This is a genomic window from Pseudomonas sp. FSL R10-1350 (genome assembly GCF_009600525.1).
Taxonomy (GTDB): Bacteria; Pseudomonadota; Gammaproteobacteria; order Pseudomonadales; family Pseudomonadaceae; genus Aquipseudomonas; species Aquipseudomonas helleri.
In genome coordinates this window covers 173,015-227,667 of sequence record NZ_WIVR01000002.1, presented here as the reverse complement: position 1 = coordinate 227,667, position 54,653 = coordinate 173,015, and the positions used below count along the sequence as shown (strand labels likewise).

The window sequence follows — 54,653 nt, the reverse complement described above, 5'->3', positions numbered from 1 at the left end:
TGAGTACTTATCCCTACATGAAGTGAGTCTAGGCAGGGGGCTATGCAGTCACAACCATCTAGCAGAAATCAGGAGCGAACTTACCTGTGATGATGTTTTTGTCTGACAGTTAATTCCTACATAGACATTGTTTGGGCGAAGGTACAGTTGGGCTAAAGGCGCGATTGCTCGTATGCCGCTGTCATGACTTGCCAGGTGTGTGTATCCGCCGGAATCAAATGTTCGATGCGCAGTGAGGTGACGGTGATGTCGAGCGGCATGCCGAAGGTGGTGAACGTGGACATAAAGTTCAGCTCGCCCTGCGGGCATTTAATACGCGTCAACACCAGCGGAGGGAGTTCGCCGGGGCCTGTTTCAGGGGCGTCTGGTGCGGGCAGGCGCTCCAGTATTCTGGCCAGGGCGGGGTTGTCCAATGCCTCGCGGGTAGCGCGCTGCCAGGCAACATGGCGGATTTCGTCGGCATTGATCAAATGATCACCCAGCCCGCCGGGCTGTAGCAGGGTGACTAACAGATTTAACCCATGTGCCGAATCACTCGGCAGGCCGACAAGGTCGAACAGCACTTGAGTGCTGGCATTGGCGGCCAGCACTTCCCATTGGCTGCCCAGCACAATGGCCGGGGCCGGGTTGTTGGCGTGCAGGACATGAGTGATGGCCTCGCGTACCGCGTCCATGGCGGGAGAGGCCAGCGGGGTGGCTTCATAGCGGGGCGCATAACCCGCCGCCAGAAAAACACTGTTGCACTGCTCAAGGGGCGCTTCGAGGGCCATCAGTAAATGATGCAGCGTGGCGGGGCTCGGCTTGGCCCGCCCGGTTTCGATGCAACTCAGATGGCGCTGGGAAACCCCGGTGATCAGAGACAGCTCAAGCTGGCTCAATCGGGCGTGGCGGCGAAGCTCACGCAACAGTGGGCCGGCGGTGATCGTGGGTGGGGTGCGCTGAATCGGTGGGCTGCTCATGGGCGAACTCTGGCAGTGCAAACGGGATTAGTCCATGACCTGTGAGGTCATTGCTGAGCAGGCAAAAGTATCACTAACGTGGGCCTCCCATCAGTCGTTGCAGTTTTCCTGGATGAAGACATGAAAAGACCGTATCTCGCCCTTGTCGCTTTACTGGGTTTCTCTGTGTACACGGCCTATACCCTGTGGCTGGCAGAGCAGCCACTGATTGAGTTTGGCCTGGCTCTGATGTCCAGCCCCGACACCGCTCAAGTGGTGATTGACCTCTATTTGATGGCGGCCCTGGCGTGCGTATGGATGTACCGGGATGCGCAACGGCAGGGCCGCTCTAAGGTCTCGCTGTTGCCTTACTTCATGCTGACGGCTGTATTCGTATCCATCGGCCCGTTGCTGTACATCGTGGTCAATGGTTTTAAAGACAGGGCGCAGCCATGAGCGGCGTGTTGAGTGTCTACGCGCTCTGCGTGGTGGTGCTGTGCGTGAAGATGTTTGCGCTTTCCTGCTATCAAGGCTTCTATCGCATCAAGTCCCTGGCCTTTACCAATCGTGAAGACGCAGGTTACTTCAACCGCCCGGTCAGCCCGAAGGAATTGCCGCAAGTCGCACGCGCCGCGAAAGCCTGGGCTAACGATCTGGAGAACATCCCTTTGTTCTTTGTATTGGGCGGTTTGTGTTGTGCATTGGAGACGTCGAGTGGTGCCACGATTTGGCTATTCTGCGTGTTCAGCGTGGCGCGCGTGTTGCACTCTGTGTGCTATCTGGCAGGGTGGCAGCCTTGGCGAACCGTCGCGTATGCCGTCGGCATTGTTTGCCTGTCGGGGCTGGGCGCAATGGTCGGGCTTAGGGCGCTAGCGACGCTGTGAGGGGATTAATGACCTGCAAGGGAGTTAACAGGCTATGAAAAAAACCATAAGAGTTGCCAATGTCGGCGATATCGACACCATTTTTGAAATTCGAACCCGTGTTCGGGAAAACCATTTGTCACGTGAGCAATTGGCAGACATCGGCGTAACGCCAGAGGCTATCCGCGAAGTCATTGCGAACGCACCCTGCATTTGGGTTGCCGAGGTCGATGGCACCCCAGTCGGGTTTTCCATGGCTGATCTGCAAGACGCGTGCGTTTTTGCAGCCTTCGTTTTGCCGGACTACGAGGGGCTCGGTCTGGGTCGCCTGTTGATGGCGAAAGCGGAGGCTTTTCTGTTTGAGCAGCACTCCACGATATGGCTGGAAACCGCTGAAGCCAGTCGCGCCAATGGCTTTTATCGAGCACTTGGCTGGCAGCCTGTGAAAGATCTGCCTGAGGGTGATATCCGCTTTGAAAAGAGCATCCCAACCCTTCGTAGCAGTTGACGAGCACCGCGAGGCTACGTCCGATTGCGAAGCGATCGCAAATCCTCAGTGCCAGATTTAACTGACACACCGCAGAGCATGGTTTTACGACTGCTGCGCAGCCGGACGTGGCCTCGCAAAGCTCGTCAACTGCTACGGGTATGTGTTCATCGGTTTTGAGGCCGCGTTGTCAATTTGCCAAGTGGTTCAAGATGTCGTCGATTGCTCTGCGATCAGAGCGACGAAAACTTTTTTTTGTGATCTTGGGTCTCTAAAATGGCGACCTTGATTCGCTGATAGACATCGGTCTTTTGGAAACCTGAGGGGCAGCACCTGCTATGACTACTACTTCAAAACCTCTGATCGTTATCACGGGTGCGAGCTCCGGGATTGGCCTGGCAACCGCACGTCTGCTCTCGAGCGAAGGCCACCCATTGTTGCTGCTGGCCCGTCGGCTGGAACCCATGCTGGCGTTGCAATTGCCCAATACGCTGGTCTTGTCGGTAGACGTGACCGACCGTGAGGCGGTGGTTAACGCGGTGAAACAGGCCGAAGAACAATTCGGCCCGGTGGATGCCATCGTCAACAATGCGGGCGTGATGCTGCTGGGCAGCATGAGCGAACAGGACCCGTCTCAATGGGACACGATGCTCGACGTCAACGTACGCGGCCTGCTCAACGGAGTACTGGCTGTGGCAAGCGGCATGGTTGCGCGCAAGCACGGCACCATCATCAACATCGGTTCAGTGGCCGGGCATAAAACCTTCCCGAATCATGCCGTCTATGTGGGCACCAAATTTGCGGTCCATGGGTTGTCCGAAAACCTGCGTGAAGAACTCTCGCCAAGCAACGTGCGGGTCGTGACCATCGCGCCAGGCGCGGTAGAAACTGAGCTGCTGGGCCACACCACTGACGAAAGCATCAAGGACGGCTATCAAGAGTGGAAGCAAGGCATGGGCGGTGTTGTTCTGTCGCCGGAAGATGTCGCCAGAGCCATCAGCTACGCCTATTCACAGCCGCAAGGCGTGTGTATTCGCGAAATCGTCATTGCGCCAACCCGTCAGGAACCTTGAGTCCTGTTAACGTTTGCCAGCAAGCTGCGCCCATCGCCAAAGCGGTGGGTTGGGAGTGAACACCATGAGTGATCGCCAGATCATCGTTCCAGACACCATGAAATTGCTGGCTGAGCGCGCCGGTTATGCGCCTGCGGTCAAAGTCGGCACAACGCTGTATTGCGCAGGTCAGGTCGGGCGCACGGCGGATTTAGTGGTGATAGAAGACCCCGAACAACAGTTTTTGGCCGCCTGGGAAAACCTTCGCCAGGTGCTCGCAGCCGGTGGCTGTGGCTTTGAGGATGTGGTCGAAATGACCACCTATCACATCGACATGAACCAGCACATGCCGCTGTTCAGGCAGGTGAAAGACAGCCTGTTCCCCCGCAACACCTGCGCATGGACCTGTATTGGCGTCAGTGAACTGGCCAAGCCCGGTTTACTGGTGGAGATCAAGTGCATCGCCGTGCAGCGATCAGCGTCTGCGAGGGACTAAGCTCAGCGCTATCGCGCTAATCAGCGCAGCTTTCGTGGTGCCGTTCATGCTATAAACGGCGCCCAAAAAAAAGGAGCTGCAGGTTATGGATATCAAATGCTCGGTGTTTATCGCCGCCAGCGTAGACGGTTTTATCGCACGGGAAGATGGCGGTATTGAGTGGCTGCACTCGTCTGAGTATGAGTGCCCTGCGTTGAATGGCCTCAGCTACGAAGACTTCATGAACAGCATCGATGCGTTGGTCATGGGGCGCAAAACCCTGGACAAGGTGCTGTCATTTCCTGAGTGGCCTTATGCGGATAAAGCGGTCATCGTGCTTTCCCGTCTAGGCGTGAGCTTGCCAGAACCCTTGCAAGGCAAGGTTGAAGTATTGGCAGGCGAGCCGGCCGATATCGTGGCGCAGTTGGCGGCTCGCGGTATGAAGCATCTGTACATCGACGGTGGGCAGACCGTTCAGGCTTTTCTTGCGGCAGGCCTGATCAATGAGCTCGTCATCACCCGCATTCCCGTGTTGCTGGGCCGGGGTATCCCTTTATTTGGCCCGCTGGGCACCGAACAGAAATTACGCCTGATCGACTCGTCGATGTCCGATAACGGCTTTGTGCAAAGTCGCTATCAAGTGCTTTGAGTGGCTTTTAGCGTCAGCCCCCAGAACACCAGCGCTGTCAGACTGACGCTGGCGCCCAGCGCGCAAACGCCCGTCCACCCATACAGTGTGTAGAGGGTGGTCGAGGCGAGTGCGCCGAGGCCGCTGCCCACGGCATAAAACAGCATGTAGCAGCCAACCACCCGGCTGTGTGTACCCGTGCTGGTACTGAAAATCATGCTCTGATTGGTGACATGAATGGCCTGGGCGCCAAGGTCCAGCACCACCACGCCAAGAACCAGCCACAGGATGGACCAGGGGGTGAGCGCAAGCATCAGCCAGGCCAGTATCAGCAGCGCCAGTGATAAACCGGTGGTCCATTGACCCAGCCCTTTGTCCGCCAACACGCCTGCACGTGCCGCCGCCAAAGCACCGACCACACCGACCAGACCAAAGGTGCCGATGGTGGTATGCGAAAAGGAGTAGGGCGGGCTCGTCAGCAGAAAAACCAACGCGCTCCAGAAGATGCTCAGCACCGCAAATATAAACAGCGCAAGCATGCCGCGGACTTGCAGCACGCGATCGTTTTTCAATAGCGTGAACATTGAAAACACCAGCTTCGGGTAGGGCATGGGAGGCGTAGAAGGACGCTGCGAAACCAGCGATATGCAGAGCGTAACCGCCAGCGCCACCATCACCAGCGCCGCGCCCAGATACACCCAGCGCCAACCGGCCATGTCCGCGATCAATCCGGCGGCCAGCCGTGACAGCAGCAGACCGATAACGACCCCGCCTTGAACTGTCCCCACTACGCGCCCGCGCTCTTGCGGCAAACAGGCCGTCGCGGCATAGGCAATCAGGCCTTGGGTCATGGCCGTGCCCATAAGACCGATGGCCAGCATGCTGACTAACATCACCGTCGGGGAGTGCGTCATACCTACACAGAACAGTGCGCCGATCAGGGCGACAATCTGCATCAACATCAAGGAACGACGGTCCATCTGGTCGCCCAGCGGCACAATCAGCAGCAACGCGAGTACGCTACCGACTTGAGTAGCAGTGATGACACCGCCAACCGCAGCCTGGCTAATGGCAAAATCGGCGGCCACTTGATCCAGTAACGGTTGGGCATAATAGACGTTAGCGACGCTCAACCCGCTCGCGCAGGCAAACAGCCCCACCAGGCTGCGCGGCATGGGCGTATTCGCGGGTCCAGGCGTCAAGGGGCGGGTGGACAGGCATTGATCAATGGACATAGTCGAACCTTTGGTTAATCCAGTCTCAAATAAAGACCGATTTGATTCTAGATCTATCAGTCTTAAAATGAAACTGCTTTTTTGATTCGATCTGATGTCCGACACACACCAAGGAACCGGCATGAGCAAAACCCACAACCTTTCAGCGCAAACCTGCCCCGTGGCACGAACGGTCGACTTGATTGGAGATCGCTGGTCATTATTGATCGTGCGGGACGCCTTCGATGGCGTGCGCCGGTTTGGCGATTTTCAAAGTGGCCTGGGGGTGGCCCGCAGTGTTCTGACCCAGCGCCTCAAGGCGCTGGTTGAAGCGGATATTTTGCAGGTGCGCCCGGCATCCGATGGCACGTCGTATCAGGAGTACGTGCTGACAGCCAAGGGCGAGAGCCTGTTTACCTTGGTCGTGGCGCTGCGCCAATGGGGGGAGCAGCACTTGTTCGGGCCGCACGAAGCCCATTCACGACTGCTGGATACCGTGACACAGCAACCGCTGCCGCTCATGCAACCAGTGGCGGCGGACGGTCGGGTGATTGCTGCGGAGCAAACACGGGTGGATAAAGAGGTGTTGTAAATGCGTTTTACCGCTTGATCGCCTGCGCCGCCTGGGCCAAGCGCTGTGTAGCGCTGCGGATTTCTTCCTGGTTGAGCGAGGCAAAGCCCAGGCGCAGGGCATTTTCAGGGTGATCGTCGGGTGAAAACTGGCGAGCGTTACGTATCACCAGATCCAGCTCCAAGGCTTTTTCCACCAATTGGTTGACGTCGATTGAGTCAGCGAACCGGACCCACAGCGCCAGTCCTCCTTCCGGTTCCTGTACGGATATCTGCTCGGCAAACGCTGCCCGCAGGCAACTGAGCAGCGTGTCCCGGCGCTGGCGGTATTCTCTGGAGACCCGTCGCAGATGCTTCTTCAGTTCGCCGTCGTTGATCAAGTCCCCCAGCATCCGCTGCATGACGGCATCGCCCTGGCCCAAGGTCACCGCAGCGGTGCGCTCAAGGGCCTGGATGAGATTCGGCGGGGCAACGATGTAGCTGCAACGAAACGTGCTGCCCAACGATTTGGACAGCGAGCCGATGTAGATCACATGCCGCTGCGCGCTGTCGCTGGCAAGAGGCAAATAGGGGCGGCCGGCAAAGTGGTACTCATGGTCATAGTCTTCTTCGATGATGCAGAAATCATGCAGTCGGGCCAATTCCAGGAGTTGCTGACGACGCCCGGCACGCAGGCTGACGGTGGTAGGGAACTGGTGGTGAGGGGTGAGATAGACCATCCGCACGCTGTGCAGCCGGCACAAGTCTGCTAGCTGATCGATTCGGCAACCTTCATCGTCCAGATCCACGGTTACCAATCGCGCGCCCAACTGGCGGAAAATTTCCCAGGCCGGGGGGTAGCTCAGGCGTTCGACCACCACCACATCGCCGGGTTTTAGCATCACGCTGGCCGTCAGGTACAGCGACATCTGCACACCCTGGGTCAGGCAAATCTGCTGCGCATCCACCGCCAGGCCGCGATTATGGCGCAGCATTTCGGCCAGGGCGTTGCGCAGGTACTGGCTGCTGCTCTCGCTGCCATGGCGCACGGTGTTGGTGGTGAAACTGTTGCGCAAAGCGTTGCGGTAGTAACGGTGCAGCACTGCTTGGGGCAGCAAGCGATGGTCAGAGGCGCCATTATCGAAAAACAGCGCCCCGGTCTGATGTTGCAACGCGATGACCTGCTCGCCCGGGTCGAAATAGATCGCGGCAGGGGTTGGCTTGAGCGCCAGGGCAAATGATGTGGGTGCACTGGGGGCCGCAACTTTTCCCGGCGCCAATAGTGTGCTGACGAACGTGCCGCGACGTTGAAGGCTGACCAACCAGCCTTTGGTCACTGCCTCTTCGTAGGCAAGGATCACCGTCTTGCGATTGACGTCCAGCAGACGGGCCATTTCCCGCGTACCGGGCAACAGCGTTCCGGGGCGCAGGCGGCCTTCGACAATCGCGCTCACTAACCCTTCGATGATCTTTCTGTATGACGCTTGCGGCTGCGCGCCATCGAGTTTGAGCAGCGGGCGCCATTTGCGAAGCTGGACCATATGAATTATCCAAAACTGGAGGTTCTTGGGGTCCTAGTCTAACGCAACAATCGAACCTCAATTGCCCTGAGGTGTTTATGCAGAACCGCCATGTCGTAGAGTTGTTGCCCTCGGGCAAATCGTTTCAAGCCGCCGATCAATTACTCCTCGACGCCATGCTGGCCAGCGGTCTTGCGGTGCCGTTTTCTTGCAGGCGTGGTGCATGCGGGTCGTGCAAGGTCAAGGTGGTTTCAGGTCACTACCGCGCAAAGCAGCTCGCGCCAGACGCTCCAGCCCCTTGCTACCCGCTGGCGGCGGACGAGATGTTGCTGTGCCAGAGCCATGCTTGCAGTGACATGCGCCTGGAAATACCCGGTTGGTCGTTGGACGCGCCGGTGCGGGACGTCAGCGCACAGGTGATCAGCAAGCGGGCACTGAGCGTGGATGTTGTCGAACTGGTTTTGCTGCCCGCTCAGCCCCTTGAGGTACGCGCCGGCCAGTACGTCAGATTTCGCCTCGATGATGGCGATAGCCGCTGTTTTTCCGTGGCCAATTTGCCTGCACAGGACCAAGGTCAGTGTGTGTTTCATATTCGTCAGGTCTGTGGTGGACTGTTTTCCGAGGGTATTCTGGCAGCCCTGCAAGTGGGCGACAGGCTCACTCTGGAAGGCCCTGTCGGCGCGTGCACCTGGCAGCATGAGGATGAGCGCCCGGTTGTGTTGTTCGCCACCGGTACCGGGTATGCCGGCATCAAACCGATGCTGTTAACGGCGTTGGACCGTGATGCCGAAGTTACCTTGTATTGGGGTAATTCAGCGCCAGAAGACTTCTACGATACTGAGTTTCTGGATGAGGCCAGCCGCGCCCATCCACGTTTTAAGTGGCATCGGGTGCTGTCGACAGACGCCCGCGTACAGCAGGTCGCGCAGGCACAGCCGCACAACTGGGCCGATAGCCAAATCTATGCCTGTGGCAATAGCGCGATGATCAATCAGGTGCGTGAAACCTGCCTGGCGTCGGGTGTGCAGGCCCATCGTTTTGTCGCTGAAGCTTTCGTCCCCAGCGGGGCATTACCGCCAGCTTCATCATTGAAGGCATTGGACCCGGTGCTGGAAAAAGTCGGTCCGCGCTACTCACTGGATGGCATGCTCGCAGCCCGCGAGCAAACGGTACGGGCATTGGCCGCCATCGCTGAGCAATTGAAAGTCGGCATGACCACCGCGCAAGCTCTTGATATGGCCAGTCAGACCTTGCAGAGCATGGGGGCATCCCACACCTGGCACCCGACCTATATACGTTTTGGCGACGACACCATCCGCACCCCGCGCCAAGGCATTGACCCACAGCGCAAGCTGCGCGCCACCGACATCGCGGTGGTCGACCTTGGCCCGGTGTGGGACGGCTATGAAGGTGATTATGGCGACACGTTTGTCTTCGGTGAGCACCAGCTGTATGAGGACTGCGTCAAGGCGCTGCACCAAGTGTTCGACGAAACCCGCGACGCCTGGCACCGCGGACTAACCGGGCGCGAGCTGTATGATTTCGCAGAGCAAAGTGCCCACACCAAAGGCTGGCGCCTTGAGCGCAACCTCGCCGGGCACCGCATTGCCGACTTCCCCCATGCCCTGTTCGGGCAAGACAAGCTGGCAGAGATCGAGATCGTCCCGAGCGAAATGGTCTGGGTGCTGGAAATACAGTTGTGTCACCCTACAGAACCGGTCGGGGCGTTTTTTGAAGACATCCTGATTGGCGAGCAACGGAGTCGCTGACAAGGAACGCAGGCTGCGATGCAGGCTGCAGGAGCGCCGCTCAGGTGAGCGGCGAATCCCCAAGACCACAAGATCGCCAGCTACTGCCTGTTTTTCGCATGTCAAAGGCTGTCGGGCTTCTTCTTGCTCCGTCGACAACGCTCCGAGCAGTAGCGCACATCTTCCCAGCAGCGAGCCCATTTCTTGCGCCAGGTAAACAGCAGCCCGCAGGTGGCGCAGGTTTTGGCTGGCAGCTCACTTTTTTTCACAACGATTCACCGTTGTCCAAGGCAGTGAGCAACAACTGGCCGCGATCCCACAGTGCCTGTTGTTTGGACTCAGGCATGCGGTCGAGGTTTTTGTAGATCATGCCCATGCGTTGATTGCCGCGCAGGCGGTCGCCGTGACGCATCAAAAAGTGCCAATACAGCGCGTTGAATGGGCAGGCGTCGTCTGTGGTGCTTTCACTCACTTTGTAGGCGCAGCCACGGCAATAGTCAGACATGCGCTTGATGTATTGGCCGCTCGCGCAATAGGGTTTGGAACCCAGGTAGCCGCCATCAGCGTGCATGACCATACCCAGCGTGTTGGGCAGTTCGACCCAGTCGAAGGCGTCCATATAGATCGCCAGATACCACTCGCAGATTGCGCTCGGGGCAATCCCGGCGAGCAGGGCGAAATTGCCGGTCACCATCAGCCGTTGGATGTGGTGAGCGTAGGCGTGCTCAAGGCTTTGGTTGATGGCTTGGCGCATGCAGTTCATTTGCGTGTTGCCTGTCCAGTAGAACTCTGGCAGCGGCCTCGTATTACCGAAAGCATTGCCGTGTGCATAGTCAGGCATCTTCAGCCAGTAGACGCCCCGCACATACTCACGCCAGCCGATCAATTGCCGAATAAAACCTTCGGCGGCGTTGAGCGCAATATTGCCGGCCCAGTACGCCGACTCCACATCGCTGCACAACTGGCGAAGATCCAGCAAACCAATATTCAGCGCCGCGCTGATACGGGCATGGAACAGAAAAGGCTCATCGCTGGCCATGGCGTCTTGATAGTCGCCAAAAGCTGCCAAACCCCAGTCGAGAAAGTAGTCCCAAAGCGCCTGAGCTTCTGCGTGAGTCACCGGATAATCGAACGTGTCGAGGGCACCATAGTGATCCGAGAAGTGTTTTGCGACCAGCGCCAGCACCTCCTGGGTGATTGCATCCGGGGTGAAACGGGCGGGCGAAGGAGGCCTGACGCCCTTGGGCAATGCCTTGCGGTTTTCTGCATCAAAGTTCCAGGCGCCCCCAACCGGGCTGCCGTCACCATTGAGCAACAACCGGCTCTTGCGGCGCATCTCGCGGTAAAAGAACTCCATGCGCAGCTGCTTTTTACCCTGAGCCCAGCGAGAGAACTCGGCACGAGAGCACAAAAATCGATCATCGCAATGCCACTGAACAGCCAAGCCGCAATCCTTGATGGATTGCTCCAGACGCCAGTCGCCGCATTCTGTCAGGTGGATTTCATACGGTTGAAGCTGTGCTTGCCAGCGATGCAACTCGCTGGGCACTGAACCGGTATTGTCCGGATCATCCAGCTTCACGTAATGCACCTTGATGTCCCTCTGCCGCAAGGCTTCAGCAAAGTGACGCATCGCGCTGAAAATCAGGGTGATTTTTTGTGGGTGGTGGGGAACATGGCTGGCTTCCTCCATCACCTCGACCAGCAGCACTGTATCGCGCTCTTTATCCAGCCCCTGCAGTGAGGCCAGGTCGAAAGATAATTGGTCGCCCAGGACCAGGCACAACCGGCCAGGCTTGGCGTTACGGTCCGATGGCGGTGTGGCTCTCATCTGCAGAATGCACTCAAGGATAGCGAGTGCGAATTCTTGTACAAAACAAATAGTTTGTACAAGTTTAATGTGAAGGCATGTCTCGCTTAACCGATCGTGGCGTAACGGCGTTGCCTTTAAGATCAAAAGATCGCGAGGCGAGCTCGCTCCTACGGATTGTATTGATCGTCGTAGCAGTTGCCGAGCTTGGCGCGGCTACGTCCAGGAAGAGTGAATGGGATATCGTGTCGATCCGCTCAACATGCCAAGGAAGCCAATGCTCAGTTCACTCATATCAAACGGTCAGCCTCAATCGTCTGCCCCATCAGATCTGATGGTCCCTTGGTGGAGCTTTACTAAAACAGTCCTGGCTGCGACGGCTCTGACGTTAGTACGTGACAGGCTGGTCAGCCTGGATGAGCCAATACTTGATCAGCCGTTCACATTACGCCAGCTACTGCGGCATGAGGCGGGCCTGGCTGATTATGGTGAACTTGTTGACTATCACACAGCCGTTGGCAACGGCGAACCAGCCTGGTCTGCTGATGAAATGATGCAACGCCTCGGCGGTACCCGACTTCGATACAATCCCGGAACCGGTTGGCGGTATTCGAACGTGGGCTACTGGCATATCGGCAGGCTAATTGAGCGCCTGACGGGTCTGGCGCTTGATGACGCGGTGATGCAGCGGGCGCTTGCTCCTCTGGGTCTGTCAAACGTTCGCTTTGCCAAGTCACGATCAGACTTGTCAGCCTCCATTCCTGGAAGCGCCTCAACGTATGATCCCGCCTGGGTGTATCACGGTCTGTTGATCGGCCCTGTCTCGCAAGCGGCGCTATTTCTCGATCGGCTCTTGTGCACAGACCTCCTCCCCACAGCCTTGCTTCAGGGCATGCAGACAGCACGAGTAGTGGGCGGCCCGATTCCCGGACGACCCTGGATCACACCGGGCTATGGGCTGGGGGTGATGCAGGGAGCAATTGCGGGTGGTTATACCCTGACAGGGCACACAGGCTGCGGGCCAGGCAGTGTCATCGCCGTTTACCGTATAAGCGACGGCGACACAACGGTGTGTTGCGCTGCTTTTGAGCAAGGCGCCAGTCAGGGCGTTGTCGAAGCCGTCGTTGTTGAGCAGATGATGCAAGTTTTGCGGCCGGGGAGTTGAAGGCTTTCACGTGTTTCAGGCGTCGATTTCACGATTCCTTCAATTAAACAATTGGATACTAGCCAATTGCCTTCTCTCTTGTCAGAATCCGCACCTTTTTCAGCGTCTTCAAGGATCGATCTCGATGAATTGGCCGGTAATCATGCACGTCTGCGAGGCGGCTTACCCGCTTGGGGTGGTGCAGCGGGCGGCTTATAGTCTGGCGGATACATTGGCTATTGAAGTCTCTGTTGAGCCCGGTCAGGTCAAGCTGTCGATTTTCCCGTCTCAAGATCAGCTCACCTTGCCCAGCGCACGCGTACGGCCGCTGGTGTTGCAGCATTTGAATGATTTTGCCCTGCGTAACCATATCAACCGCGAAACTGCCGGGTTGCGAGAGGTGCTGGCGCGTGCGGCATTGACTGGGTGCGGGCTGCCTCAATGACGCTGATCGCTTCTGATACCAGCAGTTATCGTCTGCTGCCATTTCGCTTTATGCGTATGCAGGCCGAAAGTGACCGGGATGTGTTGATCACCTCTGAAACGGGTGAGTACCTTTGGGTCTCTGACCCACAGCTCCAGGACCTCGGCTTTAAGCGTTTGCAACCGGGCTCTGCGTTTTACAGGGATCTGCTTGCCCGGCATTTCATTTATGAGCCCGGCAGGCATGATCCCTTGCCACAGATGGCCGCGCAGTACCGCAGTCGCAAGGATTTTCTCTTTCAGGGCCCGGCGCTGCATCTGTTTGTGGTGACTTTGCGCTGCAATCACACGTGCCAGTACTGTCAGGTTTCTCGCGCCCCTCTGGGCGGTTCAGGGCACGACTTGTCTGAAGCAGATGCACGGGCTGCTGTTGAGCGCATGTTTGAATCGAACTCTCGCGTACTCACCGTTGAGTTTCAGGGTGGGGAACCGCTGCTGGCCTTCGAGCGTGTCCGGCAAATTGTTGAGTGGGTGGTTGAACGAAACGTGCTTGAGCAGCGAGATATTCAGTTCGTGATTACGACGACGCTTTATCACTTGACTGACGATATTCTCGATTTCGCCAAGCTCCATCGAATCCAGTTTTCAACGTCGCTCGATGGGCCAGCGTCTTTACATAACGCTAATCGCCCGACGCCGACCCGAAACTCGTTCGAGCGAACGCTTGAAGGTATCCGCCGTGTTCGTGAGCACTTGGGGCACGACGCTGTGTCGGCACTGACCACCTTGACGGCCAGAAGCCTCGAGCAACCACGGGCCATCATTGATGAGTACGTTAAGCAGGGCTTCTCCAGCATCTCATTGCGACCCTTGAGCCCTTATGGTTTTGCTTCAAGAAGCGCGCAGCGGCTGGATTACCCGATAGAGCGCTATGTGGCGTTTTACAAGGAGGCTCTGGCTTATCTGCTGGAGCTTAATCAGCAGGGCGTTTACCTGTCAGAAAGCTATGCGAGTTTGTTGCTGAGGAATATCTTGACGCCATTCTCATCGGGCTATGTGGATTTGCGTTCCCCCACGGGCGCGGGAACTGCGGCGCTGGTGTACAACTACGACGGCTATGTATACCCCTCTGACGAAGCACGAATGCTGTTGGAAATGGGCGAGGAGGGGTTGCGCCTGGGCAGCGTGCATCAACCGTTGTCTGAGCTGCTGCGTTCTCCGGTTATGGAGGCTCTGTTAAGCAGTGGCGTCGCTGAAACCCTTCCGGGCTGTTCAGACTGCGCGCTTGTTGCGTTTTGCGGTGCAGATCCCGTGGAACACTTTGCACGTCAGGGCGATCCCGTCGGGCATCGCAGCTTTAGCAGTTTCTGCAAGAAAAATATGGGGCTGCTAAAGCATCTTTTTGAGTTGCTGCGAGATGCCGATGATGACGTTCAGCGTGTCCTGCTTTCCTGGCTTAACCGACGCAGCTATGCCGATGTCGGTTTGGCTGGCTATCGGGGTTGATGATGCTGCGTAAAGACACTCATGTTGAGATTCAGCATTTAACCGAACCCAGATTGCTTAAGGTCATCTCTCTCGAAGAACTCATTGAGCAGGGCACCGCTGTGTGTGCGGGAGATGTGGGCTTTGATGATCTTTTGTTGTGGTCACCTGCGGTCGAGTTGCAACGCAATCCGCAACTGCTATCGCTGCCAGTTGCAGGTTTTCTCATTCCTGAACAATGGGACGGTCACGCAGGCGTCGACAGGTTGTTGATTCACTCGCCCAAGGACCCGGATGTTGTTCGCCCAGGTGATGTGATTGCACTGACGCCCGGTAATTCGCTGGTGCGCGTCCTGTATCGGCGCGGTTCTGACAGCAATTTGTTGTTCATGACAGACCGGTGCAACAGTCTGTGCCTGATGTGTTCTCAGCCACCCAAAGACATTGATGATCGATGGCATATTGAGGAAAACCTTCGCCTCATTGATTTGATGGATCCAGGCGAAGAGAACCTCGGTATCAGTGGCGGGGAGCCGACGCTTTATCGTGACGGTTTGCTGGAAATCCTGGCTAAGTGCAAAGCCGTGCTGGCGCTTAAATCCATTCATGTGTTGAGCAATGGCCGACTGTTCAAAGACCCGGACTGGATCGAATCACTCACATCCATTGATCACCCCCAGCTCAGTTGGGGCATACCGCTGTATGCCGATAACGCCAGTGACCACGACCACGTTGTGCAGGCGCCCGGTGCATTCAGTGAAACCCTGCAAGGGTTGTACAACCTTGCGCGTGCCAACCAGATTGTCGAGATCCGCGTGGTGCTGAGCCAATTGACGACGCCAAGATTGCCAGAGCTCGCGCACTACATCTTCCGTAATTTACCGTTTGTTCGGCATGTTGCATTGATGGGGATCGAAAGCACCGGGCTCGCCAGAAAGCATTATGAGGCGCTCTGGATAGACCCGATGGACTATCAGGATTCGCTCACTCAGGCAGTCTATTTTCTGCATAACCGTGGCTTGCCTGTCTCCCTATATAACCTGCCGTTATGCCTGGTGCCTGAACATCTGTGGCGTTTCACCCGGCAGAGCATTTCCGACTGGAAGAATCTGTTTATCGATGCCTGCCAACAATGCGTTGCGAATAAACAGTGTTCCGGTTTCTTTAAATCTCACTCCGCGCGCTGGCAAAGCCGTGGTGTGCAACCACTTTCTAACGAGGCATTCAGTGCCTATGCAAGGAGCGCACAGTGAAACTGCTTGATCGCTGGAAAATTTTGCTTGGGGGGATCACTTTACTTCCCGTCGCGGGTACTGCCTTTGCACAGGCGAACTCGCTACCACTCGCTGATGCGAGCTGGGAGCCAAGGGGCAACGGCCAGTCACCTGTTTTCGCGGACACGCTCAATGCCCCGGATGCAATCAACATGTATGCCGCGCATCGCTCACACAGTTCTCACCGTTCGCACAGCTCCCACAGTTCTCATTACAGCGGTTCAGGCGGCTATAGCGCGCCTCGCTATTACAGCCCGCCGCCTGTCAGTACTCGTAGTTATACAGCGCCAAGCTCAACACACAGCAGTTCCAGTGGTTCTGCTGGATCTTCGACGTCTAATTCGCTTTATGGACCTTCAGGCCCGGCCAACAACGCGAGCACGACCCGAACTCGCCCTAGCGAAGCGCAGAAAAACAATTTGGTCATGCGTGTGCAAACGGCGCTGATGGTGCGCAAGTACTACTTCGGCAAAATTGACGGAGTGATGGGCAAAGGGACGCGTGGCGCGTTGATGTCGTTTCAGATGGACAATGCACTGACGGTCAATGGCGCAATGGACACTCAGACCTTGAATGCCTTGGGTATTCGTATTCCATAACCCTGGACCCACGCCCCAGACACGCCGCTGTAGCATTCCCTTGCCGACTATGGTGTGCTGTGCCCACTGAGCCCGGCCATGATTAGTCGGGCTCATGCCTTCTCAGCACTCTACCGATGAGGTCCGTCTCTTGAGCAATACACCGTACGTTCCGCCTAAAGTCTGGACAAACAACGCTCCGTCTGGCGGCCATTTTGCGAGTATCAATCGCCCGGTTGCAGGCCCCACACATGACAAGGAATTGCCGGTTGGCAAGCATCCTTTGCAGTTGTATTCGCTGGCCACGCCCAATGGGGTGAAGGTGACGATTCTGCTGGAGGAGTTGCTGGCAGCGGGGTACTCCGGGGCTGAGTACGATGCCTGGTTGATCCGTATCGGCGAGGGTGATCAGTTTTCCAGCGGGTTTGTTGAGGTCAATCCGAATTCCAAGATTCCAGCCCTGCTGGACCGTAGCGTAGAGCCTGCCATTCGGGTGTTTGAGTCGGGTTCGATCCTGCTGTATCTCGCGCAGAAGTTCGACGCGTTTATCCCGACTGATCTGGTCGGGCGTACCGAAACCCTCAACTGGCTGTTTTGGCAGATGGGTGCTGCGCCTTATCTGGGCGGCGGGTTTGGGCATTTCTATGCGTATGCGCCAGAAAAGCTCGAGTACCCGATCAATCGCTTCACCATGGAGGTCAAGCGGCAACTGGATGTGCTGGACCGTCGTCTGGCTGAAAGCCCTTACCTGGCGGGCGACACTTATACCATCGCCGATATCGCGGTCTGGTCCTGGTACGGTCAACTGGTGCGCAACACGGTGTATTCGGCGGCAGAGTTCCTTTCGGCCCACGAATACACCCATGTTCAGCGTTGGGCTGAAGAAATTGCCAAGCGCCCGGCGGTAGTTCGCGGGCTGCGGGTTAACCGGACGTGGGGCGATGAGGCGAGCCAGGTGCCTGAGCGGCATGAGGCGTCTGACCTGGATTAACCGTCAGGCCAGCAGTTCGGTGATCCAGCGTATCTGTTGGGCGATGTCTTGCAATTTGTGCTCGGGTACGGCGTGCCGTGCACGGGCGAATTGCTCCAAGGTTTTTTGCCGCTCGCCCAGGATACGCTGCCATTTGGCCAGGAATATCGGGCTTCGGGCCTGTAAGTGCAAGGGCCCGAAATACAGTGCTTCGGCGCTATAGGTCACGGGCCCGCTGCGTTCAGCGACGATGATTTCGTAGTAGAAGCGGTTTTCTTGCAGCACCTCTTCAGCGACGATGCGGTAGTGGTTGTCCATCAGCCATTGGCGCAGTGGTTGTTCGCCGCCATTGGGTTGCAGGATCAGGCGTTCCTCACCGCGCAGGTGCGCCTTGCCACTGTCGAGAATGTCGCGGATGGTCTCACCACCCATGCCGCACAGGCTGACGGCGGTGATGCCGTCGGACGGTTCAATGGCTGCCAGGCCGTTGGCCAGGCGCACGGTAATCTGCTGTTCAAGCTGGTGCTCGCGCACGGTACGCTGTGCGGCATGGAAGGGCGTTAAGGCCACTTCACCTGCGACTGCCGCGCAGAGGGTGCCACGGAGTACGAGCGCTACCGGTAGGTAACCGTGATCCGAGCCAATATCTGCCAGTCGCGCCCCGGCGGGCACGAGCGCCGCCACCCGTTCCAGGCGCATGGACAATGTGTGTTCGTTCAACTGCAGTTCCTTGTCAGCCCGAATGCGCGGCACTCACGTTAGTCCATCAAATGCTCGTTCTGGGCAAAAGGGCGATTTTGGCATATCGGGTCTGCGGTGTGGTGCTGACGACTAAATGGAGCGTTGATTAACCCGTTGAGTCAGTGCTTCAGCTGATTCCTTGCGCTCCGAGTAGCGGTCAACCAGGTCAGGGCGTTCTCTGAGCAGCAGCGTGAACCTGACCAGTTCTTCCATCACGTCCACCACCCGGTCATACAGGGCAGAGGGTTGCATACGGTTGTGTTGATCAAATTCAAGGTAGGCCTTTGGGACTGACGACTGGTTAGGGATAGTGAACATCCGCATCCAGCGCCCCAGCACTCGCAGTTGGTTAACCACGTTGAATGATTGCGAGCCGCCACAGATCTGCATCACCGCCAAGGTTTTACCCTGAGTGGGGCGCACGGCCCCCAAGGCCAGAGGCACCCAGTCAATTTGCGCCTTGAACACCGCAGACATGGCGCCATGGCGTTCCGGGGAGCACCAGACCTGGCCTTCAGACCACTGCATCAGTTCTAGCAGTTCCTGCACTTTTGGGTGATCGACGGGTGCATCGTCCGGCAAAGGCAAGCCGCTGGGGTTGAAAATCCGGGTTTCGGCGCCGAAATGCTCCAGCAATCTGGCTGCCTCTTCAACCAATAAACGGCTGAACGAGCGTTCGCGGGTCGAGCCGTATAACAGCAGGATCCGGGGTTTATGAACGTCGGCATCGACCAGCGTGCCGGTGGCTAATGAGGTGTCGAGATTAGGCAGTTGATCGGTCATGGGAACTCCGGTTAGAGGGTGCTGATGTGGTCCAGGTGCTGCTTCAGGCTTGCACTGTCGAGCTGGGCAAGAGGCAGGGCCAGCAGGGCGCGGCAACGTTTTTCAATAAGCGCCAGGGTCGCGTGGAAAGCCGCCGAGATTGTTGCTTCATCGCCAACCACTTCTGATGGATCCTCAAGCCCCCAATGGGCTTTGATCGCCGGACCAAAGTACACAGGGCAGGTTTCGCCCGCTGCTTTGTCGCAGACGGTAATCATGATGTCGGGCGGGTTGCTTTCGAAGGCGTCATTGCCCTTGCTGCTCAAGCCCGCGATGCTGATACCGGCTTGTTGCAGTGTGCTCAAACTGCGCGGCAGAACCTGGCCCTTGGGAAAACTCCCGGCACTGAAGGCTTGAACGCCTTCAGGGGCGAGGTGGTTAAACATGGCCTCGGACAAAATGCTCCGACAGCTGTTGGCCGTGCACATAAACAGGATCCGCATAAGGTTGCTCACTGGTGGGGCAGAGGGTTAAAGGCTCAGGCGCAAGGCCAGGGCAGACAAGGTGATGAACAGAATCGGCAGGGTCAGAATCACGCCTGTCTTGAAGTAGTAACCCCAGGTGATGCGCATGCCTTTGCGCTGCAATACGTGCAGCCACAACAGGGTCGCCAGACTGCCGATGGGAGTTATTTTCGGGCCCAGATCAGCGCCGATGACGTTGGCATAGATCATGGCTTCACGCATGACACCGCTGGCCTCACTGGCGTGGATCGACAGGGCGCCAATCAATACGGCAGGCAAGTTGTTCATGGCCGATGACAGAAACGCTGAGAGAAACCCCGTGCCCAGCGTGACCAGCCACAGATTGGAGTCAAGCAGATTATTAAGGGCCAGGGTCAGATAGTGTGTCAGGCCAGCATTTTTCAACCCGTAGACCACCAGGTACATACCCAGCGAGAAAAGAACGATCTGCCAAGGGGCTTCGCGAACCACGCGGCGGGTCGAAATGATGCGCCCACGGGCAGCGACCGCCAGCAAAATAACGGCGCACACCGCAGCAATGGCACTGATGGGAATGCCCATGGGTTCCAGTACAAACAGGCCCGCCAGCAACAGAATCAGCACGCCCCAGCCTGCGCGAAAGGTCATGACGTCGCGCACGGCCTGTCGAGGTTCTTGCAAGTCGTCTTGTGAATAGCTGTGCGGGATGTCGCGGCGGTAAAACCCGTACAACACCGCGAGGGTGGCGGCGACTGCCACCATGTTCACCGGCACCATGATCGAGGCGTACGCGCTATAACTCAGCCCGAAGTAGTCCGCCGAAACGATGTTGACCAGGTTTGAGACCACCAGAGGCAAGCTGGCGGTATCGGCAATAAACCCGGCGGCCATGACAAACGCCAGGGTTGAGGCGGGCGAAAAGCGTAAGGCGAGCAGTATCGACATCACGATGGGTGTGAGAATAAGGGCCGCGCCGTCATTGGCAAACAGGGCCGACACGGCGGCACCCAGCAGCACGGTAAAAGCAAAAAGGCGCCGCCCCTTGCCATTGGCCAGGCGCGCTACATGCAGGGCCGCCCACTGAAAAAAACCAGCTTCATCCAGTAGCAGGCTGATGATAATGACCGCGATAAAGGTGGCCGTGGCGTTCCAGATAATGCCCCAGACCAGAGGGATATCATCCAGCTTCACAACCCCTGTAATCAGGGCCAGCGCAGCGCCCAATGTGGCACTCCAGCCGATGCCCAGACCTCTGGGTTGCCAGATGACCAAGACCAGCGTGAACAAAAAAATGGCGGAGGCGGTGAGCATAAGCGTCTCGTCCTTTGATCAGCAGCACGCTGTTGTGTTGAGAGGGCGGCCATCCATGGTGCTGAGGCGGCGAGTGTTTGACGCAAGCCACTCGGAGTTGGCATTCAGGGTGGTTTCCAGTACTTCACGCACCCAGGCGGGTAGTTCCGGGTTCAAGCGGTAATACACCCATTGACCCTGGCGACGATCAAGCAGCAACCCGCAACTGCGCAATTGTGCGAGGTGCCGGGATATTTTCGGCTGGCTTTCGTCCAGAGCACAGACCAGCTCGCACACGCATAGCTCACCTTCACGGGTGATCAGCAAGGTGGCTCTGGCCCGGGTTTCGTCGGCCAGGCATTTGAAAATGGCGGCTGGATTGAGCATGGGTTTGCCTCTGTGCATATGTTTATCCGAATATACGTTTATCCATATGTTTCAAACAAGCCTGAATTTAATAGACACCTGTAGTCGCTGTCGAGGTACGAGGCTGCGATGGGTTGCGCAGCGACCCCGGCTGGCGGTCCTGCGGCCCGCATCGCAGCCTCGTACCTCGTCAGCGACTACAAGAAAGCGGGGGTGAGGTCTCAAGCCTGTACCGCTTCACCCACATAGTTCGCGCGGGGCCGGATCAGTTGACCTGTGGCTTTTTGTTCCAGCGCATGCGCCACCCAGCCGACGGAGCGCGCCAGGGCAAAGAGGATGACGGGCGCATCAGAGGGCAAGGCATAGGTGTCGGCCAATGCCGATAACACAAAGTCGATATTGGGTTTTTCTCCAGAGATGTCTTCACCGGCTTCGCTGATGGCCTGATACACCGGTGTCAACGTGAACTGCTGCATCAGGGCTGCTGCACGCGCATCGCCATGGGGGTACAACGGGTGCCCAAAGGCGGGCAGTGTGTCACCGCGCTGTAAATGATCGCGCACGCTTTCAACCACGCCGTGTTGTTCAGCGCGGGTCTTTAATGCGCGCACGCCTTTGACGGCAGAGCCATGCAGCGGCCCGGTCAGTGCGCTTAAGCCCGCCAACAGGCTGGCGGGTATGGATGCACCGGTCGATATCGCAACGCGCACTGCAAATGCCGAAGCGTTGAGTTCATGGTCGGCAAGCAGTACCAAGGTGCGGCGCAGGATGTCTTCTGCGTCAGGCACTTCCCAAGCCAGAGCCAGGCGACGATGCAGCGGCAAATCTGCTGTGGCTGAGTCTTCCAGCATGGCAGCGGTGAAGATGTTGATCAGGCCCATGGCTTCCTCCACCAGCACGGGTGCAGCACGTCCGCGCGAGGGCAGTGCGCTATCGATGCGGGGAACCAGCACTTGCATGGCGCGGGCCAAAGGGGAGTTCAGACGCGGGTAAGCGTCGGCTTGGTGTGCCGATGCCGTGAAGCGCACCGTTGGCACTTGCCACAACAGGCACGCGATGTGTTCCAGCGACTGCGTGTGTGACAGGGCGACCGCCTCTTGGCCGCGATACCACAAGCGGTTGTTGTCCACGGTTGAAATCGACGATGACAACACCGGCTCGCCCCAGGCAATCGCCTGCGCGGCCACCGCCGCCACACTGCGCCGTCCGGTCTGCCGGCAAGCCATGCGTTTGACGTCTTCGGCCTGGTACAGGCTGCGCCGCGAATCCGTTGGATCAGGCTTGGCGCGGATCCGCCCACGACTGACATTGGCGTACAGCGTTTGTGGCTGCACCTGCAATAAAACCAGCGCTTGCTGTGCGGTCAACCATGACATTGAGCACCTCATATTGATCATTTGCATCAAGATTGACGTCAATCTTAGCGCGCCTATAGTCGCTTGCATCAATGTCACGTGAGACCACAGTCCATGACCAAGCCCACTCTGTTGCATGCTGTATGGACCGCATTGGGCGGCGATCTCGATGATTGCAGCCGTGTCGCGCTAACCACCGCAGGCGCCTTGCCGTCGGCTTACCCGGTGACCGAACTGGCCAGTGCATCCATGGCCGCCGTGGCCTTGTCTATTGCCAGGCTGCGTACGTTGGGCAGTGGCAAGCCACTTGAACCGGTGCAGGTCGACCGGCGGCTGGCCTCGATCTGGTTTGGGACATCACTGCGCCCGTTGGGTTGGCAAATCCCGGCCATGTGGGACCCCGTTGCAGGTGACTACAAGGCCAAGGATGGCTGGATTCGTTTGCATACCAATGCCCCGCATCACCGTTTGGCTGCAGAGCGGGTGTTGGGTGCGCAAGTCGATAAAGCCTCCATGGCCAAGGCCGTAGCGCAATGGACCACGCAAGCGCTTGAAGCAGCAATCGTGCAGGCCGGAGGCTGCGCGGCGCACATGAACACGTCCGGGCAATGGGCAGTGCATCCGCAAGGTCATGCGGTCGCGCAAGAGCCGTTGGTTCACCTGCAGCGCCGAGCCGCGCCAAGTACTCCGGTGCAACCCATTGATCCTTCACGCCCGCTTGCGGGTATCAAAGTGCTGGATTTGACCCGGGTCCTGGCAGGGCCTATCGCCACACGGTGCCTGGCGGCTTATGGCGCACAGGTGTTGCGTATCGACTCACCGGACTGGAATGAGCCCGGCATCGTGCCGGAGGTGACGCCGGGCAAACGCCTGGTACGGCTCGACTTGCGTGATCCGGATGCTTTGGCAACCGTGAAAACGTTGCTGGCGTCGGCCGATGTGATCGTTCACGGTTACCGCGCCGATGCCCTGGAAAACCTCGGGCTGGGCAGCGCGGTCAGGCAGCAGATCAACCCGCGGCTGATCGACATCAGCCTCAATGCCTATGGCTGGACCGGGCCGTGGCGCAATCGGCGCGGTTTTGACAGCCTGGTACAGATGAGCAGCGGCATCGCCGATACCGGGATGCAACACGCGCTAGCCGATAAACCGGTGCCATTACCTGTTCAGGCACTGGATCACGCGACGGGCTACCTGATGGCTGCTGCCGCCATTATCGGGATTACCGAGCGGCTGCAATCGGGCACGGTACTGCAAGCCCGGTTGTCCTTGGCGCGGACCGCGCAATTGCTGCAAGAGCACCGTTCACACACCTCTGAGCCAGCCTTCGTAGAGGAAACCGAAGCCGATAAAGACTCAGCCATCGAGCACACCGCCTGGGGCGATGCGCAACGCATCCAATGGCCTGTCCAGATCGCAGGCTGCCCGGCCTGGTGGGCATTACCGGCCCATGAACTCGGCTCTGACACTGCGCAGTGGTAGCCAAATAACACTATGATGAACGTCTTTTCACGACAGGCGGGAGGTTCTCATGAGTGCTAACGGTAACGATCGGCAGATCGACAATATCGAATTCAATGTGGGCGATATCAGCCGCAGCAAAGCTTTCTATGGCAGTGCGTTTGGCTGGACATTCGTCGATTACGGCCCTGCGTACACAGAGTTCACTGATGGCCGCTTGACGGGTGGTTTCACCACGGGTGAACCGGTGCGGCCTGGTGGGCCATTAGTGATTGTGTACGCTGACGATCTTGAGGCCACTCAGGCACGCATCAAAAGCCTGGGCGCCGTGATCAGCCGTGAGACCTTTTCTTTCCCTGGTGGGCGCCGCTTTCATTTTGTCGATCCTGACGGTTATGAACTGGCGGTTTGGACACGCCAGGAGTAAATTTCACTCTCGCGGTCTACTCGGCTAACTGGACAGTACGTGTTCGGGTGAGCGGCCTGCTTCTTTTAACTGATATGATTCAAGCGCTTACAAACCGAGTGACCCAAGATGAATCGTCGTAAAAAGATCCAGCAGCTTTTAAAGGCGCATGCCAAGAAGGCCAGTGCCAAATTGGCACCGAAGAAAAAGTCCACTTACGTTAGCAAGGCTGATCGATTGAAGTTGGCGACTGAATCGGCAGAGTCCTCAACCGTTGTATCTGAAAGCTGATTGATAGCGCTCAGTGACAATCCTTCCGCTGTAGATGGGCGGTTGGATGGCACAGCCTTTGCTTTTTGATTGCATGGCCCGGCGCTCAATGCCGGGTCTTGCGACAAATACCTGCATACCAAGGTTCTGAATGAGCGTGGTTAAGGTCGAATGAAGGCAATAGTGTCATCTAAGTGCTCTAAATTGAGGCAGTAAGCGCAAGTTTTGGGGGTGTTTATACCCGGCGTGGCGGTTCAAACGGTACAAAAATGAAGATCAGTTCCCTTAAGGAATTCAGGGTATGACGGTGATCAAGCATTGTGCAGTGGGTTTTTTGTCAGTTTTAGTATTGGCCGGGTGTGAGGCTGATAAAGATAAAGTTGCACGGGAAAAAGTTGAGGCGATTAAACAAGTGATTGCCACACGCTCGCTGGAATACGCTGATATTTCGAGTTCACAGCCTCTACGCTCAGATAACGTCAATCGTTGCATCGTGCAGATGTCCGAAAACAAAGCCAAGCTGGATGCCATACAAGTGGATTATGCCGAGACACAAACGGTGCAGTCCTCCGATACCCATACGTTGTACAGCCTGATTAATTACCAGCTCACGGCCTGTAAGGATGCCCGGCAGGCGCAAGGCTATTGATTTTGTCTCGTGGATTTCAAACCTGCTACGCTGGTGCGCATTGGACATTGCGCAACGGGATTGATAAGGGAGTGGTATGGAGTATTACCTATGGGTACTGGCGAAATTCGTGGCGGGGTTCGCGATTATTGCAACTCACATGTATATGTCAGGCCGAACCCAACTGTCGCAAATGACAGCGATTGACCTGATTGGCAACTTTATTCTGGGCGGCATTATTGGGGGTGTTATTTATAGCGATACCATTCCCTTTAAACAATATTTGCTGGTGCTGTTATTAGGTGTGTTGTTGATCTACATACTGAATACCGCCACTAAACATATCCAGGTGCTGCGTGGTTTTGCGATCGGTAGCCCTATACCGATCATCAAGAACGGAAAGTTCATTGTTGAGAATCTGGTCGATAATAAACACAAGATAGACATCTTGCGGCTAGCCTCGCAGTTACATGCTCAGGGAGCGTGTGCTTTCCAGCAGGTCTACTACGCGCAAATTGAGCCGGGTGGCGAGCTGACGGTCATTTGTGATGAACGCGACATGCCGTCGGTGATTGTCATGTTTAACGGCGAGGCGCGACTCGATCAACTGACCTCCATCGGCCATGATCCGCAATGGCTGGACAACAAAATCAAAGAACTGGGTCTTGAAACCGAAGAAGTCTTTCTCGCTGAGTTTTGGCGCGGGGAATTATGCATCACCGCTCGCGATGGCAGCGTGATAAGCCCCGCCCCCCAGCCTGCTTGTAGTCGCTGACGAGGCACGAGGCTGCGATGCGAGCCGAAGGATCGCCTTATAGCCCGAGCTTGCTGTCACCCTGTCTGCCCCAAACCTGCGCACAGATTAAGCAACTGCTCCTGCAACACTTTGCCTGCGTAGCTCAGTCCGCCCTGCGCATAGAGCGCCAAATACACGCCCTGGATATCCGGCAGGCCGCTGCTGGCGTCGAGCACTTGATGCCCTGCGGTGATGACCCGCCGTGGTAGCAAACTGACGCCCAAACCAGCGGCCACTGCTGAGCAAACACTGGCCAGGCTGGCGCTCGAATAGCTGATGCGCCAGTGCCAGCCGCCCATTTCCAGGTGGTTGAGCATTTCATTGCGGTACAAGCCGCCTGCGGGGAAGGTCACCAGCGGCAACGGATCACGCCCCAGCGCTGGCAGGGAGCGGCTGTCGACCCAGCACAAAGGTTCTGGCCAACTCGCCAGGCAATCATCGTTCTGGCCCATCTGCTTGACCAGCAACACCTCAAACTCACCCCGGCGAAACAGCCGCTGCAAGTCGGGGCCCAAGCCGCTGGTGACTTCCAGACGCACACCCGGATGCTCCAGACCGAAGCTCGACAGCAACGGCATCAAACGGTCTGCGGCGAAATCTTCCGGCACCCCAAAACGCAATACGCCTTCGCTTTGTTGGTTGAACATGGCCTCACGGGCTTCTTCATGGAGCGTAAGAATGCGCCGCGCATAGGCCAGCAAGCGCTCGCCCTCAGCCGTGGCAATAACGTGGCGTTGATCACGATCGAGCAGTGTGCAGCCAAGGTTATCTTCAAGGCGACGAATCTGCTGGCTGACCGTGGACTGAGTCAAATGCAGCCGCTGCGCTGCCCGTGTGAAATTGGCGCACTCCACCACGGCAACAAAACTGCGCAACAACACGGGATCGAACATACACGTCACCATTCGAATTGCCACTGAAAGGCATGGTTATATTTAATTTCAGAATACCTGTCTGGCTGACCATACTCGTTCTTCATTGAATCTGCAGAGAGAAAATGACCATGAGTCGCCTGACGTTTAAATCCGGCCTTCTAGCGGCCGGGCTATTAATGATGGGAGGAGTGATGGCTAACGAGAAAAGTCTGTTGGATGCGGTGCGTAGTGGCGAAGTGACCCACGTGCAGCAATTGATCACCAGCGGTGCGGACCTGAAGGCACAGGCGCCGGACGGCAGTAGCGCGCTGCTGCTCGCGACCCAGCGCAACAACATTGAGATCGCCCGCGCCTTGATAACGGCGGGCGCCGACGTCAATCAGAAAAACCTGATGCACGACAGCGCCTATTTGCTGGCGGGTGCCAGTGGTTACAACGACATCCTCAAGTTGACGCTGGCCCATGGCGCGGACCTGAAAAGCACTAACCGTTATGGCGGCACCGCATTGATTCCCGCGTGTGAGCGCGGCCATGTTGAAACCGTGCGTTTGTTGATTGCCGCCGGGGTCGACGTTAACCATGTCAATCGACTGGGCTGGACCTGTTTGATGGAAGCCATCGTGCTGTCCGATGGTGGCCCGGCGCATCAGCAGATTGTTGCCCAACTGATCCAGGCGGGCGCAGACCTCAACCTGCCGGACAACCAGGGTCACAGCCCGTTGTATCAGGCAGAGCAGCGCGGTCAGAGCGCAACGGCCAAGTTGCTGCGTGACGCTGGCGCCCAGTGAATGACCTGCACGGGAGTGTTCATGAATAACGATCAAGATTATCTGCAACGCGCGGTGGAACTGGCGCGCATCAACGTTGCCGAGGGGGGACGGCCTTTTGGCGCAGTACTGGTCAAGGCCGGCCAAGTGATTGTTGAGGCGGTTAACGAAATTCATCTCAACCAGGACCCTACCGCCCACGCGGAACTGCTGACCATCCGCCGTGCCAGCCAGCATTTGGGCTCGCGTCTGGACGGGTGCGTGATCTATGCCAGTGGTCAGCCGTGCCCGATGTGCCTTGCGGCCATGTACCTGTGCGGCGTCAGCCGTGCCGTGTATGGCGCAGCAAACGAACTGGGTGAAGCGTTTGGTTTGTCTACGGCGGCGATCTACCAGCAACTGGCGTTGCCCTTGAGCGAGCAGCGCCTCAACGTGCAACATCTGCCGCAGCCCGCAATGGTTGAGGTCTATGAAAACTGGCAGGCGCGCCCTGCCGCTCACTAAAACCCGTCTGCGCAGCCTGGCAAGTTGGGCCCTGATCATCGCATTGGGGCTTAACTTGCGGCCGATTTTGAGTTCCATCAGCCCATTGTTGATGCAGATTCGTGGCGACACCGGCATGAGCTTTCAAAGCAGCGCCTGGCTTACCAGCCTGCCGGTGATTTGCATGGGGCTGGTGGCCTTGCTCGGGGTGCGCATAGAAGCCCGTTTGGGCGAGCGACGGGGCGTGGCGTTGGGTCTGCTGATGATTCTAGGCGCGTGCTTATGGCGCCTGCTGGGGCATCAGGCTGAAGTGTTGCTTATCACGGCCTTGCTGGGCGGCGCCGGTGTAGCGCTGATTCAGGCATTGGTGCCGGCGCTGATCAAGCGCCAATTTCAGGGGCAAGTGGCGCTGGCTTTGGGGGTGTATTCGGCCTCATTGATGGGCGGTGGCGGCTTGGCGGCATTGCTCAGCCCGGTGGTGGCCGGGCATTTCAGCCAGTGGCAGGCCGGGCTCGGCGTGTGGTTGTTGCCCGCGCTGGCGGCATTGTTGATGTGGTGGCTTATGCCCTTTGCCGGGCTGACTGCGCGCACTCACGGCGCGTCTGCGCAGCCATGGCGCAAACGCAGGGCCTGGCTGTTGGCGCTGTACTTCGGGCTGGTTAATTGCGGTTACATGAGCATGGTTGCCTGGCTGCCGGCGTATTACTTGCAAATGGACTGGAGCGCGACCCAAAGCGGTTCGCTGCTGGCGTTCATGACCGTGTTTCAGGTGCTGGCCGCGTTGGTTATGCCTGCTCTGGCGCAGCGCAGTCGCGACAGACGCCCGTTTTTGGCCCTCAGCCTTGCTGCGCAGGCATTTGGGTTTTTCGGTCTGGTGATGTGGCCGCTTGAATCGCCGCATATCTGGGTGGCGTTGATCGGCTTTGGTCTGGGCGCTTGTTTTGCCCTCAGCCTGATCCTGACCCTCGATCATATCCGAGAACCTCGTGCAGCCGGGCAGTTGGCGGCGTTTGTGCAAGGGGTGGGATTTCTCATCAACGCCGTCTCGCCCTGGTTGACCGGCTGGTTGCGAGAGCTCACGGGCAGCTTTGTCAGCGCCTGGTGGGTGCTGATTGTCGGGGTTGTGGCGATGCTGCTGTTAACCCGTATTTTCAGCCCGGCGAGTTATCGGTACTCGTTTGCTGAACCGCAAGGCTCTGCGGCGCTGTCGACACATCCTTGAACGCTACATTCAGATCCAGTATCGACATAATGCGCTCAACCAGCGGTGAAACGTTGTGGGCATGCCAGCCCACATAGAGGCCAATGGCGGGGTTGCCTGATTCCGCCACCGGCAAAATGCGCCGAAACACCACGTTGTCCTGCGTAAACGAACGGGCAATGGAGGCTGGCACCAACGCCACACCGAAGCCACAGGCAACCAGGCCGATAACGGTGTGGAGTTGTGCTGCTTCCTGCACCACCTTCGGGTAAAAACCCGCGGCGTCGCATAGTGCAATCAGTTGTCGGTGATAACCGCTGCCCAGCACTTCGGGGGTGAAGACAAACGCTTCATCTGCGAAGTCACGCAGGTTGATGTCGGCGGCATGGGCTTTGGCGTGATCGGCGGGTAAGGCCATGACGATTGCCTCTTCAAACAGCAAGCGCGACTGCAAATTGGGCGTGTCAAAAGGCAGTTTACGCATAAAGGCGATGTCCGCTTCAGCGTGCGAGATCGCTTGGGCCTGGCTGGCTGAGGGCATCTCCTTGAGGGTCAACTGAACGTTGGGGAAGGTGTCGCGAAACGCTCGCAGTGTATTGAGCAGCGGCGTGTAGTGGGCGATGGACACGGTGGTGACCGTGAGTTTGCCAGCGATGCCTTTTGCCACCAAGCGCGCATGCTCGGCACCGGATTCCAGCGTGTTGAGGGTGCTGTAGGCCGTGTCCAGAAAGGCGCTGCCCGCAGGCGTCAGTCGCACTTCGCGTTTGCTGCGTGTCAGCAGGCTGATCCCCAGTTTGTCTTCCAGGCGGTTTATCGCCTGACTGAGTGCAGGCTGGGCCATGTGCAGGCGCTTGGCGGCGTTGTGGAAGTGCAATTCTTCGGCAACGGCAATGAACTGCTTGAGCAGACGGGTCTCGATCATGGTGTCCGTTCCTTCCTTTGAACTGTGATAGGCGCAGCGTATCAACTTCGCGCTTGAACAGTATTAAACAAGCCTGAAAGGCAGGGTTAAGGTGAGGGCAGTCATCAAGAGGAGTCAACTGTGGACTTTGCAGGCAAAACCGCAATTGTAACGGGCGCTGGTCAAGGTTTGGGTCTGAGCTACGCCCGCGAACTGGCAAGGTTGGGTGCCAATGTGGTGATCAGTGATATTGGCGCGGATACGCTGGGCGAAGGTGCCGATGCCTCGATTGCCCACGAGGCGGCACGTGCGCTTGAGGCCGAAGGTTACAGCGTGCTGGGTCACCACACCGACCTTGCCAGCGAGCGCGGGTGCGAGCAATTGGTCGCGGCGGCGGTCGACGCGTTTGGGCAACTGGATATCGTGATTCACAACGCGGGTTGGGTCGGTTATCAGCGGATAGAAGAGGTGGAGCCGGCTTTTATCGAACGGGCACTGGATATCAATGTCTACGCGCCGGTCTGGTTGTGTAAACATGCCTGGCAACACCTGCGGCAATCGCCAGCCGCGCGGGTGGTCCTGACCACGTCGGACCGGGCCATGTACCAGCCCTATGCACAGCCGGGGCTGGTGGCTTACGCGGCAGGCAAAATGGCGCAACTGGGCATCATGAATGCCCTGAGCATGGAGGGAATGGCCGACGGGATTTTGGTTAACGCTGTATCGCCGGTGGCAAAAACCAGAATGTGGGGCGTGACCGAAGCACCGGTCAACCTCAAGCCGGAATGGGTCACACCCGGCGTGGTGTTTCTGGCTTCGCAGCAGTGCCGCGACACCGGCTACATCGTACGGGCCAGCAATGGTCAGTTCACCGCCACTCGTTTCGTTGAAAACCCTGGCGTCGACTATCCCGTCGACCTGGCGCGTATAAAAGCCAGCAGTGCCGAGCAGGTGGCGCAGTTGTGGGAACAGATCAAAGAATGTTGATTAGTGTAGGAGCGAGCTTGTCTCACGATCTTTTGATCTTATGTTTTGTTCAACAGATCAAAAGATCGCGAGGCAAGCTCGCTCCTACAGGCTGGATGGTTGGTGTTACAGCTTCCACTCCAGGCCCAAGCTGACGGTTCTTGGCTCGCCCCAGAACACGCCGTTATAGAAGCCGACGTTGTCGTAGTACTTCTGGTCCAGTACGTTTTTGACGTTCAACGTTGCCGAGACGTGGGTATCAATCTCGTAGCGTGCCATCAGGTCGAGGAGGGTATAGGACTTCTGGGTAATGTTTTCCTTGAAGGTGTTCGGATTGCCTTTTGCATCTGTCGTCCCGTCGGGGCGACGCGCGGCACGGTAGATGTCGCTCTGCCAGTTAACGGCAGCTCCCACGGTCATCGCGCTCCATTCACCCGGGAGTTTGTAGGTAGTCGATACCTTGACCAGGTTCAACGGTGAGGCCGTATTGATGCGTTTGCCGTCGGCGTTAAGCGAGTGGGTATAGGTGTAGCCCGCCATCATGTTCCAGCCGCGCATCACTTCACCGGCCAGCTCAACTTCAAAACCTTTGATTTTGTTGCCCTTGCCACCGGATTTGTAATATTCCTCACCATTCGGGCCACGCGGCACGGAGTCGTCGATTTCTGGCACGTTGTCCTGTTTGCTCCAGAACACCGCGCTCGTCAGGTTCAAACGTTCCTCCAGGAAGCTACCTTTGAGCCCCACCTCATAGACGCTGCCGACCACCGGCTTGAGGTACGAGCCGCTGACATCTTTATCGGTAGAAGGCTTGAAAATGTCGGTGTAGCTGACATAGGCCGTTAACTCTTCAGTGAAGTCGTTCAGCAAGCCGGCATAGGGGGTGATCATGTCGTTGTGGGTCTGCACGGCTTTTTGGTAGCTGACACCGCCAGGTGCCTTATCGTCGAATTCGCGGTCAACGTTTGAGCTTTTCCAGCTGCCGTAACGTGTGCCGAGCACGGCGTGCCACTGATCGGTGAGTTTAAAGCGCGTGGCCAGGTAGCCGGACTTCTGTTTGACGGTGCTGTGGTTGCTGTCGATACCGCTGTCAAGGTCGCGGTATTTCGGGATGGCGCCCATATCACGCCAGTCAGGCACCCTATCGTAGCCCTCAGGGTTTAAATCAATAAAGAGCGGCGAGGTGTTGTCGTACTTGGCTTCGCCGTAACCGACCATCAATTCATGCTCACGCCCCAGCAGGGCGTAAGTGCCCGACAGGTTAACGTCGATCGCGCTCATGGTTTCGTCACCGGCAAAGTGGCTGCTATAGGCCGACATGCCGGTGCCATCTGCGTTCGGGAAGCCGCCACCGGCGTAATACACCTTGCCTTCGGAATCGCTGGAACGGTGGGTATAAGCGGCTTTCAGGCGCCAGTTATCGAATAACTGCTGGTCGAGGGTGGCGAAGGCGGTTTTGTCCTTCTTCGGCCAGGAGCTCCAGGGCGTCGCATAATTGGTCGAACGCCCCAGGTTGGCCTTTTCGCCAGTACCGGTCCAATAGGGCGTTGTGCCCCAGGAGGAGCCGCGAACCTGCTTGTCCTGATAGTCGTAACCGACGGCTACGGTGGTGTCGTCGGTGAGGTCGGCCTCGAGAATTCCGTAGGCCACTTCACGCTTTAGCGCGTAATTATCGAGAAACGACTTGCTGTCTCGGTAGGCCAGTACGGTACGGCCGCGCAAACGCCCGTCGAACCCCAGCGGCCCCCCCACATCGACGTAACTGTAGTAGTTGTCATAACTGCCGCCGCTGACCCCGGCCGTGGCCGCCAGTTCGTGGGTCGGGCGTTTGCGGATCATGTTGATGGTGCCTGACGGATCGCCTGCGCCGGTGGTCAGGCCGGTGGCGCCGCGGACCACTTCAATGCGGTCATAGATGATGGTGTCGGCGTCAGTCTTCATGTAGCTGAAGGTGTTGAGCATTCCATCAATCTGGAAGTTATTGATGGTATAGCCGCGTGACGAATAGCTGACCCGGTCCGAGTCGTTGTGTTGCACCACCACGCCGGTGGTATGACGCATTGCTTCAGTGAGGGTATTGAGGTTGAAGTCATTCATTTCCTGACGGGTAACCACCGAGATCGACTGTGGCGTTTCGCGAATGCTCAAGTTGAGTTTGGTCGCGGTGTTGGTCGAGCCGGTGGTATATGAGCCGGTGTCTTCAGTCGTGGAGCCCAGTCCTTGGGCGCTGATGCGGGTGCTTGCGAGTTCCATGCCGGAAGGTTTTGTCTCAGCTTCATCCAGGGCCTCATTGTCGGCCAATAAATGCGAACTGCTGATAAGGCCGAGGGCTAACGTGACGGAACGGGTGAGGGGAGCACGCATTGCAACGGATTCCTTGTCAGGTTTTTGAAGTTGTTAGTGCTTCAAACGAATGACAAAGGAGATAGTTAGGGCATTTTCAGTGTGTTGGCTAAATAGAGACTTTTCGCACAAGCACCCTGTAGGAAGAAGGCTACGTGCAACCCGTCAATCAACAACAGTGCACATACGTTCACGGTTTATACTGGCCGCCTTCGCACATCTTCAAATCAAACAAACCGAGATTCTTAATGAGCCGTTCTCTGTCTATCGCACCGGAGCGCAAGTCGTTTGCGCCGCTGGTGGCTTTTATCTTGCTGTTGCTGGGCGCAGCGTTCCTGCAAAACACGGTGGGTTCACGCCAAGTGTTATTGCTGGTGGTGGGCGCTGCACTGGGTTTAACGCTGTATCACGCGGCTTTTGGCTTTACCTCGGCCTGGCGGGTGTTTATCAATGACCGGCGCGGTGCCGGCTTGCGCGCGCAAATGATCATGCTGTCGGTGGCCGTACTGCTGTTTTTCCCGGCACTGGGCTCCGGCACGCTGTTCGGTCAGCCCGTGGTCGGGCTGGTCGCGCCAGTGGGTGTATCTGTAGTGTTCGGTGCGTTTATTTTCGGCATCGGCATGCAGTTGGGGGGCGGCTGCGCCTCCGGTACCTTGTTCACAGTCGGCGGTGGTAATGCGCGAATGCTGGTGACACTGTTCTTTTTCATCTGTGGCTCGGTCATCGCCACCCATCACGCCGACTGGTGGTTTGCCCTGCCTTCGCTGCCGGCCACCTCCATCGTCAAGAGTTTGGGGGTAGTGCCAGCGCTGCTGTTGAGCCTGGCCATTTTCGGGGTGGTTGCGGCGGTTACCGTGCGTCTCGAAAAAGCCCGTCATGGGCATCTTGAAGCGGGTGTGACCAGCGAACACCAAGGGCTGCGCCGCTTTCTGCGCGGGCCATGGCCATTGGTCTGGGGCGCGATTGGCCTGGCCTTGCTCAATTACGCCACGCTGGCTTTGGCCGGTCGCCCGTGGGGCATTACCTCAGCGTTCGCTCTGTGGGGCGCCAAGGCGGTGAGCGGGTTGGGCATGGATGTCAGCAGTTGGGGCTTCTGGCAAGTGCCGAGCAATGCCAAGGCGCTGGCGGCACCGGTGTGGGAAGACATCACCAGCGTCATGGACATTGGCATCATCCTCGGCGCGCTGCTGGCTGCGGGGCTGGCCGGTCGCTTTGCTCCTAGCCTGAAAATTCCCGCTCGCTCGCTTTTCGCGGCGGTGATCGGTGGTTTGCTGCTCGGCTATGGCTCGCGCCTGGCCTACGGCTGCAACATCGGTGCGTACTTCAGCGGCATTGCCTCAGGCAGTCTGCATGGCTGGGTGTGGCTGGTAGCGGCTTTTCTGGGCAACAGTGTGGGCGTGCGGCTACGGCCGTTTTTCTTCGTCGGCGAGCGTCCGCAGGTGGCGTTGAGCGGTTGCTGAGGCCTTAATTGCCATCAGAGGCTTTTGTCGCACAGTGTGTGGGTTTCATGGATTGTGCGGCAAAGGCTGCTCATTAATTCCGCGTTCGCGGTTGCGGATTTTCCATTGACTTAATAGCCACCCACCCTGGCCAGTAAAGAACTCTGTGCTGGTGGTGCAGTGGCTGATTCTTGCCAGCCTGAAGTGCCGAAAATCGCTGCGCAGTTCACACCACGCCGCGAGGATCCGAAAACCGTCAAAGTAGCCGATGGATACGGGTCGTATCAGGCGTTGACTAAGCGTTTGACTAGCATCTGTGTAGTCAATTATTACTTTTTGCTCATGCCGGATGGCATCGCGCAGCGTTTGGGCGGTGTTCCCGTCATCGTCATCTGACAGGCCGGGGCCAGCAAACAAGGCCGTATTGTCGAACTGTTCGACCCTCTTATGTTCAAGCACTGCGCGGATCTTGCTTTCAACATCAGCCGCCGCGTGCGACAACCCGGAGTCGGTTCTGCGGCTGACCCACCGCAAGCCTAACAGCAGAGCCTCCAGTTCCGTTTCGGTAAACATTAGCGGGGGTAGGGTGAAGCCGGGCTTGAGCACATAGCCGATGCCGGGCTCGCCGCGGATATCGGCCCCTTGACTCTGCAGCGCAGTGATATCGCGGTAAATCGTGCGCAGGCTGACACCGGTTTCGTGAGCGAGCACATGACCGCTGACAGGGTAGCGATGTCGACGGAGTATTTGCAGTAGAAGTAACAAGCGTTCTGAACGTGCCATGCCGGGCATGCTGACATGATTTGTCAGCATCGTCGAATAACCTGCGCGCTCTTACCTCACAAGGGCAATGCGATGAACCATCCCAACCTTCTGATCCTCTATGTGGCCGATACGGCGCGTAGTCGTGCTTTTTACGAACAGCTCCTGGAAAAAGCCCCTACGAGTAATATCCCTTCATTCGTTTCCTTTGAGCTAGCTAACCAGCTACATCTCGGGCTGTGGTCAGAGCAGGCGCCGAACTTCAATAGCGCTGGCACAGGACAGCGTATGGAAGTCGGTTATCTGGTTGAAACCGAGGTCTTGGTTGAAGCCACCTATCAACGCTGGCAAGTACTTGGTATCACCATTGAACAACCGCTGGCGCGTACAGTATTCGGCCTGACCTTCGTAGCACTGGACCCGGACGGGCATCGCTTGCGTGTGTGCATGCCAGATTGAACGCGAAGCCGTAACGGGTCAAACCGTGGCCGCGCGGTGTGATTTCAAGCACACCCACATCGCGGCAATGATGGGCACCAGCAGGCTCCACAGCCCGATGGCCAGGTAAAGCAGGGCGGCGCTCAAGCAACCCGCCGTGAAGCCAGTCAGGTTCACGGTGATGGGCGCCATGCGAGTCCGCACACGGGCTCGCTCCAGGGCGTCGCGCTCTGTTAGCAGGGTGAAAAAGTCGATCGCCAATTGGGTAACATTGCCCGTCATCAAGGTGGTCGGTGGCGCGGCTTTCAGATGTTGACGCGACAGTGTGTTTTGTATGGCCATGGCTGCCACGCCGACCATTCCGGTGGTAAGTGCCATGGCTGAATCCGGGTCGCTGAAGGGCCCAAACCACACGGCCAGGCCTCCAAACGCCGACAGCAACAGCACATAAGCTGCCAGCAAAATATGCAGTGAAGCCAGGTTTCTGCGGTGTAGCGCGCACGCGGCGAGGTGAGTCAGGCCGACGACAAGGGCAAACACCGGCAATGCCATCAGCTTGCCGATAATGCCGGACGTGCCTTGAACAATGCTGACCCCCAAGGTGACAAAGTTTCCGGTGACGTGAGCAGTAAAAAGCCCTTGCAGAGCAATGAACCCCACGGTGTCTACGAATCCACCGTTAAAGCTGAGAGCGGGGGCTATTTGGAGAGAAATGTCCTGCATAGGGGGGTGACTTCACTTGGTTAAGGGGAAGCCAGCTTAGCAATCGTGCGCAGGGCCTCCCGGCCAACAGCTTCTGCAAAACGGACAGAAACTTTGTTTTAAAGGCCCGCGCTCTTGTAGCAGTTGACGAGCCTTGCGAGGCTACGTCCGGCTACGCAGCAACCGTAAAGCCTCGCGACGGCGCGGCGTAGAAGATCACGGCCCCTCCTGCGGGGGAGGCGTGTCCAGACAGAACCGGTCAGGCCGACACGCTGCGAGGGCATCGCTCAACTTGGCATCGAGAATTTCTTCACTCACCAGGCGGCCGACTATGGCCGCCAGTGCAACGCCGGGGTGCAGGGTGCACACATACACACCGCTGGCATTGGGCAAATACCCGATGATGGGCAGGCGATCGATCGATATTGGCCTGAAACCTACACACGCCAACTCCGGCTCTGATAAAACCACGCCTTCAAGTTCGCTTTCGATGGCCTTGGTCGTCCGCTGCGCCACGGCGGACGGCTGGTTCTCGACGCTGTCGTCCAGATAATCTTCTGCCGCCAGCAACGTTCCATCCGCAGCTTGTCTGACTTCCATCGCTGAGTTGGAAATGATTGTCTGCACCAGACCAGGCTGCGCCGGGTAGCGGATAAAAATGCAAGGTGAAGCTTGCACAGGGAGGGGGCAGTTGAGCATCCGAGTCAGCTCGGCAATACCGGTCCCGGCTGCCAATACCACGGTATCAGCCACTAATGTGCCGTTTGAGGTCTCAATCGCTGTCACTGTGCCGTGCAGGGTTTTAAAGCCCAGCACACGGGTTTGCGTGAGCACTTTTGCCCCGTTCGCCTGAGCGCCTGCGATCAGTGTGTGGGTGGCTGCGACAGCGTCCAGTGCGCCTTCTTGCGCCACATACACCGCCTGTTGTGGTGGCTGCTTGAGGTTCGGTTCAAGGGCGAGAATCTGTGATCGGCTCAGCAACTGAGCGTGAGCAGGCGACCCTTCACTCAGCCCCTCGCCATACGACAAAGCGCCCGTCCAGCGTATGTTCAGCGCTGGCAGTTGCGCTTCAAGGCGGTGGTATTCCTTGATGGCTTCGCGGCGCAGTTGGGCTATCGGGTCCGGTTTGCCGTGCGTAGTGTTGATCCAGGCGAACGAGGTTGCGGTTACCCCTGACGCAATCTCGGCCGCTTCAACGACAGTGACCTTCGCCCCTTTGTCAGCCAGGTGGAACGCCAACGAGGCGCCGACGATACCGGCACCGATGACCACAATATGCTTGTCAGGCGTTAACGCCATAAGGTCTTCCTTGTCTCGGCTTTGATCCATTGACGTTACGGATGTTGCGGCCAATGATCGCTAATGTCATGCCACGTGGCCTTTGACGCCACACAGATATGCTTTTGTTTAGCGCCGGTGACGGCTGTGTCGAGGGTACCCATGGCGATTGAAATCCAGTCGGCGTAGGGCCCTTTTGAAGTTGACCAAAACATTGATGAACCGCACTCGCCGCAGAACTGACGCAAGACCGACTTTGAAGACTCAAATGACTTGAGGCTTTCAGCACCGCGGGTCAAATCAAGGTCGTTACGCAGCACATTAAAAAAGCTGGCAAAGGCGGCCCCGTGGCCTTTGCGGCATTGGCTGCAATGACAGTGTGACACCACCTTGGGCGGCGTAGATGTTTGATAGTGGACAGCGCCGCACAGGCAACTGCCGAGCAAGAGGTTATCCATTGGCGCACATTTCCAGACGAGGAGAGCGCCACTCTAAACGCGGGCGGGCGCGCATCTCAATGGTTACTGCGCCGCACGCCGTCATAATTCAGCCACTTCAGCGCCGTAAGATGGCTGGCCTCTGACTGTGACGCAAGGAAAGCCTGTGGCTCTCACCCGTAAAATCTCGCCGTACGATCCTCAATGGCCGTTGCAGTTTTCAACTGAAAAACAGCGCGTGGCCCAGGCCTTTGATGCCGAGTTGATTGACATTCATCACGTCGGAAGTACCGCTGTACCCGAGATTTACGCCAAACCGGAAATCGACATGTTGGTCGTTGTGTCACAACACCTCAACGAAGAGGTCCGCAGCGAGTTCTTGCACACATTGGGCTACGTGCGGGGCAGTGATCTTTCTGCGGGGCATCACTTCTACCGTCGCGATGTCGACGGGGTGCGCACCCATAAAATCCACGTCTGCGCAGCGGGGCATGTGCAGATAGACCGCATGCTGCGCTTTCGCGACCTGTTGCGAGAAAACGACACCATCCGCCAGCAATATCAGGACATAAAGCTACAGTTGGAGGCCAACAATCGCGGAGGGATTGGCGAATACCTCTCGCATAAAGCGCCTTATATAGATGCCTGGCTTGAGCCGTATCTGGATGAATAAGGCTAGCTTCAGGCGTGTATGGGGTGTCGGTTTTAGTCGTACCGCCCTGAGTGGCGTTTAGGGTGCGAGCAAGCTTACCAACTCAGTTGTCAGGGCAGCAGCCTCTTGTCGATACCCGGCAGCCCAGCTGTTTGACCAATCATCAGGCCGTCCCTGATCATCCCATTCTGCCAGTGCAAGCCCGTTCAAGATTTCCAGTTCAAACCAGACGCGTTGCCAGGCATCGCCGTCCTCGACCAACGCAGTGTTTTGCCACAAGAATTCGGTTTGCGCGACAAAAGACGACCATGCGAACAGGTCCTTCGATGCCCGCTCGGCCACGCTGCGCCAGCGCTTAGTGATTGTCATCAATAACGACCTCAGAAAGTGGGTACACACGGTTTACCGCTGGTTTTTGCAAGCGCCTGCCTTAGTGCATCAACCCGTTTTCAGGCTGTGGAAGCGAACTATCCGACCATCGTGTCAAATGTGAGTTCTATTGCGCAGACTTGCCGGCCTCTACTGTGTGCATGAATATGGCCCGCAATTATCCCGTTATGAGCTTTCACATGACACAAACGCCTTTATACCTTTTCGCGAATGTACGCCACCCCTGTGAGGGGCGACCTAATGTGACGGCTATTGTGTTATTTGGTCTCACTGTTGAAGGGGAAGACTCGCCTGTCTATATGGAGATTCGTTTCATCGATTACCTGGCCCGGCAGATAGACGGTGATCACCTTATGTTCTCATTGGATCATGCCCTCATGTCTGCACGAAATGACTACGGCATCCTGGAAACTGATTGGCGCGCGATGAGCACAGAAGAAATTGACCGTATTGACTGGTAAAGCCTTGAGTGCGGCACGGGTGCCATTGACAAAAAAGCCCGCCAGACAAGAGCTGGCGGGCCATGTGCAGGTAACAATCACCCAAGTGCTATTTCTGGGTGATGCTGTCCGGCAAGGCATACGCAATGATGTTAAAAGAAAGCCACGAAAGAACAGTGTTGGATAATTGCCATTGGGTGAATGTTTTAATGCTCAAGGCTTTTCGCAAGTCATTGCCAAACATCTGGCCTCAGATTTGCCCGTCAGTGATATCTGATGCCCGGACAATCTGAAGCCAGCGTCAACTTGAAACGTAGAGTTTCAAGTGCACAGACCCGTAGTTAAGCTGTTTTTTACAATTGATTAGCCGTGGTCCTGTCCACCAAACGCAAACTGTTACGCCCCCCGCGTTTGGAGGCGTAGAGCGCGGCGTCACCCAGTTCGATTAACTGGCTGAGGCTGGCAGGTGGGCGGTCGAAGAGTTCGGCGCCGATACTCAAGGTCACCGCTTGCGGGGTGGCGAAGGTTTGTGAAGTGGCGAGGTAAAACGGCTCGCGCAGGGCGCTGGCCAGCGCTTCAATGCGCTCGCTTGAGGCGTTGCTCAGCAGAATCACGAATTCATCGCCGCCCAGCCGGGCTGCCAGTGCGTCTTTGGGCAGTACCGCACGAATCATTTCGCTCAGGGAGATCAACAGCCGGTCGCCTGCCGTATGGCCAAACAGGTCGTTGATCAGCTTGAAGTTGTCGATGTCGATCAGCAGCAAGGCTCCAGGTCGTTCGGCTGAGACGCCGTTCAGCAAGGGCGGCGCGCGCATTTCGAGGGCTCGGCGGTTGTACAGGGCGGTCAATGGATCGCGGGCGGCGAGGCGGGCGATCTGTTTTTCGCGCCGGTAGCGTTCGGTTCCGGTCATCGACAAGGCAATCAGCATGATTGCCATTGCGCCTTCTACCAGCGAGATCTGAATGATCTCGCCGCGAAACGCGGCCAGGTCAATAAACTCGCCCGGAAGCACTGCAATCAGCGCTTTGATGAGATAAAACACCCCGTGGATCAGCAGTACATAGCGCAACTGCACGGCGCCCACGCTCAACGACTTGCCGTGGGGGCGCAACAACCAGCTGGCCTTGAGTGCCAGGAGCGCGACCAACAGCGAATTGACCAGCAACATGACTCAGGACCATGACGGCTCATTCGGAATGAGCAACAGTACGGGCCAGATCGCAAAAATAAGGTACCAACTGCGCGACAAACGCACTTGCGTGAAGCGCGCAACACCCAGCAGAAACAACCAGTGGGCCACCACCAGCAACCCGTTGGCAAACCAGATACCGATGAGCAGCAGTCCGATACTGCGTAACAGCGCCAGGGATGAGCCTATGGCGATGGTGGCAAAACCTGCACTCCACAACAGCAGCGAGGATTCTCGGACGCTGCGCCATTCAATGGCTAGATAGAGTGCGGCGGCAGCGGCCAGCGCGATGGTCAGGGTCAATAAAGTGAGAGGGTCGAGCGCCATGAATTGACCGGCTTGCCTTAAGTGCGGAGGTGCTGGCAATTGTATGCGTATTTAGTGAGTTGCGTGGAGGGTAGGGAGAACTTCTCCCCAGTGGGAGCGGGCTTGCTCGCGATGCAGGCAATTCGGTGTATCAGTTACACCTTGTCGGCCACATCGCGAGCAAGCCCGCTCCCACAACAATGCTACCCGTGCGGGGTCCTCCTGCCGATCTGAACGATCTTTTGAGCATCTGTTAACTGCGCACAGCCCGCCGAGCCATAACCAGCGCCAACACTGGTGCCACGGTAAACAGCCCGAACAACCACAGTGCCGCATTGGCGATGCCGGCATTGCCCGTCGCGTCATTAATGCCCGCCACGTTGGAAATCACCCCGGCCAATGCTGCGCCCATGGCCATGGCGAATAATTGCAACGTGGTGATCGAGGCTGCCGCGGTGTCTTTGTCTTTTTCCGACGCCACCTGCAAGATGCGCGTCAGCAGGTGCGGCCAGCCCAGGCCGATGCCAAACCCCACCAGGAACAGCCCGAGACAGATCGGCGCCAGTTGCATCCATTCACCCTGGCCCGCCAAGGGCGTGGTGATTGCCAGCATTACCAGGCCAATCACGATAAACAGCGGCCCCGCAAGGATGGCGCGCTGTGGGCCTCGACCTGTCCAGCCGGAGCTGAGGATTTCCGAGACGGTCCAGCCCGCCGCCATTAACGCCGTCATGTAGCCGGCAGCCAACGGCGACTGACCATGCAAGTGCTGCAGAAAATACGGCATGAAAATTTCGCTGCTCATCCCGATCACCAGCAGGCAAGTGGTCGCGTAGAGTGCGCAAAGCGGGGTACTGAACCTGAACGCGTCTTTAGGTAGCAGGCGTACCGAGGCGCTGGATTCGTAACGGATCAGCATGAATACCAGTACTGCGCAGACGGCGATACCCAGCACGTTCCAGCTTGGCAGCGACGAGACACTGCCTGCACACACCGCCAGCACGGCAGCGGCCAGCAGCACCAGTTGCACAACCGACAGGCGCGTAGACGCAACGGCTTCACTGTCGCGGGGCGGCAAGGCGCGGTGAGTCAAGGCGATATAGGCAAGGCTCACCGGGACCATGACACCAAAGGCCATGCGCCAGGCATCCATTTCGGCAAATACACCCCCCACCGCAGGCCCGACCAACGTCGCGACACCCCACATACCTGACACCAGTGCCATGGCACGCGGCCACAGACGCTCTTCAAACACCAGTTGAATCATCGAGTAACACAAGGCCAGCAGCACGCCACCGCCCAGCCCTTGAATCAAGCGCCCCGCCAGCATCACCGGCATGCTCGGCGCCAATGCGCAGATCAGCACGCCGATCATAAATATCAAGGTGGCGATGGTATACGCCAGGCGAGGGCCGGTGTGCTGGAGCAATTTGGAGGTCAGTGCAGAGCCCAGGATAGAGGCCACCACGTACAGCGTGGTGCTCCAGGCATAGAGTTCCAACCCGCCGATTTCGGCGACCACCGACGGCAAAATCGTCGTGGCGATATAGGTGTTGGTGGCATAAAGCGCGATGCCACCCGAGAGGGCAATGGAGCGGGTGGCGTTCTTGCCGAGGAGTAATTCTCCCCAACTGCTGTCTTGGGCTTGCATGGATGTTTCCTTGTGCGGCGACTGCCTGTGAACGCTCGGCGAATTGCATGAAACGTGGGGTTGGGTTAATTTTCCAAGCAATTGCTTTGAATATTGCTGTGGGGCTCTTTATTTTGTCAAGAAATGACTTGGAATATTCGGCGTCGTCATCTCCGGCGGATCGCCTTTTACATCTACTCAAAACACGCGGGCCACAACTGGCCAGTGATGCGGGCGAGTATTTGGGCACCACCGGGGAGGCGGCGCGACAACAATTGGTCAAGCTGGCGGCCAGCGGTTTGGCAGAGGCCAAGGCAGAGGTGCGCGGTGTCGGGCGCCCAACGCAGGTCTGGCACTTGACCGCAGCGGGGCATGCGCGTTTTCCGGACACGCATTCAGAACTGACGGTGCAGCTGTTGCAGACCGTGCGAGAAACCTTTGGTGAAGACGCGATAGAGCGTTTGATTGATGTCCGTGAGCGTCAGACCCAGGCGCTGTATGAGCGCGAAATGCAAGGTGTGGTGGGCCTTAAAGCGCGGGTAGAGCGATTGGCACAGTTACGCAGCCGCGAAGGCTACATGGCCCAATGCAGCGAGCAACCGGATGGCGCCCTGATACTGGTGGAAAACCACTGCCCGATCTGTGCAGCCGCCACGGCATGCCAGGGGTTTTGCCGGGCAGAACTGCAGGTGTTCGAGCAGGTGCTACAGGCGAAAGTCGAGCGCGTGGAGCACATCCAGCTGGGCGCAAGGCGTTGTGCTTATCGCATTGCTCCAAGGTAATCAGTTCATGAAATGTTACATTTTTAGCGCTTGACGCTTTACCTGATAATTGATCTCAAATAGTATTCAGGCGCATTTGCACTTACGGATCCCTATTTTGAAATCAATTCTGCCTGTCTCAGCCCTGCTGGCCGCCGCATGGGCTGCAGCGCCTGCTGCCCACGCCGACGCGTTAACCCTGCCCAAAACTGAAGTTCAGGCCAGTGCCGAAAGCGACATATCGCCGGGCGACTACCAGCAGCCTGTCGACAGCAGTACTACGCGAATGGGACTGACGGCCAAGGAAACTCCGCAGGGTGTGACTACGTTGTCACGCGAGCAGTTGAATGATTTCAACCTCAATAGCGTCAAGGATGCATTGCGCAGCGCCCCCTCGGTGACTGTCGAGCAATATGAAACAGACCGCACCAACTTCACCTCTCGCGGTTTCGACATCAGTAACTTTGAGTACGACGGCATGGGTGCGCCGTTTAGCGCGGGCTTGCTCAACGGCGATCTGGACATGGCAGAGTACCAGCAGGTCGATATTCTGCATGGCGCCAACGGGTTGATGAGCGGCACGGGCAACCCTTCGGCCACGGTCAACTTTATTCGCAAACGCCCGACGGCCACACCCCAGGCCCAATTGAAAGTGTCGGCCGGTTCATGGGACACCCGTCGGGTCGATGTTGACGTGTCTGGCCCGCTGAACGACGCAGGTAACGTGCGCGGTCGCTTTATCTATGCCAACGAAACCGGCAATTCCTATCTTGATCGTTATTCACGTGAGAAGAACGTCCTCAGCGGTATGCTGGCTTTCGACTTGAGTGACGCAGATACGCTCACGCTGGGCGTTTCTGACAACAAGAGCAATTCTAACGGCAGCAGTTGGGGTGGCCTGCCTCTGGTCGATGCTGAAGGCAATCTGATCCATTACAGCCGCCGTGGCTCAAGCGTCGGTCAGGACTGGACCTATTGGGACGTGCACACGCTGCGTACCTTTGCCGAGTTGACCCACGATTTCGGTAATGGCTGGAAGAGCGCGTTAAACGTCACCGCAGTGGATCAGCGGCAGTCGGCCAATATGTATTACCTGATGGCCAACGATGATCAGCAGCCCTGGCTGGCCGATCCGAGCCATACCAATGTCAACGAAAGACAACTGCTTGGCGAGGCGCAACTGAGCGGTCCGTTCAGTCTGGGCGGTCGCGAACATGAGTTGACAGTCGGCATGAACTACGGGCGCTCGCGCCACCATGAGCGCGGCTACTACAACAGCATTGACGAGATGATGCCGGCCGATCTGGACCAGACCCTGGGTGGCCACGTCCCGCGTCCTGAGCTGTCATACACCGACAACGATACAAAAATGGCCAGCTTCACCGATCGACAAAAAAGCGTGTACGCCGGTGCTCGTTTCAACCTCACCGACCAACTGCACTGGATCGCCGGTGCGCGCATGCTCAGCGTCGACAGTGAAGGCACCGATTATGGCTCGCCGCGTGACGTGCGCATTCACGGCAAAGTGACGCCGTACACCGGGTTGGTCTACGACCTCAACGCTCAATACTCGGTCTACGCCAGTTACACCAAAATCTTCAATCCGCAATACGTGGTGGACTCCGCGGGCAAGGTACTTGAGCCGCTTGAAGGTAAAAGCTATGAAGTCGGGGTCAAGGGCAGCGTGCTGGAGCAGAAGCTCGATGTCTCGGCTGCCGTGTTCAAGACCGACCAACGTAACGTTGCTGAAGCGACGGGCGAGATGATCGGCGCACAATCGGTTTACCAGAGCGAAGACTATAAAAGCCGCGGCGTAGAGCTCGAAGCCAGCGGTCAATTGGCGACCGGGTTACAGGTGCTGGGGGGTTACACCTATGTGCATATCGAAGATCCCGACGGCGACAAAGCGCGCCAATACGTCCCGGCGCACACCGTGCGTGGCAGCCTGACTTACCAACTGCCCGGTTTACCGCAGGCCAAGGTTGGCACCCGGGTCGCGTGGCAAAGTGCGATCCAGGTCGACGGCGACAGCCGCATTCGCCAGAACGCTTATGCTTTGGTCGATCTGATGGCCAGTTACGACATCGACAAACACTGGAGTACCGCGCTCAATCTCAACAACGTGGCCAACCGCAAATACCTGATGAGCCTGTACAGCGGTGGTTCCGGCTTCTACGGCGCATCGCGCAACGTGACGGCGTCGTTGAGTTATAACTTCTAACTTCAAACTGACTGACTTTTGCTCCTCCTCAGGGCAAGGTTCACGCCTGTCTGACGGATGGGCTCAAGCCCAGTGCGCCGGGTCATCGACGATGGCCTGGTGTTCTTGCAGCACCTTCGGGATTTCGTTTTTCAAGAACTCGACCCACGTTTTAACCTTCGCATCCAGAAAGCGGCGCGAAGGGTAGAGCGCATAGATGCTTTTCTCATGCAGGCGGTAATGCGGCAGCAGGCGAACCAATGAGCCGCTGAGGTAGGACGCCATGCTCACGTAGTCCGGCATCAGGCAAACACCCAGGCCCGCTTCGGCAGCTTTGGCCATGGCCTCGGCCACGTTGACCCGAAACACTTCACCCGGACGAATCGAACGCTCACCCTGTTCATCACGGAACGTCCAGCTGTCGGTGAACAAAGGGTCGACAAGGTGCAGGCAACGATGCTCGCTCAGTTGTTCCGGGGTTTGCGGGATGCCATGTTTTTCCAGGTAGGAAGGGGCGGCACTGAGCACGCTGTAAATACGCCCCAACTCCTGGCCCACCAGCTCGGAGTCAGGCAGATGAGCTGACAAGGTAATGACCACGTCGTGGCCTTCTTCAAACAGGTCGGGCTGGCGTTGCGACAGGGTCAAGTCGACATTCACCTGCGGGTAAAGCTCGGCGTACCTGGCGACCAAGGGGGCCAGCAACTGAATCCCGATGCCTGTGGTGGATTGCACGCGCAAATGGCCACGGGGTATCAGGTGCGCCCCTCCGGCTTCAGCATTGGCGTCTTCAATTTCTCCGAGAATCAGCCGGCAACGTTCCAGATAGCGCATGCCGACTTCGGTCAGGGCCAGGCGACGGGTGCTGCGCTGCAACAAGCGTGCTTGTAGTGAAGATTCAAGTTCAGACAGCAAACGAGAGGTTTGCGCGGTTGAATAGCCCAGCGCCTGAGCCGCTGCGGTAAAACTGCCTGTCTCGACTACGCGCACGAACACTCGCATCGCCTGAAAAATATCCATGCTTCTTGTAACCCCACACGTAGGCGTGCTTTTTGGTGATGGCAATCATTACACAGAGCGCTGAAAGATGCCGTGTTGGCGTGCTCACCGGTTTTAGATGACAAATCATTGTGCGCTGTAGGAATATTCTTTTTTGCCGTAAAAAAATTCTCTTATAAAACAAAAGGCTATGAGGCTCTGCCACAAAAAGTGCGCAGCCCGTGGTTTCGCGTTACTTGATTTTGTCATCGTATGTGCTTGATTCTTATGGATTGGGATCTTTTCGTACAAGAATCTGTCAGACGTTTATTCTGTTTTTGCTCAGCTCTTTCATGCCTCAATCAAAGAGGTCAGCTGAACAAGATGTACTACTCACAAGGCGCCTATTTTTGAAAAACACCGAGCATCCGCGGCCTAAAGCCTCTAGCCCCGAAATTGACCTGGTCGACCTGTTTTCTTTTTTTTGGCAGCAAAAGAAATTTATTGCGACTACTTCAGCAATCGCTGGCGCCATTGCACTAGGCTACGTCTTGGTTGTGCAGCCAATTTATCAGGCAAGCACCGTGCTGCGCCCCGCAGAGATTAATGAACTGGATGCTTTGAACCGTTCAGAGGTCTACAAGCTCCCACCAAATGAAGCGCTATTGAAAGTCGGTGCAGCGCTGGATTCCTATGAGACGCGCCTGAGCTTCTTCCGCAGCCATCAGGATTTGTTCAAGCCACTTGAAAAAGAGGGTATGACGCTTGAACAAAGCTTTGAGGTGTTTAACCGGGACTCGATCAACCTGACCCAAGTCGGCGTCAAAAACCCTGATGCCTTGAGCCCGTCTATCAAGCTGGAGCTGACCTATCCCCAATCGGTTCTGGGTGTCGATATCATCAATGGGTTTGTTGCTTACGCAATCGATAACCAGCGTGCGCAAATCAGCTCTGACCTCAAGACCATTATTAATAACCGGCAGAAAGAGCTGAGAGAGAAGATCAGCGCCGCGCGTTTGGGCTACCAGTCAGACAAAGAAGCCAAGATTGCCACGCTTGAAGAAGACGATGAGTTAAAGCGCGCTACCTTGAAGGACGAATTGCAGGCCCTGCGCCTGCAACTCAAGGCCATGCGTGAAGCGCGCATTGATCAACTGGATGAAGCCATCAGCATTGCCAGTACCTTGGGCATTTCCCGCCCGACCACGCCTTATGCAATGGGCGAGAGTGCTGCCGGCGGATCACGGGTGATTCGCACAGACATCACCTCCCTGGATACGCCGCTGTACTTTTTGGGCACTCAAGCACTGCAAGCTGAACGCGCCGTGTTGCTCAAGCGGACTTCCGACGACTTTACCGACAAAAGGGTTCTGGAGATCGACAAAAAGCTGAAGTTGCTGGAGGTCAATCGCGAGGTTGAGCAACTCGGCAAACGCGCGAATGAAGACGTCTACCTGAAAAATATCGAGCCCTTGCGTGCAGAGATCGTCCGCCTGGGTAATTTGAATACCGACATGAGTGCGTTGGGCCTGGTCAGTATTGACCGTAAGGCTCAGACGCCTGTCAGCGCGCTCAAGCCGAAAAAAGCCCTGACCATTGTGCTGGGCTTGTTCCTCGGTGGTCTGTTGGGCTTGGGTATTACTACGGTGCGTTACTTCAATGTCCGCCGCCGTGAAGAGCTCAAGCAATCAAGCTAAAACCGCAACAGATTTGATCTGCAGCCAGATGCTTTGCCCCGGCTGCAGGTCAAGCTGGTCACGGGAGTAGCGGGTAATACGGGCCAGCAGGGCGCTACCGGCGATGTCCAGACGCACCAGCACATGAGCCTGGTTGTCTGCTGCAGTTTCGCTGATGACAGTGGCTTGCAGGCTGTTGAGGATACTGCTGTGTTCGCTGCGATGGAGGCTCATGCTGATGTCGCGGGCCTGCACCTTTACCCGTAGGGCCTGACCCACCGCCAGTGGCGCATGGGCAACCCGCAAGCATTGAGTACTGTTCGGCAGTTGCAGGGTCAGCAATTGATACTGCGCATCGTATTCACACACCGTGCCTTCGATCACCACACCTGCGTCATCGCCCTGCGACAGCGGCAGATCAAGCCTGGCCAGAATGTCACCGATAGGCCCGCTGGCCAAAGCCTTGCCTTCACTCAATAGCACGATGTGGTCTGCCAGGCGCGCGACTTCATCCTGCGAGTGGCTGACATACAAAACTGGTATATCCAGCTCGGCATGCAGGCGCTCAAGGTAGGGCAGGATCTCGGCCTTGCGCTGGCTGTCGAGTGCGGCGAGCGGCTCGTCCATCAGCAACAGTTTGGGGCTGGTCAACAAGGCGCGGGCAATACCGACCCGCTGACGCTCGCCACCCGACAAGTGATTGGGGGCACGTTCCAGCAGATGAGTGATGCCCAGCAGGTCGGCCGCGTGGGCCAGTTCTACCCGCCGTTCTTGACGCGGGATGCGGCGCAGGCCGAATTCAAGGTTGGCGCGCACCGAGAGGTGCGGGAACAGGCTGGCTTCTTGAAAGATATACCCCAGTGACCGTTTATGAACCGGGACAAACAGCTTGTTGTGGCTGTCCTGCCAGACTTCGTCATTGATCTGCACGAAGGCATGTTCAGCACGCTCCAGACCGGCGATACAGCGCAGGCAGGTGGTCTTGCCAGACCCCGAGTGACCAAACAAAGCCGTCACCCCTTTACCGGGCAATTGCACGTCCAGGTCCAGCGAAAAACCGGAATAGCTGAGCTGCAGCCGAACAGTGATGTGTGAACTCATGTTCAACTCCAGGTGCTTTGAGATTTGCGGCTTGAGTACAGCGCCAACAGCACCAGAAATGAGAACACCACCATGGCGCCTGCCAGCCAGTGCGCCTGGGCATATTCCAGTGCTTCAACGTGGTCGTAGATTTGCACGGAAACCACGCGGGTTTTTTCCGGGATATTGCCGCCAATCATCAGCACCACGCCAAACTCACCGACCGTGTGGGCAAAGCCCAGAATTGCTGCAGTGATAAAGCCGGGGCGTGCGAGCGGTAGCACCACGGTAAAAAAACAATCCCAAGGATTGGCCCGCAACGTGGCGGCAACTTCCAGAGGTCTGGAACCGATGGCGGTGAACGCGTTCTGCAAAGGCTGAACGACAAAGGGCATTGAATAAATCACTGAGCCGATCACCAGCCCGGCAAAACTGAAGGTCAGCGTTCCCAACCCCATGGCCTGGGTGAGCTGCCCGACATAGCCATGCGGGCCCATCGCCAGTAACAGATAAAAACCGATGACGGTGGGCGGCAGCACCAGCGGCAAGGCCACGATAGCGCCAATCGGTCCGCGCAGCCGTGATCGGGTATGCGCGAGCCACAGGGCGATCGGAGTGCCGACCAGTAGCAGAATGACTGTGGTCAGTGACGCCAGCTTCAGGGTCAGCCATATGGCCGCAAAGTCAGCACTCGAGAGTGGCATTTACAGCTGATAACCGTAGGATTTGATAATGGCCGCCGCTTTAGGGCCTTTCAGGTATTCAGCCAGGGCTTTGGCAGCGGGATTATTCTCACCCTTCTTCAGGATCACCGCGTCCTGTTTGATCGGATCGTGCAAGGCTTCTGGCACCAGCCAGGCGGAACCTTCGCTGACTTTGCCGTCTTTATAGATCTGCGACAGGGCGACAAAACCCAACTCGGCATTGCCCGTCGAGACGAATTGATAGGCCTGGGTGATGTTCTGGCCTTCAACAATCTTGCCTTTGACCGCGTCAGTCAGCCCCAGTTTTGCCAGCACTTGCGTAGCCGCGAGGCCGTAAGGGGCCGCTTTAGGGTTGGCGATAGACAGGTGTTTGAACTGGTTTTGCTTCAGCACTTCGTCAGTGCCATTGATGTAGCCGTCTTTGGCTGACCACAGTGCCAGCGTGCCGATGGCGTAAGTGAAACGTGAGCCCGGGACGATATCGCCTTCTTTTTCGAGTTTTTCTGGCGTGCTGTCATCGGCTGCCAGAAAGACTTCAAACGGGGCGCCATTTTTGATCTGGGTGTAGAACTGACCTGTGGCGCCATACGCAGCGATCACTTTGTGCCCGGTGTCTTTTTCAAAGTCTTTGGCGATGGCCTGAATCGGCGCGGTGAAGTTGGCCGCGACGGCTACCTGAACGTCATCGGCCTGCGCTGAAGTAAACGCAAAACATCCGATCAGTGCCGCAAGCGCGGAGGGGGCAAAGTGTCGAGCGCGAAGATTCATGGCGTAACTCCATTCCTTTAGAAGCGTGAGCTGCCCGAATTGTTGGGTTGGTTTTGGTCGGGCTAGAGGAAGATAGACGGTATATAAAAAAATATATAGCCCTGTGCTATGCCTCAGCCTGCCTTGCGCAGGGTGATATTGATGCGCTGCTCGCCCAACTCTGGATGGTTGCCCGGTTTTATCGGCAGTACGCCATGGAAACGCAAGCGATCGACGCCGCCCCACACCACCACATCGCCATGAAACAGAGAGATCCTCTGCGCCGGGTCACTGCGCTGAAAACCGCCAAATTGGAAGACCGCAGGCAGGCCCAGAGAAATCGAGACGATGGGGGCATCGTAACAACGTTCGTTTTTGTCCTGATGCAGGGACATTTTTGCGCCGGGACTGTAGGTATTAATCAGCCCTGCATCAGGTACAAAACCTGCAAAACCAGCCGCGCTCGCGGCGCCAGCAGCGATGTCGAAAAAGGCCTCTGGCATGTGCGGCCAGGGCGTCGCGCTGACTGGATCAACAGGGCTGTAGCGGTAGCCGTGGCCGTCCGAGGTCCAGCCCAAATCACCGCAACTGCTTAAACGGGCCGACATGGTAAAACCGCCGGGGGTTTGCATGTGCCTGAAGGGCGATTGCTGCAACACGGCCTCAAGAGCGCTTAACAGTGCCTCGACCCACGGCAGGGCGAACCCGCGAAGCACAAACGCCTGCGCACCGATGCGTTCGATCCGGGCAGGCTGCTGCAGGTCTTCTTCGCCAAACAGGTCGAGCGTCATCGGGCTTAGAGCGCCTTGCTGACCTTGATGTCGGTAAATACCTCGGTATCACCGTGGAGCTTTTTCAGTGCTTCACGTGCTTCTTCTTCGCTGCCGGTTTTGAGCTGGGCAAAGTCAAAGCGGCGTTCGTCGCTGAGCTTGTACTTGATGACGTATTTAACGGTGTCCACAATATTTCCTGTCTATTAAAGAGGTGTCAGGCTTAGCGCAGCTTGGAGGTCGAGCGACGTACGATCTTGATCGTAGGCTTGAACGAGGGCTTGCGGGTCACGCTGATGGCACGGGTGGTTACCGTATCGATGGTAATGTTCCAGAAACCGGTGCTTGGCGCGGTGATGCGAGCCGGGAAGTCTTTGAATGCGCCGCCGTGATAAGAGTGGCGCCCGCCATTCTTGAAGCTGCGAAAGTGCGCATCGCTCATCAGGCGGATGTTGCAGGGCTGGGAGCACTCGATAACGACAATGTCGTCTTCGTTAAGGTGCTCGCGCTGGTGAATGAACTTCATGTGGGCTCCAAAAAGGGGGCTTTTGCCAAAAAATCAGCACGATAGCACGTGCTTTAGTCCAAGCTTGGGTCTAAAGGCGCTTATTATGCCGTGGTTCAGGCGAGTCTGACGTAAAAGGCAGATAATTGGCCACTGTTGAAAACTTATTCCCTGACATCAGGGAGCAAAGTTAAAGATTTACTGTCTTAGGGTCTTTAACGGAGGAATTGTATGAAGTGGGGCGTTTTGGTGGCGGTGCTGGCGTTGGGTGGCTGTGCTTCAGTGACGGATATCGAACACACGATTCCTACCCTGAATGTTATTTCGGGCAAAAAACCGGACGCCTATGCTCAATGCCTGGTGCAACAGTTGTCCAAAACTCGAAACGACCCACAGATCGAGCCGCACAAAGATGGGCTGAGGATTATCGTGCCGCAAAAGCTGACCTCCAATCCAACGGCGGTCATTGATATCGAAGAGCGTTCAGGCGGCAGCAGCATCAAGGTCTATGAAAGCATGTCCAATGTGCCGGTTCGCCCGGGGGACATTCGTCAGTCAGCTACACATTGTATTTCTGGAGAGTAACGCAGGCACTTGATTCGCCCGCGTTCCCCATAAAACCTGACAGCGGCTCAAGGCTGCGTCAGGTTTTTTTATGCCTGTTTGCCGGGTTCCTTTGCTCATTGGTTGTGACTCTGTCGGAATTCCCCTACGCTCCATAAGGCTTATATTTTTTAGGCCTAAACTTATAACAATAATGGAGTGGGTCATGATTCCACTTAACCGAGTGCTGTTGGGCGGCGTAGTGCTGCTCACGCTCAACAGCGTACAGGCGCAAACCTCTGCCAACATTTACCTGCAGGGCGGGGCACAGCCCGGTGCCCTGGCGTGTGTGGCTTGCCACGGGGCTGATGGCATGGGGCTGGCACCTGCAGGTTTTCCGCGATTAGCCGGTATTTCTGCTGACTACCTGAGCAAACAGCTTCGCGACTTCCAAAGTGGCAAACGGGTCAGTCCTGTGATGCAGCCGCTGGCCAAGGCCTTGACTGATGACGAAATTGCCTTGGTCACCCAGGCTATTGCTGCGATGCCGGCGCCGCCAGTCCCGCTGATCAATCGAAGCAGCATGCCTGAAGGCGTGGGGGGAAACGCTGGCATTGCGTGGCGCCTGGGATCGGCAAATCCCGGAGTGCGTGAGTTGTCATGGGCTGGGCGGGGCAGGGGTGGGCAGCGCTTTCCCGCCACTGGCCAATCAGCCTGCGCTGTATCTGGTGGCGCAGTTGAATGCCTGGCGCGATGGCTCGCGCAAGAATGACCCCAACGACTTGATGGGCCATATCGCCAAGGCCATGAGTGAGGACGAAGTCAAAGCCGTGGCCGAGTATTTCTCAACCGTGGGCCACAAGGAGGTCGCGCCATGAAAAGCATGATGCCTGCTTGCGCGCTGTCGATGCTATTGAGCCCTGTCGTCCTGGCCGCCACGATCGCCATGGACGATCAGAGCCAGATCAAAATCCCGCCGGTGAGTGGCCACGGCCCGGAGTATTTCCAGCCGCCGCTGGAAAGCGAACTGCCGGATAACGCTTACGGAAAAATGGTTAAAGACGGTTATGCGCTGTTTGTCGATACCAAGCGCCAAGCCCCGCAGTTCGTGGGCAATGGCCTGAACTGTACCAACTGCCACCTGGATCAGGGGCGCATGGCCAATTCGGCGCCACTATGGGGTGCTTACCCGATGTACCCGGCCTATCGAAAGAAGAACGACAAGGTCAACACCTTTGCCGAGCGCTTGCAGGGCTGCTTTCAGTTCAGCATGAATGGCGGCACGCCCCCTGCGGCCGACAGTCGTGAGATCACCGCATTGTCGGTGTATGCCTATTGGTTATCGACCAAAGCGCCGGTGGGTGTCGAGTTGCCGGGGCGTGGCTATCCGGATGTCGCGCAGCCCGCCAGTGGCTACGATCTGGCGCGGGGCGCTGTGGTCTACAAGGACCAGTGTGCGATTTGTCATGGCGATAATGGCCAGGGGCAAAAGGTTGGCGCTGATTACGTGATGCCGCCGCTGTGGGGCAAGGAGTCTTATAACTGGGGGGCCGGCATGCACCGGATCAACACCGCTGCCTCGTTTATCAAACACAACATGCCACTGGGCAAGGCCAACAGCTTGAGCGATGAACAAGCGTGGGATGTGGCCGCCTACATCAATACCCATGAGCGGCCGCAGGATCCGCGGCTGGTAGAAGGCTCGGTCGAGAAAACCCGACTCAAGTACCACGCCAATGATGGTGTGAATGCT

General features: G+C 57.2%; 59 protein-coding genes and 2 pseudogenes (1 of these 61 cut by a window edge). 33 read left to right on the top strand and 28 right to left on the bottom strand.

Annotation, left to right across the window (positions count from 1 at the left end; genetic code table 11):
* Positions 1 to 152 precede the first annotated feature (152 nt).
* Positions 153 to 959, bottom strand: a complete 807-nt coding sequence (locus GHO25_RS02025) for a helix-turn-helix domain-containing protein (protein ID WP_153389742.1) — start codon at positions 957 to 959, stop codon at positions 153 to 155.
* Positions 960 to 1,079: 120 nt separating this feature from the next.
* Between GHO25_RS02025 and GHO25_RS02020 the strand changes: the two genes are divergently transcribed.
* From GHO25_RS02020 to GHO25_RS01995, 6 genes are all read left to right on the top strand, one after another.
* Positions 1,080 to 1,394 (top strand): DUF2834 domain-containing protein, encoded by a 315-nt coding sequence (locus tag GHO25_RS02020; RefSeq protein ID WP_153389741.1) that lies wholly within the window; start codon positions 1,080 to 1,082, stop codon positions 1,392 to 1,394.
* Positions 1,391 to 1,822: an MAPEG family protein gene (locus tag GHO25_RS02015; protein WP_153389740.1), complete on the top strand. Its 432-nt coding sequence runs from the start codon at positions 1,391 to 1,393 to the stop codon at positions 1,820 to 1,822. The genes GHO25_RS02020 and GHO25_RS02015 overlap by 4 nt, the downstream gene beginning before the upstream one ends.
* 34 nt (positions 1,823 to 1,856) lie before the next feature.
* Positions 1,857 to 2,309, top strand: coding sequence for a GNAT family N-acetyltransferase (locus GHO25_RS02010; protein ID WP_153389739.1), 453 nt, complete (start codon positions 1,857 to 1,859; stop codon positions 2,307 to 2,309).
* Positions 2,310 to 2,626: 317 nt separating this feature from the next.
* A complete protein-coding gene (locus tag GHO25_RS02005) occupies positions 2,627 to 3,361 on the top strand; it encodes an SDR family oxidoreductase (RefSeq protein WP_153350636.1) in 735 nt (244 codons plus the stop codon).
* Positions 3,362 to 3,425: 64 nt separating this feature from the next.
* Positions 3,426 to 3,836, top strand: coding sequence for a RidA family protein (locus tag GHO25_RS02000; RefSeq protein ID WP_153389738.1), 411 nt, complete (start codon positions 3,426 to 3,428; stop codon positions 3,834 to 3,836).
* An 85-nt stretch (positions 3,837 to 3,921) separates the two neighbouring features.
* Positions 3,922 to 4,464: a dihydrofolate reductase family protein gene (locus GHO25_RS01995; protein WP_153389737.1), complete on the top strand. Its 543-nt coding sequence runs from the start codon at positions 3,922 to 3,924 to the stop codon at positions 4,462 to 4,464.
* Here GHO25_RS01995 and GHO25_RS01990 read toward each other — a convergent pair.
* The gene (locus GHO25_RS01990) at positions 4,452 to 5,678 is read right to left on the bottom strand and encodes an MFS transporter (RefSeq protein WP_153389736.1); all 1,227 of its coding nucleotides are present in this window, start codon (positions 5,676 to 5,678) and stop codon (positions 4,452 to 4,454) included. The two genes, GHO25_RS01995 and GHO25_RS01990, sit on opposite strands and share 13 nt — an antisense overlap.
* A gap of 121 nt (positions 5,679 to 5,799) precedes the next feature.
* Between GHO25_RS01990 and GHO25_RS01985 the strand changes: the two genes are divergently transcribed.
* Positions 5,800 to 6,249 (top strand): helix-turn-helix domain-containing protein, encoded by a 450-nt coding sequence (locus GHO25_RS01985; protein WP_153389735.1) that lies wholly within the window; start codon positions 5,800 to 5,802, stop codon positions 6,247 to 6,249.
* Positions 6,250 to 6,256: 7 nt separating this feature from the next.
* Here GHO25_RS01985 and GHO25_RS01980 read toward each other — a convergent pair whose 3' ends face one another.
* Positions 6,257 to 7,747, bottom strand: coding sequence for a PLP-dependent aminotransferase family protein (locus GHO25_RS01980; protein ID WP_153389734.1), 1,491 nt, complete (start codon positions 7,745 to 7,747; stop codon positions 6,257 to 6,259).
* A gap of 77 nt (positions 7,748 to 7,824) precedes the next feature.
* Between GHO25_RS01980 and GHO25_RS01975 the strand changes: the two genes are divergently transcribed.
* Positions 7,825 to 9,495, top strand: coding sequence for an NAD(P)H dependent flavin oxidoreductase family protein (locus tag GHO25_RS01975; protein WP_153389733.1), 1,671 nt, complete (start codon positions 7,825 to 7,827; stop codon positions 9,493 to 9,495).
* Between the two features lie 101 nt (positions 9,496 to 9,596).
* Here the strand turns inward: GHO25_RS01975 and GHO25_RS01970 are convergent, their stop codons facing one another.
* Complete coding sequence (locus GHO25_RS01970) at positions 9,597 to 9,743, bottom strand: DUF2256 domain-containing protein (protein ID WP_082158165.1); 147 nt, start codon at positions 9,741 to 9,743, stop codon at positions 9,597 to 9,599.
* Positions 9,740 to 11,305, bottom strand: a complete 1,566-nt coding sequence (locus tag GHO25_RS01965) for a cryptochrome/photolyase family protein (RefSeq protein WP_153389732.1) — start codon at positions 11,303 to 11,305, stop codon at positions 9,740 to 9,742. Before GHO25_RS01965 ends, GHO25_RS01970 begins: the two co-directional genes overlap by 4 nt.
* Before the next feature lie 256 nt (positions 11,306 to 11,561).
* Between GHO25_RS01965 and GHO25_RS01960 the strand changes: the two genes are divergently transcribed.
* The 6 genes from GHO25_RS01960 (at position 11,562) to yghU (ending at position 17,179) form a co-directional block, all read left to right on the top strand.
* Entirely contained in the window at positions 11,562 to 12,449 is an 888-nt protein-coding gene (locus tag GHO25_RS01960; protein ID WP_153389756.1) for a serine hydrolase, read from the top strand.
* A 124-nt stretch (positions 12,450 to 12,573) separates the two neighbouring features.
* Positions 12,574 to 12,873 (top strand): His-Xaa-Ser system protein HxsD, encoded by a 300-nt coding sequence (hxsD, locus tag GHO25_RS01955; protein ID WP_153330234.1) that lies wholly within the window; start codon positions 12,574 to 12,576, stop codon positions 12,871 to 12,873.
* On the top strand, positions 12,870 to 14,357 hold the full coding sequence (hxsB, locus tag GHO25_RS01950) for a His-Xaa-Ser system radical SAM maturase HxsB (protein WP_153389731.1): 1,488 nt from the start codon (positions 12,870 to 12,872) through the stop codon (positions 14,355 to 14,357). Before hxsD ends, hxsB begins: the two co-directional genes overlap by 4 nt.
* Positions 14,354 to 15,589 carry a His-Xaa-Ser system radical SAM maturase HxsC gene (gene hxsC, locus GHO25_RS01945; protein WP_153389730.1) on the top strand — a complete coding sequence of 412 codons (1,236 nt, stop codon included), beginning with the start codon at positions 14,354 to 14,356 and terminating at the stop codon, positions 15,587 to 15,589. The genes hxsB and hxsC overlap by 4 nt, the downstream gene beginning before the upstream one ends.
* Positions 15,586 to 16,209 carry a His-Xaa-Ser repeat protein HxsA gene (hxsA, locus tag GHO25_RS01940; protein ID WP_178109943.1) on the top strand — a complete coding sequence of 208 codons (624 nt, stop codon included), beginning with the start codon at positions 15,586 to 15,588 and terminating at the stop codon, positions 16,207 to 16,209. The genes hxsC and hxsA overlap by 4 nt, the downstream gene beginning before the upstream one ends.
* Before the next feature lie 130 nt (positions 16,210 to 16,339).
* Positions 16,340 to 17,179 (top strand): glutathione-dependent disulfide-bond oxidoreductase, encoded by an 840-nt coding sequence (yghU, locus tag GHO25_RS01935; RefSeq protein ID WP_178109946.1) that lies wholly within the window; start codon positions 16,340 to 16,342, stop codon positions 17,177 to 17,179.
* Between the two features lie 3 nt (positions 17,180 to 17,182).
* Here the strand turns inward: yghU and GHO25_RS01930 are convergent, their stop codons facing one another.
* From GHO25_RS01930 to GHO25_RS01905, 6 genes are all read right to left on the bottom strand, one after another.
* Complete coding sequence (locus GHO25_RS01930; RefSeq protein ID WP_153389754.1) at positions 17,183 to 17,878, bottom strand: tRNA (adenine(22)-N(1))-methyltransferase TrmK; 696 nt, start codon at positions 17,876 to 17,878, stop codon at positions 17,183 to 17,185.
* 111 nt (positions 17,879 to 17,989) lie between these two features.
* Positions 17,990 to 18,682, bottom strand: a complete 693-nt coding sequence (gene arsH / locus GHO25_RS01925; RefSeq protein WP_153389728.1) for an arsenical resistance protein ArsH — start codon at positions 18,680 to 18,682, stop codon at positions 17,990 to 17,992.
* An 11-nt stretch (positions 18,683 to 18,693) separates the two neighbouring features.
* Positions 18,694 to 19,164 (bottom strand): arsenate reductase ArsC, encoded by a 471-nt coding sequence (locus GHO25_RS01920; protein ID WP_153389727.1) that lies wholly within the window; start codon positions 19,162 to 19,164, stop codon positions 18,694 to 18,696.
* 27 nt (positions 19,165 to 19,191) lie between these two features.
* The gene (locus tag GHO25_RS01915; protein ID WP_153389726.1) at positions 19,192 to 20,475 is read right to left on the bottom strand and encodes an arsenic transporter; all 1,284 of its coding nucleotides are present in this window, start codon (positions 20,473 to 20,475) and stop codon (positions 19,192 to 19,194) included.
* An 18-nt stretch (positions 20,476 to 20,493) separates the two neighbouring features.
* A complete protein-coding gene (locus GHO25_RS01910; RefSeq protein ID WP_048373430.1) occupies positions 20,494 to 20,841 on the bottom strand; it encodes a metalloregulator ArsR/SmtB family transcription factor in 348 nt (115 codons plus the stop codon).
* 200 nt (positions 20,842 to 21,041) lie between these two features.
* Positions 21,042 to 22,196: a citrate synthase gene (locus GHO25_RS01905; RefSeq protein WP_153389725.1), complete on the bottom strand. Its 1,155-nt coding sequence runs from the start codon at positions 22,194 to 22,196 to the stop codon at positions 21,042 to 21,044.
* Between the two features lie 93 nt (positions 22,197 to 22,289).
* Here GHO25_RS01905 and GHO25_RS01900 point away from each other — a divergent pair, with 93 nt between their 5' ends.
* The 5 genes from GHO25_RS01900 (at position 22,290) to GHO25_RS01880 (ending at position 25,715) form a co-directional block, all read left to right on the top strand.
* Positions 22,290 to 23,657, top strand: a complete 1,368-nt coding sequence (locus GHO25_RS01900) for a CoA transferase (RefSeq protein WP_153389724.1) — start codon at positions 22,290 to 22,292, stop codon at positions 23,655 to 23,657.
* Positions 23,658 to 23,706: 49 nt separating this feature from the next.
* A complete protein-coding gene (locus GHO25_RS01895; RefSeq protein ID WP_153389723.1) occupies positions 23,707 to 24,063 on the top strand; it encodes a VOC family protein in 357 nt (118 codons plus the stop codon).
* A 108-nt stretch (positions 24,064 to 24,171) separates the two neighbouring features.
* The gene (locus GHO25_RS01890) at positions 24,172 to 24,333 is read left to right on the top strand and encodes a DUF2986 domain-containing protein (RefSeq protein WP_153389722.1); all 162 of its coding nucleotides are present in this window, start codon (positions 24,172 to 24,174) and stop codon (positions 24,331 to 24,333) included.
* Positions 24,334 to 24,613: 280 nt separating this feature from the next.
* A complete protein-coding gene (locus tag GHO25_RS01885; RefSeq protein WP_153389721.1) occupies positions 24,614 to 24,961 on the top strand; it encodes a hypothetical protein in 348 nt (115 codons plus the stop codon).
* A gap of 76 nt (positions 24,962 to 25,037) precedes the next feature.
* Complete coding sequence (locus GHO25_RS01880) at positions 25,038 to 25,715, top strand: DUF421 domain-containing protein (RefSeq protein WP_153389720.1); 678 nt, start codon at positions 25,038 to 25,040, stop codon at positions 25,713 to 25,715.
* Positions 25,716 to 25,771: 56 nt separating this feature from the next.
* On the opposite strand, the gene GHO25_RS01875 is transcribed toward GHO25_RS01880, so the two are convergent.
* Complete coding sequence (locus GHO25_RS01875) at positions 25,772 to 26,629, bottom strand: LysR family transcriptional regulator (RefSeq protein WP_153389719.1); 858 nt, start codon at positions 26,627 to 26,629, stop codon at positions 25,772 to 25,774.
* 110 nt (positions 26,630 to 26,739) lie between these two features.
* Between GHO25_RS01875 and GHO25_RS01870 the strand changes: the two genes are divergently transcribed.
* Genes GHO25_RS01870 through GHO25_RS01860 form a run of 3 tightly spaced genes read left to right on the top strand, consistent with a single transcriptional unit; the run spans position 26,740 to position 29,083 of the window.
* Positions 26,740 to 27,399, top strand: coding sequence for an ankyrin repeat domain-containing protein (locus GHO25_RS01870; RefSeq protein WP_088500418.1), 660 nt, complete (start codon positions 26,740 to 26,742; stop codon positions 27,397 to 27,399).
* A 21-nt stretch (positions 27,400 to 27,420) separates the two neighbouring features.
* The gene (locus GHO25_RS01865; protein ID WP_153389718.1) at positions 27,421 to 27,882 is read left to right on the top strand and encodes a nucleoside deaminase; all 462 of its coding nucleotides are present in this window, start codon (positions 27,421 to 27,423) and stop codon (positions 27,880 to 27,882) included.
* Positions 27,848 to 29,083: a CynX/NimT family MFS transporter gene (locus tag GHO25_RS01860; protein ID WP_153389717.1), complete on the top strand. Its 1,236-nt coding sequence runs from the start codon at positions 27,848 to 27,850 to the stop codon at positions 29,081 to 29,083. Before GHO25_RS01865 ends, GHO25_RS01860 begins: the two co-directional genes overlap by 35 nt.
* Here the strand turns inward: GHO25_RS01860 and GHO25_RS01855 are convergent.
* Complete coding sequence (locus GHO25_RS01855) at positions 29,013 to 29,984, bottom strand: LysR family transcriptional regulator (RefSeq protein WP_153389716.1); 972 nt, start codon at positions 29,982 to 29,984, stop codon at positions 29,013 to 29,015. The genes GHO25_RS01860 and GHO25_RS01855 overlap by 71 nt on opposite strands.
* Positions 29,985 to 30,104: 120 nt before the next feature.
* Here GHO25_RS01855 and GHO25_RS01850 point away from each other — a divergent pair, with 120 nt between their 5' ends.
* The gene (locus tag GHO25_RS01850; RefSeq protein ID WP_178109941.1) at positions 30,105 to 30,950 is read left to right on the top strand and encodes an SDR family oxidoreductase; all 846 of its coding nucleotides are present in this window, start codon (positions 30,105 to 30,107) and stop codon (positions 30,948 to 30,950) included.
* Between the two features lie 105 nt (positions 30,951 to 31,055).
* On the opposite strand, the gene GHO25_RS01845 is transcribed toward GHO25_RS01850, so the two are convergent.
* Positions 31,056 to 33,293 carry a TonB-dependent siderophore receptor gene (locus GHO25_RS01845; protein ID WP_153389715.1) on the bottom strand — a complete coding sequence of 746 codons (2,238 nt, stop codon included), beginning with the start codon at positions 33,291 to 33,293 and terminating at the stop codon, positions 31,056 to 31,058.
* Positions 33,294 to 33,520: 227 nt separating this feature from the next.
* On the opposite strand from GHO25_RS01845, the gene GHO25_RS01840 reads away from it, so the two are divergent.
* On the top strand, positions 33,521 to 34,732 hold the full coding sequence (locus GHO25_RS01840) for a YeeE/YedE family protein (RefSeq protein WP_153389714.1): 1,212 nt from the start codon (positions 33,521 to 33,523) through the stop codon (positions 34,730 to 34,732).
* Between the two features lie 45 nt (positions 34,733 to 34,777).
* Here the strand turns inward: GHO25_RS01840 and GHO25_RS01835 are convergent, their stop codons facing one another.
* Positions 34,778 to 35,524 (bottom strand): YafY family protein, encoded by a 747-nt coding sequence (locus tag GHO25_RS01835; RefSeq protein WP_218580250.1) that lies wholly within the window; start codon positions 35,522 to 35,524, stop codon positions 34,778 to 34,780.
* Between the two features lie 42 nt (positions 35,525 to 35,566).
* Between GHO25_RS01835 and GHO25_RS01830 the strand changes: the two genes are divergently transcribed.
* Positions 35,567 to 35,932, top strand: a complete 366-nt coding sequence (locus GHO25_RS01830) for a VOC family protein (RefSeq protein WP_153389713.1) — start codon at positions 35,567 to 35,569, stop codon at positions 35,930 to 35,932.
* An 18-nt stretch (positions 35,933 to 35,950) separates the two neighbouring features.
* On the opposite strand, the gene GHO25_RS01825 is transcribed toward GHO25_RS01830, so the two are convergent.
* From GHO25_RS01825 to GHO25_RS01815, 3 genes are all read right to left on the bottom strand, one after another.
* Positions 35,951 to 36,634: a YoaK family protein gene (locus GHO25_RS01825; RefSeq protein ID WP_153389712.1), complete on the bottom strand. Its 684-nt coding sequence runs from the start codon at positions 36,632 to 36,634 to the stop codon at positions 35,951 to 35,953.
* Between the two features lie 195 nt (positions 36,635 to 36,829).
* Positions 36,830 to 37,942 (bottom strand): FAD-binding oxidoreductase, encoded by a 1,113-nt coding sequence (locus GHO25_RS01820; RefSeq protein WP_153389711.1) that lies wholly within the window; start codon positions 37,940 to 37,942, stop codon positions 36,830 to 36,832.
* Positions 37,943 to 37,947: 5 nt separating this feature from the next.
* Positions 37,948 to 38,349, bottom strand: coding sequence for a GFA family protein (locus tag GHO25_RS01815; RefSeq protein ID WP_153389710.1), 402 nt, complete (start codon positions 38,347 to 38,349; stop codon positions 37,948 to 37,950).
* Positions 38,350 to 38,494: 145 nt separating this feature from the next.
* Between GHO25_RS01815 and GHO25_RS01810 the strand changes: the two genes are divergently transcribed.
* A complete protein-coding gene (locus tag GHO25_RS01810) occupies positions 38,495 to 39,001 on the top strand; it encodes a GrpB family protein (RefSeq protein ID WP_178109940.1) in 507 nt (168 codons plus the stop codon).
* A gap of 57 nt (positions 39,002 to 39,058) precedes the next feature.
* On the opposite strand, the gene GHO25_RS01805 is transcribed toward GHO25_RS01810, so the two are convergent.
* Positions 39,059 to 39,349, bottom strand: coding sequence for a hypothetical protein (locus GHO25_RS01805; RefSeq protein WP_153389708.1), 291 nt, complete (start codon positions 39,347 to 39,349; stop codon positions 39,059 to 39,061).
* Between the two features lie 200 nt (positions 39,350 to 39,549).
* Between GHO25_RS01805 and GHO25_RS01800 the strand changes: the two genes are divergently transcribed.
* A complete protein-coding gene (locus tag GHO25_RS01800) occupies positions 39,550 to 39,831 on the top strand; it encodes a hypothetical protein (RefSeq protein WP_228392739.1) in 282 nt (93 codons plus the stop codon).
* 332 nt (positions 39,832 to 40,163) lie between these two features.
* Here GHO25_RS01800 and GHO25_RS01795 read toward each other — a convergent pair.
* Together GHO25_RS01795 and GHO25_RS01790 are read right to left on the bottom strand one after the other, a co-directional pair.
* Positions 40,164 to 41,327: pseudogene (locus tag GHO25_RS01795) on the bottom strand (GGDEF domain-containing protein).
* 232 nt (positions 41,328 to 41,559) lie between these two features.
* Positions 41,560 to 42,957 carry an MFS transporter gene (locus GHO25_RS01790; protein WP_153389707.1) on the bottom strand — a complete coding sequence of 466 codons (1,398 nt, stop codon included), beginning with the start codon at positions 42,955 to 42,957 and terminating at the stop codon, positions 41,560 to 41,562.
* A gap of 128 nt (positions 42,958 to 43,085) precedes the next feature.
* On the opposite strand from GHO25_RS01790, the gene GHO25_RS01785 reads away from it, so the two are divergent.
* A complete protein-coding gene (locus GHO25_RS01785) occupies positions 43,086 to 43,718 on the top strand; it encodes a metalloregulator ArsR/SmtB family transcription factor (protein ID WP_218581057.1) in 633 nt (210 codons plus the stop codon).
* Between the two features lie 97 nt (positions 43,719 to 43,815).
* Entirely contained in the window at positions 43,816 to 45,918 is a 2,103-nt protein-coding gene (locus GHO25_RS01780) for a TonB-dependent siderophore receptor (protein WP_256677137.1), read from the top strand.
* 63 nt (positions 45,919 to 45,981) lie between these two features.
* Here GHO25_RS01780 and GHO25_RS01775 read toward each other — a convergent pair whose 3' ends face one another.
* Complete coding sequence (locus GHO25_RS01775; protein ID WP_048389839.1) at positions 45,982 to 46,917, bottom strand: LysR family transcriptional regulator; 936 nt, start codon at positions 46,915 to 46,917, stop codon at positions 45,982 to 45,984.
* Between the two features lie 311 nt (positions 46,918 to 47,228).
* On the opposite strand from GHO25_RS01775, the gene GHO25_RS01770 reads away from it, so the two are divergent.
* Positions 47,229 to 48,572, top strand: a complete 1,344-nt coding sequence (locus GHO25_RS01770) for a Wzz/FepE/Etk N-terminal domain-containing protein (protein ID WP_153389706.1) — start codon at positions 47,229 to 47,231, stop codon at positions 48,570 to 48,572.
* On the opposite strand, the gene modC is transcribed toward GHO25_RS01770, so the two are convergent.
* The 6 genes from modC to GHO25_RS01745 all read right to left on the bottom strand — a co-directional run bounded on the left by modC (position 48,564) and on the right by GHO25_RS01745 (position 52,378).
* Entirely contained in the window at positions 48,564 to 49,652 is a 1,089-nt protein-coding gene (gene modC, locus GHO25_RS01765; RefSeq protein WP_153389705.1) for a molybdenum ABC transporter ATP-binding protein, read from the bottom strand. The two genes, GHO25_RS01770 and modC, sit on opposite strands and share 9 nt — an antisense overlap.
* Positions 49,653 to 49,654: 2 nt before the next feature.
* Positions 49,655 to 50,335, bottom strand: coding sequence for a molybdate ABC transporter permease subunit (gene modB, locus GHO25_RS01760; RefSeq protein WP_153389704.1), 681 nt, complete (start codon positions 50,333 to 50,335; stop codon positions 49,655 to 49,657).
* Positions 50,336 to 51,103, bottom strand: coding sequence for a molybdate ABC transporter substrate-binding protein (gene modA / locus GHO25_RS01755; RefSeq protein WP_153389703.1), 768 nt, complete (start codon positions 51,101 to 51,103; stop codon positions 50,336 to 50,338).
* Between the two features lie 113 nt (positions 51,104 to 51,216).
* Complete coding sequence (gene alkB / locus GHO25_RS01750; RefSeq protein WP_048373383.1) at positions 51,217 to 51,873, bottom strand: DNA oxidative demethylase AlkB; 657 nt, start codon at positions 51,871 to 51,873, stop codon at positions 51,217 to 51,219.
* A 5-nt stretch (positions 51,874 to 51,878) separates the two neighbouring features.
* Positions 51,879 to 52,043 carry a hypothetical protein gene (locus GHO25_RS26060; RefSeq protein ID WP_088500292.1) on the bottom strand — a complete coding sequence of 55 codons (165 nt, stop codon included), beginning with the start codon at positions 52,041 to 52,043 and terminating at the stop codon, positions 51,879 to 51,881.
* Between the two features lie 32 nt (positions 52,044 to 52,075).
* A complete protein-coding gene (locus tag GHO25_RS01745) occupies positions 52,076 to 52,378 on the bottom strand; it encodes a DUF1883 domain-containing protein (RefSeq protein WP_048373382.1) in 303 nt (100 codons plus the stop codon).
* A gap of 210 nt (positions 52,379 to 52,588) precedes the next feature.
* Between GHO25_RS01745 and GHO25_RS01740 the strand changes: the two genes are divergently transcribed.
* The 3 genes and pseudogenes from GHO25_RS01740 to GHO25_RS01730 form a co-directional block, all read left to right on the top strand.
* On the top strand, positions 52,589 to 52,942 hold the full coding sequence (locus GHO25_RS01740; RefSeq protein WP_048373380.1) for a hypothetical protein: 354 nt from the start codon (positions 52,589 to 52,591) through the stop codon (positions 52,940 to 52,942).
* Positions 52,943 to 53,126: 184 nt separating this feature from the next.
* A pseudogene (locus GHO25_RS01735) lies at positions 53,127 to 53,778 on the top strand (cytochrome c).
* A 5-nt stretch (positions 53,779 to 53,783) separates the two neighbouring features.
* Positions 53,784 to 54,653, top strand: the 5' portion of a protein-coding gene (locus GHO25_RS01730) for a c-type cytochrome (RefSeq protein ID WP_372240917.1). The gene runs 48 nt beyond the window's last position; only the first 870 of its 918 coding nucleotides appear in the window; its start codon is at positions 53,784 to 53,786; the stop codon falls past the right edge of the window.

Excerpts from the sequence above, each read along its gene's own strand:
- GHO25_RS02025 (WP_153389742.1), bottom strand. The coding sequence starts at position 959 with ATGAGCAGCCCACCGATTCAGCGCACCCCACCCACGATCACCGCCGGC.
- GHO25_RS02020 (WP_153389741.1), top strand. The coding sequence starts at position 1,080 with ATGAAAAGACCGTATCTCGCCCTTGTCGCTTTACTGGGTTTCTCTGTG.
- GHO25_RS02015 (WP_153389740.1), top strand. The coding sequence starts at position 1,391 with ATGAGCGGCGTGTTGAGTGTCTACGCGCTCTGCGTGGTGGTGCTGTGC.
- GHO25_RS02010 (WP_153389739.1), top strand. The coding sequence starts at position 1,857 with ATGAAAAAAACCATAAGAGTTGCCAATGTCGGCGATATCGACACCATT.
- GHO25_RS02005 (WP_153350636.1), top strand. The coding sequence starts at position 2,627 with ATGACTACTACTTCAAAACCTCTGATCGTTATCACGGGTGCGAGCTCC.
- GHO25_RS02000 (WP_153389738.1), top strand. The coding sequence starts at position 3,426 with ATGAGTGATCGCCAGATCATCGTTCCAGACACCATGAAATTGCTGGCT.
- GHO25_RS01995 (WP_153389737.1), top strand. The coding sequence starts at position 3,922 with ATGGATATCAAATGCTCGGTGTTTATCGCCGCCAGCGTAGACGGTTTT.
- GHO25_RS01990 (WP_153389736.1), bottom strand. The coding sequence starts at position 5,678 with ATGTCCATTGATCAATGCCTGTCCACCCGCCCCTTGACGCCTGGACCC.
- GHO25_RS01985 (WP_153389735.1), top strand. The coding sequence starts at position 5,800 with ATGAGCAAAACCCACAACCTTTCAGCGCAAACCTGCCCCGTGGCACGA.
- GHO25_RS01980 (WP_153389734.1), bottom strand. The coding sequence starts at position 7,747 with ATGGTCCAGCTTCGCAAATGGCGCCCGCTGCTCAAACTCGATGGCGCG.
- GHO25_RS01975 (WP_153389733.1), top strand. The coding sequence starts at position 7,825 with ATGCAGAACCGCCATGTCGTAGAGTTGTTGCCCTCGGGCAAATCGTTT.
- GHO25_RS01965 (WP_153389732.1), bottom strand. The coding sequence starts at position 11,305 with ATGAGAGCCACACCGCCATCGGACCGTAACGCCAAGCCTGGCCGGTTG.
- GHO25_RS01960 (WP_153389756.1), top strand. The coding sequence starts at position 11,562 with ATGCTCAGTTCACTCATATCAAACGGTCAGCCTCAATCGTCTGCCCCA.
- hxsD (WP_153330234.1), top strand. The coding sequence starts at position 12,574 with ATGAATTGGCCGGTAATCATGCACGTCTGCGAGGCGGCTTACCCGCTT.
- hxsB (WP_153389731.1), top strand. The coding sequence starts at position 12,870 with ATGACGCTGATCGCTTCTGATACCAGCAGTTATCGTCTGCTGCCATTT.
- arsH (WP_153389728.1), bottom strand. The coding sequence starts at position 18,682 with ATGACCGATCAACTGCCTAATCTCGACACCTCATTAGCCACCGGCACG.
- GHO25_RS01920 (WP_153389727.1), bottom strand. The coding sequence starts at position 19,164 with ATGCGGATCCTGTTTATGTGCACGGCCAACAGCTGTCGGAGCATTTTG.
- GHO25_RS01915 (WP_153389726.1), bottom strand. The coding sequence starts at position 20,475 with ATGCTCACCGCCTCCGCCATTTTTTTGTTCACGCTGGTCTTGGTCATC.
- GHO25_RS01910 (WP_048373430.1), bottom strand. The coding sequence starts at position 20,841 with ATGCTCAATCCAGCCGCCATTTTCAAATGCCTGGCCGACGAAACCCGG.
- GHO25_RS01905 (WP_153389725.1), bottom strand. The coding sequence starts at position 22,196 with ATGTCATGGTTGACCGCACAGCAAGCGCTGGTTTTATTGCAGGTGCAG.
- GHO25_RS01900 (WP_153389724.1), top strand. The coding sequence starts at position 22,290 with ATGACCAAGCCCACTCTGTTGCATGCTGTATGGACCGCATTGGGCGGC.
- GHO25_RS01895 (WP_153389723.1), top strand. The coding sequence starts at position 23,707 with ATGAGTGCTAACGGTAACGATCGGCAGATCGACAATATCGAATTCAAT.
- GHO25_RS01890 (WP_153389722.1), top strand. The coding sequence starts at position 24,172 with ATGAATCGTCGTAAAAAGATCCAGCAGCTTTTAAAGGCGCATGCCAAG.
- GHO25_RS01885 (WP_153389721.1), top strand. The coding sequence starts at position 24,614 with ATGACGGTGATCAAGCATTGTGCAGTGGGTTTTTTGTCAGTTTTAGTA.
- GHO25_RS01880 (WP_153389720.1), top strand. The coding sequence starts at position 25,038 with ATGGAGTATTACCTATGGGTACTGGCGAAATTCGTGGCGGGGTTCGCG.
- GHO25_RS01875 (WP_153389719.1), bottom strand. The coding sequence starts at position 26,629 with ATGTTCGATCCCGTGTTGTTGCGCAGTTTTGTTGCCGTGGTGGAGTGC.
- GHO25_RS01870 (WP_088500418.1), top strand. The coding sequence starts at position 26,740 with ATGAGTCGCCTGACGTTTAAATCCGGCCTTCTAGCGGCCGGGCTATTA.
- GHO25_RS01865 (WP_153389718.1), top strand. The coding sequence starts at position 27,421 with ATGAATAACGATCAAGATTATCTGCAACGCGCGGTGGAACTGGCGCGC.
- GHO25_RS01860 (WP_153389717.1), top strand. The coding sequence starts at position 27,848 with ATGAAAACTGGCAGGCGCGCCCTGCCGCTCACTAAAACCCGTCTGCGC.
- GHO25_RS01855 (WP_153389716.1), bottom strand. The coding sequence starts at position 29,984 with ATGATCGAGACCCGTCTGCTCAAGCAGTTCATTGCCGTTGCCGAAGAA.
- GHO25_RS01845 (WP_153389715.1), bottom strand. The coding sequence starts at position 33,293 with ATGCGTGCTCCCCTCACCCGTTCCGTCACGTTAGCCCTCGGCCTTATC.
- GHO25_RS01840 (WP_153389714.1), top strand. The coding sequence starts at position 33,521 with ATGAGCCGTTCTCTGTCTATCGCACCGGAGCGCAAGTCGTTTGCGCCG.
- GHO25_RS01835 (WP_218580250.1), bottom strand. The coding sequence starts at position 35,524 with ATGCTGACAAATCATGTCAGCATGCCCGGCATGGCACGTTCAGAACGC.
- GHO25_RS01830 (WP_153389713.1), top strand. The coding sequence starts at position 35,567 with ATGAACCATCCCAACCTTCTGATCCTCTATGTGGCCGATACGGCGCGT.
- GHO25_RS01825 (WP_153389712.1), bottom strand. The coding sequence starts at position 36,634 with ATGCAGGACATTTCTCTCCAAATAGCCCCCGCTCTCAGCTTTAACGGT.
- GHO25_RS01820 (WP_153389711.1), bottom strand. The coding sequence starts at position 37,942 with ATGGATCAAAGCCGAGACAAGGAAGACCTTATGGCGTTAACGCCTGAC.
- GHO25_RS01815 (WP_153389710.1), bottom strand. The coding sequence starts at position 38,349 with ATGGATAACCTCTTGCTCGGCAGTTGCCTGTGCGGCGCTGTCCACTAT.
- GHO25_RS01805 (WP_153389708.1), bottom strand. The coding sequence starts at position 39,349 with ATGACAATCACTAAGCGCTGGCGCAGCGTGGCCGAGCGGGCATCGAAG.
- GHO25_RS01800 (WP_228392739.1), top strand. The coding sequence starts at position 39,550 with ATGACACAAACGCCTTTATACCTTTTCGCGAATGTACGCCACCCCTGT.
- GHO25_RS01790 (WP_153389707.1), bottom strand. The coding sequence starts at position 42,957 with ATGCAAGCCCAAGACAGCAGTTGGGGAGAATTACTCCTCGGCAAGAAC.
- GHO25_RS01775 (WP_048389839.1), bottom strand. The coding sequence starts at position 46,917 with ATGGATATTTTTCAGGCGATGCGAGTGTTCGTGCGCGTAGTCGAGACA.
- GHO25_RS01770 (WP_153389706.1), top strand. The coding sequence starts at position 47,229 with ATGCCTCAATCAAAGAGGTCAGCTGAACAAGATGTACTACTCACAAGG.
- modC (WP_153389705.1), bottom strand. The coding sequence starts at position 49,652 with ATGAGTTCACACATCACTGTTCGGCTGCAGCTCAGCTATTCCGGTTTT.
- modB (WP_153389704.1), bottom strand. The coding sequence starts at position 50,335 with ATGCCACTCTCGAGTGCTGACTTTGCGGCCATATGGCTGACCCTGAAG.
- modA (WP_153389703.1), bottom strand. The coding sequence starts at position 51,103 with ATGAATCTTCGCGCTCGACACTTTGCCCCCTCCGCGCTTGCGGCACTG.
- alkB (WP_048373383.1), bottom strand. The coding sequence starts at position 51,873 with ATGACGCTCGACCTGTTTGGCGAAGAAGACCTGCAGCAGCCTGCCCGG.
- GHO25_RS01745 (WP_048373382.1), bottom strand. The coding sequence starts at position 52,378 with ATGAAGTTCATTCACCAGCGCGAGCACCTTAACGAAGACGACATTGTC.
- GHO25_RS01740 (WP_048373380.1), top strand. The coding sequence starts at position 52,589 with ATGAAGTGGGGCGTTTTGGTGGCGGTGCTGGCGTTGGGTGGCTGTGCT.